This is a genomic window from Kribbella steppae, from assembly GCF_004342025.1.
GTDB classification, from domain to species: domain Bacteria; phylum Actinomycetota; class Actinomycetes; order Propionibacteriales; family Kribbellaceae; genus Kribbella; species Kribbella steppae.
The window spans coordinates 56,014-112,377 of record NZ_SLWN01000002.1; the positions used below are offsets into that span (position 1 = coordinate 56,014).

The window sequence follows — 56,364 nt, forward strand, 5'->3', positions numbered from 1 at the left end:
CGGCTGACGCCGTCATCACCGGCCAGACTGCTACGGGGATCACCTATCCGCTGGTCCGCAACTCGGTGGCCTCGAGCCAGGTGGTCAACTACAGCCTCGGCGAGAGCGACCTGGAGAAGGCGTTCGTCGCCAAGATGCTCGCGGTCGGAGCGAACGGGGTGGACACATCGGCCAAGCTGAAGGACGGCGTGGTGGCAGAGGTCGACCTCGCCCCGGCAGTCCAGAGCAAGCTGAACAAGGCAGGCCCGACGTACCTGAAGCACTGGGGCACGGTGCACCGCAACGTGATCGGCGCGGCCGACACCGAACTCGCCACGACGTCCACCCAGTCGCCGCTCGGTGACGGCGCCCTCAACCTGCACACCGCGTCCGCGGCCGACAAGGTGGCCTTCGGCAACGAGGTCGACTTCGCCGGCGGGAACGTGAAGGACCTCGGCACGGTCGGGTTCTCGGTCTACACGACCGGCGAAAACAACGCCCTGGGCAACAACATGCCGAGCATCATCTTCGAGATCGACCCGAACGTGACCGCGGTGGCGTCGAACTACTCGTCGCTGGTGTACGCACCGGCCAACGGGACCGCCAATCAGTGGACGACCTTCAACGCCACTACTGACGCGGTCAAGCACTGGGGCCTGACCGGGACCGCCTTCAACGGAACGGCGTGCTCGATCAACGGCGCCCGGTGCACCTGGACCGAGATGCTCGCCTACCTGAGTGACGGCGGCGACGACGCCAAGCTACTCACGGCGACCGTCAGCAAGGGCCGGGACTACGCGTTCTCCGGCGCGGTTGACGCACTGAAGTTCGGCGGCAAGACCTACAACTTCGAAGCCGCCGGGGTCACGGTCAGCTAGCAGTCAGTTCTCCAACCACAGCTCCGCACCGTGTGGCAGGAGTCAGTACTGGACCGGCCGACCCAGTTGCTGTCTCCTGCGCCACGGACCCCATCAGGCTGGTGATGCGGTGTCCCGGAGGAACGCGTGCGTGTGGTCGCCGACCCAGTCGGCGAAGGTGCGGGCGGGGCGGCCGAGGATCCGCTCCACCTGATCGGTGACCTCCGCGGGTTGCCCGGCACCGCGGGCATACCTGGCCATCAGGGCGGTGACGAAGGCGCCGGGGATGCCGCGGGCGACCAGACCTTCCGCGGCCGCCTCCGCCGGGACCTCCACGAAGGTCAGCGACCGGCCGAGCACCGTGCCGATGACGGCGACCTGTTCTTCGTGGGTGAGCGACTGCGGCCCGGTGACCGGGATCCGGCGGCCGTCCAGGTCGTCATGAAGCAGCGCGTGCGCGATCACGGCGGCCAGATCCGCCTCGTGGATCGACGATTCGGCGAAGTTCGCATACGGACCGCGGACCACGTCGCCGGCCCGGACCTGCGCGCCGAACATCCCGATGGCGTTGACGGCGAACGTGCTGGATCGCACTGCCACCCACGGCAGCTCGCTGCCGGTGACCGCATCCTCTACTTCCTTGTTGCGGTCGCCGTTCTGCCGCGACGGCTGGTACGCCGGGTCGTCGTCGACGTTGATCGCCGACAGCACCACCACCCGGCGAACACCCTGCTCGGCCGCCATCGCCAGCAGCTTGCCGGCGGACTCCCCGACGGCGCGCGGGTGCACGAACAGCGTGCTCACACCCTCCAGCGCAGGCGCGAGACTCTCCGGCCGGGCCAGATCCGCGATGACGGGCTCAACGCCTGCCGGCAAAGCACCATCGGCGGACCGGCTGACTGCGCGGACGGTGATCTCCCTGCTCTTCAGCAGCTCGACCAGTGGGCGGCCGACGGTTCCCGTTGCTCCGGTGATCAGGATCATGAGTTGGTTCCTCTCGGTCAGTACGCGATGCCGACGGGCCGGTCGACCATGGCCGGGTCGTCGATCGCGGCGAGCATCAGGTGGGCGACGTCGGCGCGGGAGATGGTGTAGCCGCGGGAAACAGTGCCGCCGACGGCCGTGCGGTAGTTCCCGGTCAGCGCCTTGTTGGTGAGCTTCGGTGGCCGGACGATCGTCCACTCGGCGCCGCTGCTGACGATGTCCGCCTCCATCACCCGCAGGTCGGCGTACACGTCGGCCGCGAACGCGTTGATCATCGGCAGCAGCAGCCGGCGGTTGAGGAAGCTCTCGTCGGGCGCGGCCGGTCCGAGTGGCGCCGCGCTCACCGCGACGAAACGCCGTACGCCGGTCTCGGACAGCGCGGCCAGGATCGAGCGGGTGCTGCCGGAGGCGACCGGACCGTCCTTCCGTCCACGCGGCCCGACCCCGGAGATGACCGCCTCACTCCCGTCCACCGCCTCCAGCAGCGGCCCGGCCTCGGTCAGCCCGGGCACCCGGACCACCTCGAGCGACGGATTCTCGACCTGGTACGACGACGACGCGCGAACGACCGCCGTCACCTTGTGCCCCGCATCCAACGCCTGCTGCACGACGTGACCACCGATCCCGCCGGTCGCCCCGAACACCGTGATCTTCATCCGACTCCTCCAGTTGCGATACCGTGAAGCTTCTCTGTAACTCATATAGTACGGAACTCATAAGATATGGAACAGACACAACCGGGTGACCCGCGTCACCGCCGGCGGACCGGCAACGAGATCAAGGCCGCGCTGCGCGACCTGCGCATCCAGCTCGCGCTGCTCAATCACCAGGTGGGCGGCCGGCTGGCGCTGAAGGACATCGACCTCGACTGCCTGGACGTGCTGGCGCGGAGTGGACCGTTGACCCCGAGCGCGCTGGCCCGCCAGGCCGGCCTGCACCCGGCCACGCTGACAGGCATCCTGGACCGGCTCGAGCGGGCCGGCTGGATCGCCCGGGACCGGGCCCGGGGAGACCGGCGCAGCGTGACCATCCGGGTCCTGCCCGACCGCGGTATCGAGGTCTTCCGGCTCTACCAGCCGATGCTCGGCGCGATGGACGACGTCCTGGCCGACTACACCGAAGACGAACTGGACGTCATCGCGGGCTTCCTCCGCCGCAGTGCCGAGGCCGGCCGCTCCGCGACCGAGAAGCTGAATCAGGAGTCGTAGAGGGTCACCAGCGTGCGGCCGAGCTTGACCAGCTCGGCCCGCAACTCGGGCGGATCGAGCACCTCGAGGGCGTTCCCGAACCGGCAGAAGGCGGCTGCCGCGTTGCCGATCGACTCGATCGGCACGGTGACCGTCACAGTCCCGTCGTCCGCCGGCTCGGCTGCGGCGACCGCCTTCACCAAGACCGGGAACGACACGTCGTGCATGCGCCCGGCGAGCCCGGCCGACACGCGTACAACGGCCTCGGCGGTGAAGCGAGTCTGGTCGAAGTCCGCCAGGCGCTCCTGCCAGAAGCCGGCCAGGTCGAAGTCCGCCGGCCGCTCGAACTCTTCCTCGGTCGAGGTGAGCTCGAGGATGCTGGCGACCCGGTACGTCCGCATCCCGTTCCCCGTGGCGGCGACGACGTACCAGGCACCGTTCTTGAGCACGAGGCCGTACGGTTCGAGCACGCGCTCGACCTCGCGGGGTGCCTCCCAGCGCCGGTACAGCACCTTGATCCGGCGGTCGTGCAGGACGGCGTCGGCCACGGCGGAGAGGTGCTGCGAGTTCTCGGCGTCCTGGTACCACGCGGGCAGATCGAGGTGGAAGCGGTTCTTCAGCCGGCCGGCTCGGTCGCGTTGGTCCGGGGCCAGCGCCGCCAGCAGCTTCAGCTCGGCCGCACTCGTCTCCGCGGTCAGCCCGAGCGCCGCGGCCGGACCGGGCATGCCGACCAGGAAGAGCGCTGCCGCCTCCTGCTCGGTGAGTCCGGTGAGGCGAGTGCGGTAGCCCTCGACCAAGCGATAACCACCGGCTCGACCTTGGTCGGCGTACACAGGAACTCCGGCCGCCGCGAGTGCCTCGACATCGCGGTAGATCGTGCGGAGCGAGACCTCCAGCTCTTCGGCGAGCTCACGCGCGGTCAGCTGCCTGCGGGTCTGCAGCAACAGCAGGATCGACAGCAGCCGGCTCGAACGCATGATCCGAGGTTAGCTCCGAACACTGCCATGCGCTGTCAGGTTTCACCGTCACGCTGACTGCATGACGACATGGACCAAGGTGACCGGCGACTTCGACTTCCTGAACGGGTACTTCGACGTACGGCACCGAACCCTGAAGGAAGCCTTCGTGGGCTGCGACGAGTGGAACGAGTTCGACGGGACGACGACCGCGCGGACCCATTTCGACGGGGCGATCAGCATCGACGAGATGCGGTTTCCGACGCAGCGGCGGTACGGGATGTCGGTCCGGCTGTTCGACCCGGTGGAGAAGGAGTGGAGCATCTGGTGGATCGACAGCAGGACGATGCAGCTGTATCCGCCGGTCCACGGTCGCTGGTCGGAGGACGGTACGTCGTGCCGGCTGGTCGGTGAGGACGAGCTGGATGGGCAGCCGATCCTGGTCAGCTACGAGTGGTCCGACATCACCGAGCAGACCGCGCACTGGGAGCAGTGCTACTCAAACGACGGCGGGAAGACCTGGGAACTCAACTGGGTCATGGACTTCACCCGGCGGGACACGCCGCCGCCGTCACTCGACGTACCGAAGCTGACCGGTGACTTCGACTTCCTCGTCGGCAAGTGGGACATGCACAACAGCCGTCGCAAGCCCGCGCTCGGCGCCGAGGCCGAGTGGTACGACATGCAGTCGGAGATGGAAGTCACGACGTACATGGACGGTGCCGTCAGCTTCGACGAGGGCTGGTTCCCGACCGAAGGCTTCCGTGGCGCGACGCTGCGCATCTACAACCCCGAGTCGAAGACCTGGGCGATCCATTGGATCAACAGCCTGCGCGGCCAACTCGAGACACCGGTCATCGGCTCGTTCCGCGACGACGGCACCGGGATCTTCGAAGGACCGGACGTCTGGGAGGGGCAGCCGATCGACGTCCGCTTCACCTGGACCCCAGGCACCGACAAAGCCGCCTGGGAACAGTCCTTCTCGGTCGACGGCGGCAACACCTGGATCCCCAACTGGAAAATGCAACACACCAGAATCGGCTAGGCACGGCCTTGGGCAGGAACCTCGTCGTAGCGCCGGGCTTTCGCTACGAGCAGGTGGAGGCCCAACGTCAGGGCGAGGATGGCGGCGGCGACGACGAGCAGCCCGTGCGGTGACGCCCCAGCCGCCAAGGTGATGCCACCGAGGCCACCGCCCAAGGCAACGCCCAGCGAGATGGCGCTGCCGTTCAGCGCCATCACGATGGCCGCGGAGTCCGGGGCGAGGGCGGCGAGGCGGGCCTGCTGGGGAACGGCTGCGCCGCCGTTGCCGATCCCGGCGACGAAGAACCACACCAGACCCGCGACAGCCAGTGCGGTGCCGAGCGGCACCACCCTGAACGCGAGCGCCCCCAGCGCGGCGTCCAGGAGGAGCCCGGTCAGTACGACGGTGAGCACTCGGAGCGCCGTGTAGCGGTCGACGAGCCGGCCGGTCACTGCGTTGCCGAGCATGCTGGCCAGGCCGTAGCCGAACATGATCAGGATGATCGTCCACTCGGCCGTGAAGGACGGACCCAGGATCAGGGTGGCGTAGGTGAAGCAGACGTAGCTGCTGCAGAGGATGCCGGTCGTGACGAGCAGACCGGCCAGCAGGCGCGGTTGGCCGAGCGGGCGCAAGCGGTCCGCCAGCGTTCCGGACGGGAGATGCAGGCGCGGCAGCTTGAGCAGGATGCCGGTCAGCGCGATGGTGCCCACCACCGCGACCAGGATCATCGGGAGCCGCCAACTCGACTGCCCGAGCACCAGGCCGACCGGCACTCCGAGCGCGGTCGCGGCCATCCAGCCGCCGAGTACGAAGGACAGCGCCTTGCCGTGGTCCTTGGCCGGTGTCAGGGCGAGCACGTAGCCGGTGACGGCTGCGTTGAGCAGGCATCCGCCGAGCGCCGCCACCACCCGGCCACCGAGCGCGATCGGGTAGGTGGTCGCCAAGCCGACGATGAGGTTGCCGAGGACGAAGACGCCCAGCGCCCACGCGATGGTCCGGCGACGCTCCCAGCGGCTTGTCATGGTGCTGAGCAGCGGCGCCGCGAGCGCGGACGTCAGCGCGAACACTGACACCAGCTGCCCGGCGGCCGCCTCGACGACGTTCAGGTCCTCGGCGATGGCGGGGAGCAGACCGGCCAGCACGTAGCCGTCGATGCCGGTCGAGAAGGTCGCTACCGCAAGCCAGATGAGGGGTCGGTAGTTCACTATCCTCCCAATTGCTCATAACCGGCGAAAACAAACATGCTTCGAGCAAGTTTGAGCGGATCTGGTCGTCCGGTCAAGCGATGGACGCCGACGCCGAAGCCCGCCTCCGGGTCGGACAGCCAGACCCGGTCGAACTCGCGCTCCTCGAACCAGCGGCAGATCGTCGGCACCAGATCGGGCTCGCCGCGGTGCCGCGTCCAGATGACCGTGCCGCCGGACTTCGTGAGCTGGCGGCAGGTGTCGACGGTCCGCTCGATGTCGGCGTCGACGATGTTGCCGAACACCCCGCAGACGAGTACGACGTCGGCCGGCACCAGATCCTGGTAGTGATCGACCAGCGCGGCGTCGCCCTCGACCACCTCGACGCCGGTCAGCCCCGCGACCCGGATCGACTCCTCGGCGACCGCCGTACTGCGTGGATCAAGCTCGACGAGCCGGGCCCGGACGTCGTCGCGGCGCGGGTGGGTCGGCAGCACTTCCAGCAGGTCACTGCCCTCGCCCGCGCACAGACTGACGACCGTCAGCGGACCGGGCGGGCAGGCATCCAGCGCGGTGCGAATCTGCTCCTGTACGACGGCCAGCCGCCGCGCGAGCCACGAATCGGGCACGTCGTAGTCACCGTGCCAGCTGTGCCAGTCCATAGCCCTAGAGACTACGGATGGCCACCAATGTCGACAGCGCTGCCTGCGTGGCTTCGTACCCCTTGTCCTCGCGGCTGTCCGGCAGACCGGCCCGGTCCAGCGCCTGCGGGTCGTTGTCACACGTCAGTACGCCGAAGCCGACCGGAACCCCGGTGGTCACGCCGACCTGCATGAGCCCGTCGGTCGTGGCCTGGCAGACGTACTCGAAGTGCGGGGTGTCTCCGCGGATCACGACTCCGAGTGCGATCACCGCGTCGTACCCACTCTTTGCCGCGTGCAACGACGCGACCGGGAGCTCGAACGATCCCGGCACCCGGATCACCGTGTAGTCGGTGATGCCGGCCTCGTCGAGCGCGCGGATCGCACCGGCGACGAGCGCGTCGGTCACCTTCGGGTGCCACTGCGCGCCGACGATCGCGACCCGGGCCCCTTCGACCCGCGGCGTCTCGATGGTGGGTGCTCCACTGCCCGACATCAGCCGGCTCCGTTCTCTTCAGCCAGTACGCCGCCCGGCAGGTGATGGCCCATCCGGTCGCGCTTGGTCCGCAGGTACCGCAGGTTGTGTTCGGTCGGGTCGATCGAGATGCTGCGCCGCTCGACCACGTCGATGCCGTAGCCCTGAACGCCGGCCAGCTTGTCCGGATTGTTCGTCAGCAGCCGGACCTCCTTGACGCCCAGATCGGCCAGGATCTGCGCGCCGGTGCCGTAGTCGCGGGCGTCGGCCGGCAGTCCGAGGTCCAGGTTCGCGTCGACCGTGTCGCGGCCGGCGTCCTGCAACTCGTATGCCTGCAGCTTGTGCAGCAGCCCGATCCCACGGCCCTCGTGACCGCGCAGGTACACGACGACACCACCCTCGGCCGCGACCTGACGCAGTGCCTCGTCGAGCTGCGGACCACAGTCGCACCGCAGCGAGCCGAACACGTCGCCGGTCAGACATTCCGAGTGCAACCGGGCCAGCGTCGGCCCGTCCCCGATCTCACCGCGGACCAGTGCCAGCTGCTCCGACCCGTCGACGATGTTCCGGTAGCCGTAGGCAATGAAATCGCCGTACCGGGTCGGCAGAGTCGTGGTCGCGACCCGCTGGATCTGGCGCTCGGTACGACGCCGGTAGCGGATCAGATCGTCGATCGACACCAGCACCAGCCCGTGCTCGTCGGCGAACTCGCGCAGCTCGGGACCGCGCTTCATCGTGCCGTCGTCGTTCACCAGCTCGGAGATCACCGCGGCCGGCGTCAGCCCGGCCATCCGGGCCAGGTCGATCGACGCCTCGGTGTGGCCCGGCCGGACCAGGACACCGCCCTCGCGGCCGCGCAGCGGGAACACGTGCCCCGGCTGGACCAGGTCGTACGACTCGGACGCCGAGTCGGTCAGCACGCGGATCGTCCGGGCCCGGTCCGCGGCCGAGATCCCGGTGCTGATGCCGTCGCGGGCATCGACCGAGATCGTGTACGCCGTCCGCATCCGCTCCCGGTTGTGCGGGGTCATCAGCGGGATGCCGAGCCGGTCGAGCTCGGCCCCCTCCATCGGGACGCAGACCACCCCCGAGCTGTACCGGATCAGGAACGCCAGCAGCTCCGGCGTCGCCTTGGACGCGGCGAAGATCAGGTCGCCCTCGTTCTCCCGGTCCTCGTCGTCGACCACGATCACCGGCCGTCCGGCCCGGATCTCGTCGATCGCGTGCTCGATCGTGTCCAGCTTCAGAATGTCGCCCATCTCAGCCCACCACCACGGGTTCGGGGGTCACGGTGCGTTCGGAGTTCTGGATCCGCCACCACGAGGCGAACCCGATGACGCAGAAGAATCCGTAGACGATGTACATCGTCGCCGACGGGTAGAACTTCGCCTGGATCAGCAGCGGTACGCCGACCACGTCCACCGCGATCCAGATCAGCCAGAACTCGACGAACCCACGGGCCATCCCGTACGTCGCCAGGATCGAGCCGGTCAGGATCCATGCGTCCCACTGCGGTCCCCACGAACCCAGTTCGCGGAGCACGAAGTACGAGATGGCATAGAGCACGACCGCGAGGCCGAGCAGTTCGAGCCGCTCGCGCGCGGTCGCCCAGCGCGGCTGCACCGCCTTCGCGGCGCCGCCGTGGCGGGTCTGGTACCAGCGGTACCAGCCGTAGAGGCTGACCAGCGCGAAGAACACCTGGCGTCCGGCCTGGCCCCAGAGATCCTTGTCCTGCGGGGTGTCGAAGATCCCGCCGACGAAGACCGTGAACAGCAGCACGTTGCCGACGATGCCGACCGGCCAGGCGGCGACCTGCCGGCGCATCCCGAACAGGGCGCTGCCGAGGCCGAACACGTTGCCGACGATCTCGCGGACGAGCACCGCCGAACCGAGGATCACGACCTCCGCGTGCAGCAACCAGTCGATCACTTGGTGCCTCCGTTGTTCGTCAGCAGCCGCTCGACGTACTTGGCGATCACGTCGACCTCGAGGTTGACGGTGTCGCCGACCGCGTTGCGGCCGAGCACGGTCAGCTCGAGCGTCGTCGGGATCAGGCTGACTCCGAAGGTGCCGGTCGCGTCGTCCACGTCGGTGACCGTCAGGGAGACGCCGTCGATGGCGATCGAGCCCTTCTCGGCGACGTACTTGAGGATGCTCGCGGGCGCGGCCACCCGGACGTCCTCCCAGTGCTCGCCCGGCGTTCGGCTCGCGATCGTGCCGACACCGTCGACGTGGCCCTGGACGATGTGCCCGCCGAGCCGTGCGTGCGCGGACACCGCTCGCTCCAGGTTGACCTGCGAGCCCTTGGTGGCCTGGCCGAGGCTGGTGCGCATCAGCGTCTCCCGCATCACGTCGGCGGTGAAAGCGCCGTCCCCGGTCTCGACCACGGTCAGGCAACAGCCGTTGACCGCGATCGAGTCACCGTGGCCGGCATCCTCGGTCACCTTGGGGCCGCGGATCGTGAGCCGGGCGGCGTCCCCTTCCAGCAAGTCGAGCGCCTCGACGGTGCCGAGCTCTTCGACGATTCCGGTGAACATTCAGCGTGTCCTTTGTAGTTCGAGCGGCGTCAGGGTCAGCCGGACGTCGTCGCCGAGGCGGGTGACGTCCGCTAGCTTGAACCGCCGCAGGTGGTCGATCGATTCCGCTCCCAGGTCCCCGATCGCGGAGAACCCGGAGCCGAGCACGGCCGGGGCGACGTACGCGACGATCTGGTCGACCAGCTGCGCGCGGAGGAAGGCGGCGGCCAGCGTCGGACCGCCCTCGAGCCAGAGGTGCCGGATGTGGTGATCGTCCAGCTGCCGGAGCACCTCGGAGGGGTCATGGGTGGGCAGGATGAGCGTCGGCGCGCGGTCGTTGCGGACCTTCGCGGTCGACGGGATCTCCCGGTCGCCGACGACGACACGCAGCGGCTGCCTGGCGGCAGGTACGTCGTCCTCGTCGCGGACCGTCAGCTCCGGGTCGTCGTCCAGCACGGTCTGGGTGCCGACGGCGATCGCGTCACACTCGGCCCGCTTCCGGTGTACGTCGGCGCGCGCGATCGGTCCGGTGATCCACCTGCTGGTCCGATCCGGGGCCGCTGAGCGCCCGTCAAGCGTGGTCGCGAACTTCCAGGTGACGAACGGGCGGCCCATCCGGACGCTGTGCAGCCAGACGTGGTTGACCGCCTCGGCCTCGGTCTCGAGCACCCCCTGCTCGACCTGGATGTTCTTGTTGCTGAGCTTCTCCGCACCACCGGAGGCCTGCCTGTTCGGGTCCGGTACGGCGTACACCACCCGGGCCACCCCGGCCTCGATCAGCGCGTCGGCACACGGCCCGGTCCGGCCGGTGTGATTACACGGTTCCAAGGTCACGTACGCCGTACCGCCACGGGCCCGATCACCCGCCATGGTCAGTGCCACGACCTCGGCATGGGGGCCACCGGCAACGGCATGGAAGCCCTCACCGACCGGATGCCCGTCGCGGCCGGTGATCACGCAGCCCACCACCGGGTTCGGATGGGTGCTGCCGATGCCCCGGCCGGCCAGCTCGACCGCACGCCGCATCCAGGCGACATCGATCGGCGAAGCGTTGTTCACTCACGGTCCCTCGTCGTCACGGACGCACTCCGGGGTCGTGACAACCGGCATGCACGCTCTGCCGTCCGGAGCTCGCCTGGTGAGGCTCGCGTCGCCGGACGTCAGAGCGCACCCGCCGATCGCGTGCGCCTCCCATCCGGACTTTCACCGTCGGTCCCGGAATTCCACCAGGTCAGCCGGCCGCTCAACTGCTGCGGCCGGGTCGCGGACTATTACCGCCGGCTCGGAATTACACCGACCCCGGAGCACGCGAGTGGGTTCACTCGTACCTCAAGTGTGCCACTGCCGGCCCAACCCGCCAGGAGCCAGGTCACATCTTGGTCCCCCGCATCAGCTCCGCGCCCCCACCACCCGCCGAACCCGAACACGGTTGCCGGCCGCCGCACGAGTGGTGACCGCCGCAGAATTCATCAATCGCAGTATTTCACTCCCCACCCCGGCAGCAACCCGATTCCCCTCCACCGCGGGCTGGTGGGGCGGTAGGTTCTTGCCGGTGGAGGCGTTTGCGGGCCGGTATCGGCTGATCGATCTGATCGGGACCGGCGGGATGGGCTCGATCTGGCGGGCGTGGGACCTGCGACGGTCGGCGTACGTGGCGGCGAAGGTGCTCGGGCAACACGATGCGGCCGCGTTGCTGCGGTTCGTCCGGGAGCAGTCGTTGCGGATCGAGCACCCGCACGTGGTCGCGCCGCACGGGTGGGCGGCTGATGACGACAAGGTCGTGTTCGCGATGGAGCTGGTCCGCGGCGGCTCCGTCGCGACGCTGCTCGGGGATCACGGCCCGCTGCCCACGTCGTACGTCGCCGTACTGCTCGACCAACTCCTGCACGGCCTCTCCGCAGTCCACGCGGCAGGCGTCGTACACCGCGACCTGAAGCCCGCCAACCTCCTCCTCGACGCCACCGGCAAGCGACGCCCACATCTCCGCCTGTCCGACTTCGGTGTCGCCGGTCTCCTCGACGAGCCCCGCATGACCCGCCACAGCACCGTCCTCGGCACACCCGGCTACATCGCCCCTGAGCAACTGGCCGGAGCCGACCCCGACCCACGCCAGGACCTGTACACCGTGGGCGCCGTGGCCGCCGAACTCCTCACCGGCGAACGCCCAGGCCCAGACGGCAAGCTTCCACCCGTCGACGGCCCACTGGCCGAGTTCATCCGCAGCAGTACGGCGACCGACCCGTCCCAACGCCCCGACTCCGCGCACACCGCCGGCCGCCTACTCGCCGAGTCCGGCGCCCTCCCACCGGCCCCGACCACCCCCTGGGCAACCCAGCCCGACTCCCCCGAAGTCTTCGACCAACTCCCACCCCTCCCCCGCGCCTGGACCCCCACCGGCCCCGCAGTCCAATCTCACGCTGCCGGACAGGTCGCGACGACGGCAGGCACAGCCGCAGCCAATCCCCTTGCGACAGGTGACAATGCGCCGAGCCACCACGGGAGCACGCCGATCCCATCGCTCAGCACTCCCGACTCACCAGCAGTCGTGGGCGGGGTAGCTCCGGCCCAAAGCCGGAGTCGACTGCTGGTCTGGGTCGCAGCAGTCAGCATCACCGGCGCGGTCGCCCTCCTCGGCACCGCCGCCTGGCTCCTCCTCAGCTGACCGCAGACCGGTCAGCCACTCCCCGAGGCTCCCTGAGGCGCTGCCGCCGCATGTTCGCGCGGGCCGTGCATGAACAGAGCCCGGGCTGTTGGGCCCGGGCTCTGGTGGGTGTTAGTTGTATGGCGGTTGGTTTGGCGGCTGGTGGCCGCCCTGGTTCGGGTACTGCGGCGGCACCTGGCCCGGGTGCTGCGGGCCGCTTGACCAGCCGGCCGGCTGGACGATGGCAGGCTTCTTGCGGAGGCGGAGGACGGCCAGGAGGCCGACCAGCAACAGGACAACACCGCCGCCGGAGAGGCCGGCGATCAGGGCGACCGGGGTGCTGTCGCCGGAGTTGGTGTCGCTGCCCTGGACGGGGCCGCCGGCTTGGGTGCCGTTGCCGTTCTCGTTCTCGTTCCCGTTCTCATTGCCGGAGTCGGACGGGTCGGCGGTGGGTGACGGGGTGACCGAGGTACCGGCGACTGGCGTGGCGCCGTCGACGTACTCGGGCTTGCCGGTGCCCGCCTCACCCTGCACGCCGACAGTCAGCGTGACCGGGATCGTGAACGCCTTGTCGTCGTCCTTGCGGGTCAGCGACACGGCGAGGTAGTACTCACCCGGCATCGAGGTCCCGGTGTCCTGGTTGTTCGCACCGTTGCGGTTCAGGTACCGGATCTCCTTGGTGGTGAGCGCCTGAATCGTCCCGTCCTTGGTCAGGACGCCGCGCTTGCCCGCTCCACCCGGCACCTTCTTCGCGAAGACGGAGTACACATCCTCACCGATCGGCGAGATCACGGCCGTGTCGAGGTACCGGATGCCGTCGAGCGCCTTGCTCGTCGCCGCACCGAGCTGCGGCACCGTGAACTGCGCCTGGATCCGCTGACCCCAGTCGGCCTTCACCCGGTACAGCTGGAGCTCACCCGGCATCAGGGTGGTCTTGTAGCTGCCGGGCTCGAGCAGCGGCGCGTCCGGGAAGCTCGATCCGGGGACGATCTCGCGTGGGGTCGTCCCGGGCATCGAGGTCCAGGTCGGGTCACCGGCCTCGTCGGGCAGGTTGGCCGTGGACGACACCGGCGGCTCCTCATCGATCCGCAGCTCGAACGGCACGCCCTTGAGCTCGCGGTAGTCCTTCCCCGGCGAGACAGTCAGCACCATCTGGTCGGAATCCGAGCACGCCTCCTGCCAATCGGACCAGCTCGACGCGGTCCCGGTCGCCAGACCCTGGTCGCTGCCGAACACCCGGGGGTAGCTCCACCCGCATTCGTCACCCTCGAGGGTCTTGAGCTTGACCTCGGCCTGGATCACCAGCTCGTCGCCAGGAATCCGCCGGAAGCTCACTCCGGCCCGCAGGGTGGAGCCCTTGATGCTGCGCTTGATCAGGTAGTACTTCGCGGTCTGGTCGCCGCCGAACGTGTCCGAGTAGTGGCCTGGGGCAAGCTCCGGAGCGCCCTCCTGCTGCGCGGCACCCTGGACCGGCTCTCCGGAGATCCGGAACGGGCGGAACGCTCGCGTGGACAAGCGATCCAGCCCTGCCTCGAGGTCGATGGTCGAGTCGGCGTCGTAGTAGTCACCGCGGCCCTCACGGGCGACACACTGCAGCTGGCTGCGCGCCTTCCCGCCGACGCGGAAGCCGACCACGTCGATCTTCAGGTCGATACCCTGCTTGGCGATCTGCTGCGCCACCACGCACGGGTCGGGCGCACAGGTCGCCTCACCGTCCGAGACGAGCACGATCGTGCGCTGGCCGGACGGACCGAGGTCCTTGGCGGCCTGCTGGAGCGCGTAGCCGATCGGAGTCTCACCGAACGGCTTGTACGTCGCGATCGCGGCCTGCAACTGCGGCCGGTTGTTCGTGCCGATCGGCACGGTCAGCTGGGTGTCCGTGCAGGCACCGGGCTGGGTGCGCTTGAACACTGTCGCGCCGTACACCCGCAGGCCGACCTCCGCCTCCGCCGGCAGCTTCGTGACCACCTTGGTCAGCGCGGTCCGCGCGGCGACGATCTTGGTCTGCCCGTCGCCGGCCGGCTCCTTCATCGAGCCGGACGAGTCGAGCACCAGGACCAGCTTGTTGCTGCCCGGGTCAGGGTCAGCCTGAGCGGCCGGGATCGCCAGGCCGGCCAGTAGGGCGGTCAGCGTTATGGCGAAGATCGCCCACACCGCGGGGCGGCGGTGTCCCTGCAGAGCCGTCATCGTTTCCTCCAATGAGATTCACTGCCGCAAACGCTCTCAGTTTGCGATAGCAAATGTCAAGTCGCTTCCGCTCACGCCCGGATCGGCGGATCTGTGGATGCTCGGCTGGAAATTTGCGTTCGCGACTGCGAAGATGTTTGCAGTCGCTACCGAGCGGCGGGCGGTCAGAGGAGATCACGCGAATGGACCAGACAGCGCACAACCTGCAGCAGCAGACCGAGCTGTACGGCGAGCCGCTCGGTGAACTGGTGCGCCGGGTGGCCGGCCCGCTCCGTCTGACCCAAGGTGCGCTGGCGCAGGTGATCGGGCTGTCCGCGCCGATGTTGTCGCAGCTGATGAGCGCCCAACGGGTGAAGATCGGCAATCCGGCGGTCGTCTCCCGTCTCCAGGCCCTCGACGAGCTCGCCCACCTGGCGATGATCGGCGAGATCGATCCGGACGACATCCCGGCCGAGCTCGACGGCATCCGCGGCGCCACCGGCGCGTTCACCCGCTCCACCCCGACCGCACAGCTGCCACGATCGTCCGCGGGTGCAGCGCAGGTCCCGGAAGCCACACCATTCCCCGGCCCACCGGGCCTGTCCGCAGTGCCGACGACACAGCAGTCCCGACCAGCGGCAGTCGCACCTGCCGCGAGTACGCCGCCATCCGCGCGCGCCGTCGTACGCGAGATCCAGGACCTGCTCCGCGCTGTCGCCTCTGCCGAGGAGATCCAGCACGCTGCGAGCGCCATCGCACCCGACTCCCCCGCCCTCGCCGAGCTCCTCCTCACTTACGGCACTGGCCGCACCGCCGACGCCCTGACCCACTACGAGCACCACCATGGCTAGGAGCTCTGACCTGTCGGGATCTTGTTGCCGCGCGGGTAGTGGTGTGGCAGTCTCGCGGAGTGCGGGAAGGGTAAGAGGGCAGGCGGCGCGTGGCCGGGCGACCGATTGCTGCGGTGGGTTGCGCGTGCCGTCGGGGGTGGCGCCAGGGTCGTGTCGGTGCGGGAGTTGCACGACGATCAAGGACCGTGGCGGATTTGTGTCGATGTGCGGGGACGTCGAGACCACTTGGTACTGCGGTCTCTTACGCCACGGATCGATGTTGACCTGATCGCCACCGGTGCGGCGGCGTTGGAGGTTGCGGAACGGCACGGGTTGCCGGCTCCACGCTTGCTCGCTAAAGACCTGGACGGACGTGCGGCCGGCGCACCGGCGACGCTGGAGACCTTCGTCGGCGGGAGTACCGCCTGGCCGTCGGCAGTGTCGATCGTGCGGCTCCATGCGGCAGGTGCGGCACTTGCACAGGTCCACGCGATCCCGCTGGAGCCTCAGCCTCACCTGCCGCTCAGAACGCGCCCGATTGCAGTCGATGACTTCGCCGGCGACCGGCGGCGGGGTCGGATGGCAACGACACCGCTGTTGCGTACGGCGGACGAATGGATTCAGAGCCTGCTCCAGCCGCAGGGCGCGACGGTGTTCCTTCACGGCGATGTGTGGCCGGGCAACATGGCGTGGACAGCTGACACCTGCTGCACTCTGATCGACTGGAAGACAGCCGGGGTTGGCGATCCGGGCGTTGACATCGGTGAACTCCGCAAGCAGATCGCGATCACTTACGGACCCGAGGCGATCGCGGGCGTCGTGGACGGCTGGGAACAGACGGCTGGCAGGTCAGCCACGAACATCGACTACTGGGATGCCGTTGCGGCACTCAACACACCAACTGATCTAGGCCCAGTGGCCACCGCGAGGCGTGACGCGTTTCTCCGGGCTGCGCTTGAGCGGCTCGGTGGCGAGGGCTGAGCAGCCGGGCCGCGCGGGACTCGCCTTACGCAGTGGGTTTGGTGATTTGTGCCACGTCACGGGAAGGCACGAGGTGTGGTGGCGGTCACTTCCCCGGCGACGTGGGCGGGCGTCGGGTCACACGGGGTTGATGGGTGGTTGCTAGGGGCAATAGCGGCGGCGCGGATATAGCACAGCGCGAGTAGACATTTCGGCGGTGTCTCAGTGGGTGTCGGGGTGGAATGGCCTCGGTGGGGGTGGTGTTGGGTCTCGAAGGCAGGCGGTTCGCGTCCTGCTCAGTCAACGGTTGTGAGGAGATAGTTGTGCGCGCCTTCAGGGGCTTTCGACGGGTTGTCGCGGTGGGAGCGGCTGTCACGCTGGCGGTGTCGATGGTTGCCTGCGGCAGCGATAACGACCCGGCCGCGAGCGGTTCGGATCTCGGGCTGATGGACGCCGGGACGTTGCGGATCGGGACGCTGACCGACGCGCCGCCGAACGTGTACGTGAAGGACGGCAAGTTCACCGGGTTCGACAACGACCTGATCACCGCGGTGGCGGCGAAGCTGAACCTCAAGCCGGAGTTCGTCGGTACCGACTTCTCCGCGCTGCTGTCCCAGGTGAACGGCGGCCAGTACGACCTCGGCAGCTCGTCCATCACGGTCACCGAGGCACGGAAGAAGACGGTTGCCTTCAGCAATGGGTACGACTTCGGCTACCTCGGGCTGAACACGACCAAGGATTCCGGTATCACGAAGTTCGACCAGCTCCAGGGCAAGCGCGTGGTCGTCGTCCAGGGCACCGTCCAGGACGACTACGCCACCCAGAAGGGCCTGAACCCGGTCCGGGTGCCGAACTACAACGCCGCGCTCGGCCAACTCAAGGCCGGTACGGCGGACGCGTGGGTCTCGCCGGCCGAGATCGGCGAGAAGATGGCGAAGGAGCAGGGTGGCGGCACGGTGATCCTGGCCGCCAAGGAGCTCAGCGACGCGCCGATGGCGTTCGCGGTGGCCAAGAACAACGACAAGCTGCGCGAAGCGGTGAACAAGGCGCTCGACGAGGTCATCGCCGACGGCACCTGGACGAAGCTGGTCGAGCAGTACTACCCGGGTCGCGCCGTACCGGCGAACTTCAAGCCGGGCAGCGGCTCGGTGAAGTTCACCGTCCCGAAGGCGACCGGCACTCCGGCCGCCGGCTGACCGCCGCGGCTGGCGGCGACGGCTGAAGAGACGGCTGACCGAGATGGACATCTGGTCCACCCTGAACGACACCTTCCTCGACTGGGCGTCGATGAAGGAAGTCCTGCCCGAGATGCTCAAGGTGGGACTGGTCAACACCCTGATCCTGGCCGCCGCCTCGGTCGTGCTGGGCACTCTGCTCGGCATGATCGTGGCGGTCATGGGGCTGTCGCGGAAGCGCTGGCTGCGCTGGCCGGCGAAGATCTACACCGACATCTTCCGCGGCCTGCCGGCGATCCTGACCATCCTGCTGATCGGTCAGGGCCTGTCACCGATCACCCGGCACTGGTGGGGCCCGAACCCGTATCCGCTCGGCATCCTGGCGCTGTCGCTGATCGCGGCGGCGTACATCGGCGAGATCTTCCGCTCCGGCATCCAGAGCGTGGAGAAGGGCCAGCTCGAGGCGGCTCGGGCACTCGGATTCACTTACACGGCCGGGATGCAGCTGGTTGTCATTCCGCAAGGGGTACGACGGGTGCTGCCGGCGCTGGTGAATCAGTTCATCGCGCTGGTGAAGGAGTCGAGTCTGGTCTACTTCCTCGGGCTGCTCGCCAGTCAGCGAGAGCTGTTCCGGATCGGGCAGGACGCAGCAGCGACCAACGGAAACCTGTCGCCGTTGCTGCTGGCCGGCATCTTCTACCTGGTGATCACGGTGCCGTTGACCCATCTGGTGAACTACATCGACAAGCGGTTGCGCGAGGGTCGTCCGACCGACGAGACCCGCGCGGACGACGTCGTACTGGAGGACTTGGCCCATGCAAACCGCTGAGAACTACGCGGCGGCCAGTCTCGAGGTCTCCGGGATCGAGCTGGCGTTCGGCAGCAACAAGGTGTTGCGGGGTGTCGATCTCGCCGTACCGGCCGGGCGTACGGCGTGCGTGATCGGGCCGTCCGGGTCCGGGAAATCGACGTTGCTGCGGGCAATCAATCGGCTGCTCGAGCCGGACGCCGGAGACATCCGGCTGGGCGATGAGTCGGTACTGAAGAGCAATCCGGACGAGCTGCGGCGGCGGATCGGGATGGTGTTCCAGCACTTCAACCTGTTCCCGCACAAGACCGTGCTGGAGAACATCACGCTGCCGCTGCGCAAGATCAAGAACCTCGGGCCCGAGGAGGCTGGGGCCGCGGCGCTGGCGCAGCTCGAGCTCGTCGGCCTCGGCAACAAGGCGTCGTCGCGACCGGGCAATCTCTCCGGTGGTCAGCAGCAGCGAGTGGCGATCGCGCGGGCGCTGGCGATGAAGCCCGAGGTGATGCTGTTCGACGAGGCGACCTCGGCGCTCGACCCCGAACTGGTGAAGGGTGTGCTGGGTCTGATGGCGGATCTCGCCCAGGCCGGTATGACGATGGTCGTCGTCACGCACGAGATGGGGTTCGCCCGCGAGGTCGCCGACCAGGTCGCGTTCATGGACAACGGTGTGGTGGTGGAGTCCGGCGTACCGGAGCAGATCTTCACGGCCGCGGCGTCGCCACGGCTGCAGCAGTTCCTCTCCCAGGTTCTCTGAACTCGCTGACCCCTGGCGTAAATGGTTGCCGGGGGCCACGATGGGGAGACGAACCCCATATGGGGTTCACCATGGCTGGGGGATGGTCATAATGAAAAATCTTCGATTGCCGGGCCAGGCTCGCTGGTCGGGCCGGCTGACCTCGACAGCGCTCGCCATCGGGCTGAGCGCCGCGCTCGGCGGCGTGGCGAGCGCAGCGCCATCAGGCACCGCAGAGTCGGCCGCGGCCGCGCAGACGGGTGCCGATACCGACGCGGTGACCGCGGCTTCAGGCGAAGCATTGACCGAGGGCGCGGACCAAGCGGTGGTTGGGGGCGCGGACCAGGCAGTGAGTGAGGCCATGGGCCAGGTGATGGCTGGGGGTGAAGAGCAAGCGGCGGGGACGCGGAAGGTGAAGTGGGTCTATCTCACGTTCGATGACGGGCCGAGTCCGCGGTACACGGCGCAGGTTCTGAAGATTCTTCAGACCTACAAGGTCCGGGCGACCTTCTTCGTCATCGGTCAGAACGTCAAGCGCTACCCCGCCCTGACCCGGCGCGCCGATCAGCGCGGCCACAGCGTGCAGAGTCACACCTGGTCCCACCCGAACCTCCGGAAGGTCAACTGGTCGACCTTCAAGTACCAGATCCGGACCACGGACCGGTACGTCCGCGCTCAGACCGGCTACACCCCGCGCTGCCTCCGGCCGCCGTACGGCGCGACGAACAGGCTGGTCGCCAGGCGGGCGGCCACGCTCGGCAAGACGATCAAGCTGTGGTCCGTCGACCCGCGCGACTGGACGCGCCCCGGCAAGTCGGTGATCGCCCGCCGGGTGCTGGCGAACGTGCGGAGCGGCTCGGTGGTCCTGCTGCACGACGGCGGCGGCAACCGCAGTCAGACGGTCGCGGCGCTGCCGACGATCCTGAAGACGCTCAACGCCCGCGGCTACGTGTTCTACCCCCTGTGGTGCCGCTAGCGTCCGCTATCCGTGGATTGTTGACGCGACAACGGCGTGGGTACTCGTTTTCCGGCCGATCGCGCCGAAGGTGGACGGGTGAGGAAGTGAGCCCACCACCGCCCTGGGGGACACATGGCTTTGACGCGCTCCGGCCACCGCATGGTCGGTCTGGCGATGATGATGGTGGTCAGCACTGTGATCGGCACAGTGGTGGTCGCGGCTGCCCGCACGCCCAGCCAGCCGTCGGCGAGCCCGCCACCAGCAGCACCGGTCCAAAAAGCGCTCCCCACCAAGTACGTCGTCCTGACCTTCGACGACGGGCCCGATCCGGTGTACACCCCGCTGATCCTCGACGTGCTCGCGAAGTACGACGCCAAGGCGACGTTCTTCGAGGTGGGCCGGAATGTGGTGAAGCATCCGGCCCTGACCAAGCGGATCCACGCCGCCGGGCACAGTGTGCAGAACCACACCTGGACCCACGCGGACCTCCGGCCGCTGTCTGCGGCATCGTTTCGGCAGCAGATCTCATCCACGGACCAGGCGATCCGCGCTCAGACCGGTGGTACGCCGGCCTGCCTACGGCCGCCGTACGGCGCGATGAACAGCACCGTCACCAAGCGGGCGAAGGCCCTCGGCAAGGATCTCGTGGTCTGGGATATCGACTCACGCGACTGGACCAAGCCCGGTACGGCAGCGATCGTACGGCGCGTGCTGGCCGGCGTACACAACGGTTCGGTGATCCTGATGCATGACGGCGGCGGGAACCGCAGTCAGACGGTCGCCGCGCTGCCGACGATCCTGAAGACACTCAAGGCGCGGGGCTACGGGTTCCGGACCGTCACCTGTTAGGCGAAGGCCTCGACCAGGGGTACGACGTCGGCGATCGACTCGACGATGCGGGTGGGACGGTACGGGAAGCGGTCGACCTCGTGCTCGCCGGTCGAACCAGACAGCACGAGGACGGTGCGCAAGCCGGCCTCGAGACCACTGATGATGTCGGTGTCCATCCGGTCGCCGATCATCACCGCAGTCTCTGAGTGCGCCTCGATCCGGTTCAGAGCGCTGCGCATCATCAGCGGGTTCGGCTTGCCGACGAAGTACGGCGCTACGCCGGTGGCGCGGGTGATCAGCGCGGCCACCGAACCGGTCGCGGGCAGCGGTCCCTCGGTCGACGGGCCGGTCGGGTCCGGGTTGGTGGCCAGGAACCGGGCACCGTCGGAGATCAGCCGGATCGCCCTGGTGATGGCCTCGAACGAGTACGTGCGGGTCTCCCCCAGGACGACGTAGTCCGGCGCCCGCTCGGTCAGCACGTAGCCGATCTCGTGCAAGGCCGTCGTCAGGCCGGCTTCGCCGATCACGTACGCCGAACCGCCGGGGCGCTGGTCGTCGAGGAACTGGGCGGTGGCCAGCGCACTGGTCCAGATCGCCTCCTCGGGGACATCGATGCCACCGGCAAGCAATCGGGCGCGCAGGTCGCGCGGGGTGAAGATCGAGTTGTTCGTCAGGACCAGGAACTTCTTCCCGGATTTCTGCAGCGAGGCGATGAACTCGCCGGCCCCTGGAATGGCGCGTTCCTCGTGCACGAGTACGCCGTCCATGTCCGTCAGCCAGCTCTCCACCGGCTTGTGCTCGGTCATTCAGACTCCTTCGCCGCCGACCGCCCCATCGTAGCGAGGACTCGAAACTGTCGATGGCAGGCGTGAGAATGCGGCCATGGAGCTCTCCGGATACCGCGAACTGTGGCACACGCGCGGCGTGATGGCCCTGCTGGCAGCGTCGCTGCTGGCGCGCTTGCCGATGCTGGCCACGATGGTGCCGGTCGCGTTCCTGGCCAAGGACCTCAGCGGGTCGTTCCGCTGGGCCGGAATCGTCGCCGGTGCGTACTCGGTCGGCATGGCGATCGCCGGACCGCTGTGGTCCAGGACGGCGGACCGGCGCGGTGCCCGTGGCGTGCTGCTGGTGACCGGTATGTCCTGGAGCGTTGCACTGGCGGCGCTGGCCGCCCTCCCGGCCGGGCTCTACCGGCTGATGCCGCTGGTGACCTTCGTCGCGGGGGCGCTCGTACCGCCGGTGATGCAGACGCTGCGGGCAGCCTGGCCGCGGGTCGTCCACGGTCCGGGGCTGCGGACGGCGTACGCGGTGGACGCGACCGCGCAGGAGCTGCTGTTCATCGTCGGTCCGATGCTCGGGGCAACAGCTGTGAGCGTGGCGAGCCCGCGACTCGGTGTATTGCTCGCGGCCGCGATGGCGGCCGCGTTCATCTGGTGGTACGCACTGCTGCAACCCGCGCCGCTCGACCACGACGACGCGAGCGGACCACGGCTGACCGCGCGTCAGCTGGTCTGGCACCGCTATCGCCTGCCGTTGATCCTCTCCTTCGGTCTGTGGGTGATGGCGTTCAGCGGCATCTCCCTCGGCATCGTCGCGTTCGCGGACGAGCACGGTGAGCGGCTGATCGCAGGCATCCTGGAGGCCGTCTGGGCGTTCGGCAGCCTGGTCGGTGGAGCTGTGGCCGGTGCGTTGCCTGGGCGGCATACGTCGTACCTGTGGCGGCGGGCGGCTCTGGTCACAGTGGGCATGCTGCTGTGTGTGTTCGCGACCTGGTCACCGGTGGCGCTCGGCGCCGCGCTGCTTGTGTCCGGCTTGACGCTGGCGCCGGCGATCGGCGCCTTGTACGAGCGTCTTGGCGCGCTCACCCCCGACTCCGTGCGCACCGAGGTTTTCGGCTGGATGGGGAGCGCGGCGATGGGCGGAGCCGCGATCGGATCGGCGGTGTCCGGCGCGGTGGTCGAGAGCTTCGGCGTCCGCTACGTCTGGCTCGTCGCGACGGTGCTCGCGGCAGGGGCGTTCGTCCTGTTGCTCAGAGTCCCACCGCAACTCCCCACCGAAAGCGTGTCCACTGAGTCAGCTGGAGGCCTGCTCGGCGAGGGTGCGTAGCTGGTCGACCATCGCGTTGGGGTTGTCGGCGGCGTAGACGGCTGAGCCGGCGACGAAGACGTCGGCGCCCGCGTCGGCGCAGCGCTCGATCGTGTCCATCGAGACCCCGCCGTCGATCTGGACCCAGAGGTCGAGGCCGTGCTTGTCGAGGAGCTGGCGGGTCCGGCGGATCTTCGGCACGCACACGTCGAGGAACTTCTGGCCGCCGAACCCGGGTTCGACGGTCATGATCAGGATCATGTCGAGCTCGGGGAGGAGGTCCTCGTACGGCTCGATTGGGGTGGCCGGCTTGAGCGCCATCGCGGCGCGGGCGCCCTTGGCGCGGATCTCCCGGGCGGTGCGGATCGGGGCGCGGCACGCCTCGATGTGGAAGGTGACGCTCGAGGCGCCGGCCTCGACGTACCCGGGGGCCCACCGGTCCGGGTCCTCGATCATCAGGTGACAGTCGAGCGGGGTGTCGGTCGCCTTGGCCAGCGACTCGACCACCGGCAGGCCGAGGGTGAGGTTCGGCACGAAGTGGTTGTCCATCACGTCGACATGCAGCCAATCGGCGTTCGACACAGCGGCCGCCTCGTCGGCGAGCCGGGCGAAGTCGGCGGACAGGATGCTCGGCGCGATCTGAATCCCCATGGGCGTCAATCTACCGACGGGCCTTGACCCACTCGACGACCCGGTCCACTGATTCGACTGCCTCGACTCCGGCAGGCAGCGGCGGACGGCGGATCACCACCACGGATACGCCGAGCTCTCGCGCAGCAATCAGCTTGGCAGCCGTCTGTGCGCCGCCGCTGTGCTTGGTCACCAATACGTCGATCTGGTGCTGCCGCATCAGCTCGAGCTCACCGTCAACGTCGTACGGGCCTCGGTCGAGGATCAGCTCGCACCACGTCGGGATTGGCTCCGGCGGCTCGACGCAGCGCGCGAGCGCCCACACGCCGATCCGCGCAAAGGCGGACAGCCCTTGGCGGCCGATGGTGAGGAACGCACGGGATCCAACCGCGGGCAGCAGCCCGGCCGCTTCCGACGCCGTGTCGACCCAGTGCCACTCGTCACCTGGGGCCGAGGTCCAGCCAGGGCGGCGCAGGATCAGGAGAGGTACGTCGACCTCGCGAGCAGCCTCGACGGCGTGCTCGGTCATCGTGGCGGCGAACGGGTGCGTGGCATCGACAACCGCGTCGACCGAGTTGTCCCGCAGCCAGGCAGCCAGGCCCTCGGTGCCGCCGAAACCGCCCTGCCGGACCTCCCCGACCGGCAGGCGCGCGTCCGTGATGCGGCCGGCGAGCGAGGACACCACGTGGACACCAGGCTCGGCCGCGAACGCAGCAGCGAGCGAGCGTGCCTCGCCGGTGCCACCGAGCAGGAGGATCTTCATCGGGTCCGCGTGGTCGAGTACAGGTGACTGTCGCGGAAGGCGGTCGCCGACAGGACCTTGCCCACGATGATGACCGCGGTACGGCGGATGTCCGCGGCGCGCACCTGGTCGGCGATGTCGGCGAGCGTGCCGCGCAGGATCACCTCGTCGTCGCGGGACGCCCGTGCGACCACCGCGACCGGGCAGTCGGCACCGTACGCAGGCGTGAGCTCGTCGACCACGCGGTCGATCACCTGGACAGCGAGGTGCAGCGCAATCGTCGACCCGCTTGCGCCCAAGGTGGCCAGATCCTCGCCGGGAGGCATCGCGGACGCCCGGCCCGCGATCCGGGTGAGGATCACCGTCTGGCCGACCTCGGGGACGGTCAGCTCGCGGCCAAGGGTGGCCGCGGCCGCCGCGTATGCGGGTACGCCGGGTGTCACGTCGTACGGGATGCCGAGGTCGTCGAGGCGGCGCATCTGCTCGGCCATCGCGCTGAAGACCGACGGGTCGCCGGAGTGGAGCCGGGCGACGTCGAGTCCGTCGGCGTTCGCGGCGGCGAGTTCGGCGATGATCTCGTCGAGGTTCAGGGCTGCCGTGTCGACCTTGCGGGCGCCGACCGGGCAGTGGTCGAGGAGCTCGACGGGAACGAGCGCGCCGGCGTACAGGCAGACCGGTGAGGATGAGATCAGGTCACGACCGCGGACGGTGATCAGATCGGCGGCGCCCGGGCCGGCCCCGATGAAGTGCACGGTCACGGGGCCTCCGGTCTGGACGCGGCATTCAATACCGTCACTTGGTCACGCTCCAGATCGTCACTGGCATGGCGGGGCGCCAGCCGGTCATGGTTCCGACCGCCGAGGCGCGCTGGACGTCGAGGCGGACGAGGTCCCCGCCGAGTTCGCCGTACCAGCGGGCGATCAACGCTTCGGTCTCCAGCGTCACGCCGTTCAGCACGAGTCGGCCGCCGGGTGCGAGTGCGTTCCAGCAGGCTTCGACCATGCCGGCCGCGGTCGCTCCCCCGCCGATGAAGATCGCGTCGGGCGTCTCCAGTTCGTCCAATCCGTCGGGTGCCTTGCCCAGCACAACCGTCACCGAGGCACCGAGCGCGGCAGCGTTGCGCTCCAGGCGCTTGGCGCGGTCAGGATCACGTTCGATCGCGATCGCCCGGCAGGTGGGGTGATGCCGCGACCACTCGATCGCGATGCTGCCCGCACCACCGCCGACGTCCCACAGCAGCTGACCCGGAACCGGCGCGAGCCGCGAGAGCGTCACCGCGCGGACCTCGCGCTTGGTGAGTTGCCCGTCGTTCTCGTACGCGTCGTCGGGCAGTCCAGGCACAGTAGGCAGCAGCGCTGCGTCCTCATCCGCCTGGCACAGTACGCCGATCACGTTGAGCGCATCGACCTCGTGCGACCACTCAGCTGCGCGAGCCGTCCGCACACGCTCCGACGGTCCGCCAAGTTGTTCGAGCACGGTCACCGCGCTGGAGCCATAACCACGCGATACGAGCAGTCCGGCCACCTCGGCAGGTGTGTGCGCGCCCCAACTCAACACGAGGAGCCGACGGCCCGGCTGTACGTGCGGGTGCATGAGCTCGACGGGATTTCCGACCAGACTGACCACCTGGACCTGGTCCTGCGCCCACCCGAGTCGCGCAGACGCCAGTGACACGCTCGACGGGTGGGGAATCACCCGTACGGCGTCCGCCCCCAGCAACCGCGTCAACGTCGTACCGATCCCGTGGAACGTCGGATCGCCGCTGGCCAGCACACACACTCGTCGCCCACGGTGCTCGTCCAACAAGCCAGGCAGGGCTTCCGACAACGGAGAGGGCCACGCGATGCGTTGTCCGGTCACCCCAGGGACGAGCGCCAACTGCCGGGTGCTGCCCATCAGTACGTCTGCTGACTCGACGGCACTCCTTGCAGCAGACGAGAGCCCTTCCCACCCGTCCGCACCGATTCCCACGACTGTCACGACGTCACCCGGCATTGCCCAGCACCTTCGTCACAGTGATCTCGATGACCACGCGCTGTGGGTTGACTCGCGGCTCCCGGTAGCGCTTGGCATAGCGCCGTACGGCGTCCTCCACTCGCTCGGGATCGTCGTTGACCACAGCACGCCCCTCCAGCGTCGACCAGCGGCGGCCGTCCACCTGGGTCACCGCGACCGCAGCGACCCCGGCCTGACGGATCGTCCGGGCCTTGTACGACGTACCCGAGCAGATCACCCGCGCGAGCCCCGCCTCGACATCCAGGGTCGCCCCGACCGGCGTCGAGTGCACGGTCCCGTCCGCACGGACGGTGCTCAGCACACACAGATGCCGCTCGGTCCAGAACTCCACAAGTCCATCACTCCAACGCACCCCGCGATGGTAGACGTGATGGCCCGCCCGGCAATCAGCCAGGCGGGCCGTCAGGCGCCGGACCCCTCAGACCGGCGCCGGTACCAGGTCAGCCGACGTCGCGGCGACGGAAGGCGGCCAGGCCTGCCACCGTCAAGGCCGCGGCGATGGCCGTCAGCCAGAGGACCGGAGCGACGGTGAAGTCGCCGCCGGGCAGGCGCGGGGTGTGGCCGTACGGGCTGAGATTCATCACGCCCTCGGGCAGGTTGAAGATCGCGCCGAACTGGCCGATCAGCAGGAAGACGCCGAACAGGACCCACGCACCGGTGACCAGCTTGGGAGCCAGGCCGAACAGTAGGACGACCAGCGCCGTGACCAACCAGATCGCGGGAAGCTGGACGGCCGCCGCCGCGAGCATGCGGGGCACCTGCCGACCCATGTTGCCCAGCGAGGCACCACTGGAGATACCGGAGCCGAGCCCGGCAACCAGGATCAGCGCACCCGTCCCGAACATGGCCATCAGCACGTGACTGCCCAGCCACTGCGCCCGGGTGACGCCGGTGGCCAGCAGCGGCTCGGCCCGGAGCGCCGTCTCCTCCGACCGCAGCCGGAGCGCCGCCTGGATGCCGAAGGCCGAGGCAAGCAGGCCGACCATCCCCATCTCGGTCGCCAGGAACGCGTCGGTGATGCCGTTGACGCCGCCGAGCTTCTCCACCATCTCCCTGGCGCTGTCGCTGGACACGAACCCGTCCACATTGCTGGCGATGTTGCCCACCAACAGGCCGAGCAGCAGGAACGCGAAACCCCAGCCGTACAAGGAGCCTCGGTGCAGGCGCCACGCCAGCGCGAGCGGCGACCGCAGCGACGGTGACGCGGTCGCAGGCCCTGGCCGCGGCCGCACCAGGCCGGCACCGACGTCCCGCCGCCGGATCAGCGCGAACGCACCGGCGACCAGCGCGGCCATGAACACCAGCGGCAGCAGTACGACGACGTACCGGTCACCGGCGAACGCGCGGACCTGCTGGGACCATCCGATCGGCGACAGCCACGACACCCACTCGGACTTGCCGTCGGAGGACGAGTCACCGATTGCCCGCAGTACGTACGAGACCCCGAGGATGACCGCGGTGAACCCGTTCGCGGCGCGAGCGCCTTCGGTCAGCTGAGCGGTCACCGCGGCCACGCCCGCGAAGGACAGTCCAGCCGCGGCCCACATCAGCCCGAAGGCGAACGAACCGGCCGCGGGCAGTCCGACCCCGATCAACGAGAGAGCAGTCAGGAGACCGAGCAGTACGACGGTCCCCGACGACACGATCAGTGCCGCGGCCAGAGCGGCGTACCGGCCGAGGACTCCGGCGCTGAGCAGCTCGAGCCGGCCGGACTCTTCCTCGGTTCGGGTGTGCCGTACGACGAGGATCGCGGCCAGCAACCCGACCAGCGCCGCGCCGAACGCGGTCAGCTTGAACAGCGACAGCTCACCGAGCGAGGTCTCGTCGAAGATCCGGCCGTACAGCGACACCAGGGCCGGCGACGCGTTCGACGTCCGGGCGGCCTCGATCCGGGACTGGACGTCCGGGTAGAGGTCGATCGAGGCCTGTGCCGATCCGGCCGCCATCGTCACGAACACCACGATCCACACCGGGATCAGGATCCGGTCCCGGCGCAGCGCGAGCCGCACCAGGGTTCCGGTACCGACGAAGTCGCTCATGCTTCCGCCTCGCTGGCGCTCGGCTCCAGCATGAGCGATAAGTCGGCTGTGCTTTTTGTTCGCTCGCTGCGCTCGCTCATCGGACCGCCGCCATCGGTTCGGACTCTTCCTCGTAGTGGCGCAGGAAGAGCTCCTCCAGCGTCGGCGGCTGCGCGACCAGGCTCTTGATCCCGCTCGCGGACAGTTGCCGCATCACCGCATCCAGCTGGGCGGTGTCCACCTCGCACCGGACCCGGTTGCCCTCGACATCGAGATCGTGGACGCCGGGCAGTGACGCGAGCCCGTTCGGCGACCCGGCCAGCTCGGCGTGGATCGACGTACGGGTGAGGTGCCGCAGGTCGGACAGCGTGCCGGACTCGACCACCTTGCCGCGCCGGATGATGCTGATCCGGTCACACAGGGCCTCGACCTCGGACAGGATGTGGCTCGACAGCAGCACGGTGCGGTCGCGCTGGCGCTCCTCCTCGATGCACTGCCGGAACACCTCCTCCATCAGCGGGTCCAGGCCGGACGTCGGCTCGTCGAGGATGAGCAGCTCGACGTCCGACGCGAGCGCCGCGACCAGGGCGACCTTCTGCCGGTTGCCCTTGGAGTAGGTGCGGCCCTTCTTGGTCGGGTCGAGGTCGAACCGGCGCAGCAGGTCGTCCCGCTTCTTCGGGTCCAGCCCGCCGCGGAGCCGGCCGAGCAGGTCGATCACCTCGCCGCCGGTCAGGTTCGGCCAGAGGTTGACGTCACCCGGGACGTAGGCGAGCCGGCGGTGCAGCTTCGCCGCGTCGTGCCACGGGTCGCCGCCGAGCAGCGAGACGTCACCGGCGTCACCGCGCAGCAGGCCGAGCAGCACCCGGATGGTCGTGGACTTCCCGGCGCCGTTCGGGCCGAGGAATCCGTGCACCTCACCGGTCGCGACCTCCAGGTCGAGACCATCGAGGGCGTGCGTACTTCCGTACGACTTGTGCAGTCCAGAGACCACGATGGCTGATGTCATAGTTCATAACGTACACTTCATTCAGAAGATTGTGAATCTTACTAACACGGTTCTCACACAGTCGGTGGTTTGCCGGCGAAAGAGGAGATGATGGGGCGGTGAGTGCACAACGAGACGACGAAGCCGTCAGGCGGTACGCCGAGCAGTTCGGCAACCTGCTGGCCGACACGGGCTGGCCGCGGATGGCCGCCCGGGTCTTCGCCGCCATCTTGTCCAGCGAGGAGGGGCGGATGACCGCCGCCGAGCTGTCCGACCGCCTGCAGGCCAGCCCCGCCGCCGTGTCCGGCGCGGTCAACTACCTGCTGCAGTTGCGACTGGCCAGCCGGGAGCGGGAGCCCGGCAGCCGCCGCGACGTGTACGTCGTCCAGGACGACTTCTGGTACCAGACCATGATGCGCCAGGACCAGGCCCTGACCCGCTGGTCCGACTCGCTCAACCAGGTCCTGGCCGCAGCCGGCGAAGGCTCCGCCGCCCACCGCCGGATCCGCGCCTCCCTCGGCTTCATCGAGTTCATCGAGGAAGAGGTCCACGGCCTCAGCGAGCGCTGGATCAAACGCAAAGCCGAGATCGACGCCGCCCTCGACGCCGAGTACGGCACCTAGTCAAGGCAGGGCTTGAACAAGAAGCCGGGCGTTGAGACAGGTTATTCCGTGTCCTAACCCCCGGCTTCCTGTTCAAGGCGTGTCCACAGGCGGGAACTCGGGCGCGACGGCTACATCTGCTGAGTCTGCGCGCCGCCATGGAGCGGATGGGGCCGAAGACCTTTGTCAGTCATCACTCCGCAGCAGTGCTGCACGGCCTCCCGACGTGGGGACTGGACCTGCGCAGGGTCCAGGTATCTCGGACCTCCGGCCGAGCACGATCGGACTCCGTCGTCGAGGTCCACCGCACATCGATAGAGGCGGACGAACTGACCGAGGTGGACGGCCTTCGGGCGGTAGCTCCGGCCCGCGCGGTCGCCGAGTCCGCGTGCGGCTCGTCGTACGAGGTGGGTGTGGTGCTGGGTGACGCGGCGCTTCACCAGCAGCTCGTCGCGCCGGAGCTGTTGATCGCGACGGCGGACCGGCACACGTACTGGAACGGTTCGCCGGCGGCGCGAGCTGCGGCACGATTCGCCAACGGGTTGAGCGAATCGGTCGGCGAGTCCCGGCTGCGGGTACTGATGGCGAACGCGGGCCTCCCGGCGCCGGCACTGCAGGTGGAGATCCACGACCGGAACCACCGGCGGATCGGGCGAGTGGACTTCCTTCTGCTGGGACGGTTGATCGTCGAATTCGACGGAGCACAGAAGTACGGCGACAGCGCCGACGCGGTGCTGGCGGAGAAATGGCGGGAGGACCGGCTCCGGGCGTGCGGTCATCAGGTTGTCCGGACGGGCTGGGCTGACCTCGACCGGCCCCGAGCCACCGCCGAGCGGATCCGTGCGGGGCTGAATGCGTGAACAGAATGTGGTGGCCTGAGACAGGCAATTCCCTGTCCCAGGCCACCAGTTCTTGTCCTAGCCGCGGCTACCGGAGTGTGCCCGCAGCCACAGTGTCCAGGGCTTGCTGGAGCAAGGGGTTCACCTTGTGGTTGGTGGACTTGGACTTGGGGAGGTGTACGGCGTTGCCGTCTATTGGGCCGTTGACCGGGTAGACGGACAGCTCCGCCGGGAGTGGGGAGGTGCCGCAGACCTGGTTCTTGCCGGGGAGTTCGCCGCTGAAGACGAAGGTGTCACCGATCGCCTCGGCGCAGGACGAGGCCGAGCCGACGTACTGGCCGTGCTGGCCCTCGTCGTCGATGGCAACGAACCTGGTCGCCTTGGCGGTGTCCTGGTGAGTGCGCAATGCACCCTCGTACGCCGTCGCCGGATCGAGCTCACCCTGGATCATCAGCATCCGCGGCGAGCCCTTCAGGTCGAGCTTGCGATCCTGCGCCTCGTACGGCCAGAAGGCGCAGAACGGTACGCCGTTCATGTAGCCGAAGAAGTTGTACTTGGCGGCCATCCGGTCCGCCTCGCGCAGGTAGAACCGCGGGTCGCTGTTCCACTTCGTGTCATTGCAGCGGACCGTCGTACCGATGGGACCGAGGTTGACCACGGCGTCACCCGTCGACTTGGCCGCTGTCGCGCGGGCGTCGGCGATCAGCGAGTGGGTCGAGTCCACCTTCAGGGCGGCCAGGGTCGATACGGCCGCCGGCGTCACGCCGTACCGGGCCCGCATCGCGGCGAGGGTGTCGAACGCCTGCAGCTCCGGCGAGATCCGGGCCCAGGCACGGTCGACGTGCCGCAGTTCGATCGCCCCCGAGGCCGACGGGTCCTTGACGTACTCGTCGTGAATCAGGATGTCGAGCGTCCCCCGGATGAAGCGGACATTGCCGTACTGGACGCTGTAGATGGTGGTGTCGAGGCTCTCCCCGGTCTCCGACGACGTACCGGCCTTGACCAGCGTGACCAGGCCCGCGCGGATTCCGTTGTACGTCGCCCGCACCTGCTTGAACGTGCTGCCCAGGCCGTCGATCTGGTCGGCGTGCCGGGCGATCCACGGGAACAACTGGGTGTCCCGCCGGCGCTGGCCGGAGAACGGGTCGAAGTTCACGTTGTCCCACTGGGTGTGGGTCCAGTCCATGTTCGAGTCGATCACGAACCGGCCGACCTTCGACGGGTAGGTGTCGGCGTACCAGCCGCCGAGCCAGGTTCCGTAGCTGTAGCCGATCAGGTTCAGCTGCCGCGCCTTGAACAGCGCCCGCAGGAACTCCATGTCGTACACCGTCTGCTGGCTGCTGACGAACTGGCTGAACTCGGTCGCGGAGCACGCGTCTGCGAGCAGCTTGGCCTCGGCCACCTCGGCCACGTGGGTCTGCCGGGTGCGCTCCTTGCGGTCCGGGGTCGTCGGCAACGCGTTCAGGGCCTCGGTCGTGGTCAGGCACTGCAGCGGGGTGCTCTGGCCGAACCCGCGCGGGTCGAAGCCGAGCAGGTCGAAGTCACTGAACAGCTGGGTCTTCTCGATCGCCAGCGAGGCCGACAGGGTCAGTCCGGCGCCACCCGGTCCGCCCGGGTTGGTCGTCATCAGGCCCTTCGACGTATCGGTGGCCTTGCTGTAGGCGATCGCGACCTCGACGTCGGGGTGCGCGTCCGGGTGGGCCCAGTCCATCGGGACCTTCACCTTCGCGCAGTTGGTGGTCGGCGCCTGCGGGTACAGGTTCTTGACCTGTGCGTCGAACGCGCAGACCGACCAGGTGATCGGCTGGTCGAGGTACTTCTGTGGAATGGACGGGACCGGCGGATCCACCGGACCATTGGCCGCGGGCGCTGCGGCGGCCGAGCTGATGGCCACCTGGGGCATGACGAGTACCGTCGCCAGGGCCAGAGCGATCTTGGGAAGTCTGATCACGCTGTCAACTCCTGTGTGTCCGGGCGGGTTCAGCAGACAGCAACCTATTCCGGAACGGCCACCAGGAACACCCGCCACAGCAAGGTCAAGGGCAATCCCTAAAGCTCGTAGACGGTGAAGATTGTGCAGTACATCGGTGGCGACTCCAGCCCGGGGTAGTACAAACGCCCGACGTCATCGGTGATTTTGAAGTACGCCGTCGACGCGCCCACCTGGGACGGCGCCTGCAACGCCATCGACACTGTCACGATCTCCCCCGGTACGGCGTCCGGCAGCCGAGCGCGATGCGGTGACCGCAACCACCCCGGCGTACCCGCCGCGCCCTGCCGGGTCAGCCAGCGATCGTGCCAGGGCCGTTCACCGCTGTTGCGGACCTCCCAGGTCTTCTCGAACTCCTGGTCCCGGCACACCCGCGTGCCGTCCGGCACCGTCTCCCCCACCAACTCCGCCCGGTCCTCCGGGTGGTGGTCGACCGGCACGGATCCACCGAGCAGCACCGGCTGGACGCGCCGGCGCATGTCCCGCAGCGACATGTCGCGACCGGCTCGGACGGCAGCATCCAGCTCCATCAACTGGTTGACCAAGGCCTGGCCGGCACCGAACGAGGCGTCGTACCACTCGATCAGCTCGCGGCTGGGCTTGGTGTGACCGCGCTCGACCCGGGACAGGTGGCCCTTGTCCCAGCCGGACTGGGCGGCGGCGCGCGACAGCGGTACGCCGGCCGCTTCCCGGAGCTCACGCATCCGGCAGCCGATCACAACACGAGCCTGTGCTGGCCTCACGGCGCACTCCCGAATCGATCGTTGCCCACTGCGACAACAAGATAACTCTCTGATTCTCTGTAAGTCAGTGCCAGTTCGCCACTGACTGAGCGAAAAGGACAAACATCATGCGTACCGCCCTCCTGCGCAGCATCGCTCGTATCACCGCAACCCTCGTCCTCGGCGCGACCGCCCTGGTGAGTGCCGGCACCCTGCCCGCGCACGCCGCCACCGGCACCGTGGTCACCGACAGCGGGCTCGGCGTGACCATCCGGTCCGGGAACGCCACCAGCTTCGGCGCGGTCGGGACCCAGCCGAACGGCCCGGTCGAGATCGACTGCCAGATCTACGGCGAGCCGGTGACCGGCAAGTTCGGCCGCAGCCTGATCTGGGACCACATCCCCGGCAAGGGCTACATCTCCGACGCGTACGTCGACACCGGCAGTTCCGGCCTGGTCGCGCCGCTGTGCACCAGCAACCCGCGCGCCGACAAGTCCATCGCCTGGTACTCCGCCCGCAACGGCTCGACGGCGTTCCAGGGGTACTGCGAGATGGCCGCCGAGAACTCCTACGGCAAGACCGGGATCTACGCCTCGGCCAAGGCCAACTGGAACGACGCCGTCGCCCGCGGCGCCGCCCACCGCGGCGACCTGAACCCGCCGAAGGGCGCTCTGGTCTTCTGGGACCTGGCCGCACCGTACGGCCACGTCGGTGTGGCCCGCGGTGACGGCTACTTCTGGGCCACCAGCGTCAACGGCAGGATCGGCCTGGCCAAGCTCCCGTACTTCTCCAGCTACCTCGGCTGGGCCTGGCCGAACTTCTGACCACCACTCACCCGAAGAGCACCTGGACGCGCGTTCCGCCCCTCACGCGTCCAGGTGCTCTTCCATGCGGTCGAGCCAGTCGGCGACCAACGCTCGATAGACCGCGTGCCGTCGGACCGGGAGGAAGTGGTCTTCCTGATCCAGTACGGCGTACGTCGCGCGGGGGTAGTCGTCGAGGACGGACCAGGCGTCGGCGTAGCCGGTCATCGTGTCCTGGCGAGCGGTGACGATGAGGGTCGGGCCGTCGAAACGGGCGGCCGGGTCCTCGCTCAGGGCGTAGGTGCGTACGTCGGCCTGGATGCGGCCGAGGAACTCGAGATCCGCCTGCTCTTCGGTGACGTCGTAGTACCTGCGCTGCTTGTCGTGCCACTCGGATGTCTTGGTGAGGTGCTCGTCGGTTGGCAGGTCCCGCTTGGCGCGGTCGACGATGATGCCCGGCACCCGGAGGAGCAGGCCGAGGATCCGGGACGGGTCGCGTTGGACGATGCCACGGGAGTGCAGGCCGCCGGCCGACGTACCGGCGAGGGCGAACCGCTCGGTGCCGACGACCTCGTCGATCAGTACGGCGATCGCCGCGAGCATCCCGTCCTGGTCGGTGATCCCGGGCACCGCGGGAGACTTACCCGTCCCCGGCGGATCGACGTAGATCCGCCGCCACCCGGTACGCCCCTCGAACACCGGCTCGTGGATGTCGCGACCCTCGCCGGCGTCCCCGCCCCAACCGGGCAGGAAGACGATCGGACGGCCTGCACCGAACGATTCGTAGTACATCCGACGACCATAGCCACGGTCGCGACGGCTCAGGGCGCCTTTCTCTTCGTGGCAGAATCCGGCGGCCGCTCGCCCGAGCCGCGCTGGATCAGCGCGCAGGGCAACACGATCCGCTGCGCTGGGCGGGTGTCGGTGCCCGACGCACGATCCAGCAACAGCTGAGCCGCGTTGCGACCCAACTCGGCGATGTCGGAGGCAACGACCGTCACCGGTGTCGGCAGCATGTCGGCCAGCCGGAAGTCGTCGAACCCGACCACAGCCGGCTCCGTGCCGACCTCCTGCAGCGCCCGCAACACACCTTCGGTGAGGAAGTTGGTCGAGGCGAAGACGGCTGTCGGCGGATCGGGCTGCAGCATCAACTCGAGGGTCGCCTTCTCCGCGGCCTCGGCAGTGCCCTCGGGCAACTGCACGACGAGCGACTCGTCGACGTCGATCCCCGCCGATCGATACGCCCGGCGGTAGCCGCGCAACCGCCGCCCGGTCGTGTAGTACGACGGCGCCAGCAGGATCGCGATCCGCTCATGACCCTGATTCAGCAGGTGCTCGGTCGCGAGCCGGCCGCCACCCTCGTTGTCGACCATCACGATGTCGGCCTCGATCCCGTGCGCCGGCCGGTCGACGAACACCACCGGTACGCCGGCCCCCGCGAGGAACGAGTGATCACCTTGGTCCGGCACGATCATCAACCCGGCGACCTGCCGGCTGACCAACTCCTGGATCGCCCGCTTCTCCCCCTCCGGGTCCTCGTCGACGCTGCCCAGGACGACGGCGAACCCGGACTGCCCGGCCACCTCCAGCGACGCCTTCGCGATGGTCGCGTAGAACGGGTTGGTCAGATCGCCGAGCACCAGGGCGAGACTCGACGACTTCTTACCCGGTCGCAGCGCACGGGCGACCTCGTTGCGCTGGAAGCCGAGCTCCGCGATCGCGGTCCGAACCCGCTGCGCGGTCTCGTCCCGGACACCGTGGCCGCCGTTCACCACCCGCGACACCGTGCCCAACCCCACCCCGGCCCGCCGGGCGACGTCGATCATCGTCGGCCGGCTGGCCTCCGGGACTGTTGGAAACGTTTCGGACACGGGGTTGACTTCCTTTTCACGACACGGCATCGTCACCCAACAGTAAATCGTTGGAAACGTTACCGTCCAGGGAGGCCGGATGAGACCTTCTGAGAGTGAAGCATGAGCACGGTCTCCCGCAGTGGATTGCAGCGGACCCGCCGGAGCCGGGGCGGGATGAGTCGCAACGCCGGATCCGACGCCAAGGCGGCGTACCTGTTCATCGCCCCGGCGATCATCGGGTTCACCGTGTTCGTGGTGTATCCGCTGATCCGCTCGTTCTACCTGTCCCTGACCCGGTACAACGGGCTGACCGACCCGGTGTTCGTTGGCCTGAGCAACTTTCGCCGGATGTTCACGGTCGACCCGGCGTTCTGGCCGTCGCTGCGCGCGACGGCGTACCTGGTACTGCTCTACGTGCCGTTGTCGCTGATCCTCGGGCTGGCCCTGGCGATGTTCTGCAACCAGCGGTTCGCCGGGGTGCGGCTGGTCCGGACGCTCGCGTACCTACCCGTCGTGCTACCGGCGATCGCGACGATCACGCTGTGGAAGTTCATCATGAACCCACAGGTCGGTCTGCTGAACACGATCCTGGAACGGCTGCACCTGCCGACCAGTCTGTGGCTGCAGAGCCCGGCGATGTCGATGCCGTCGGTCGTCCTGATGATGCTGTGGGGCGTCGGCGGGACGATGATCATCTTCCTGGCCGCCCTGCAGGCGGTGCCGAACGAGCTGTACGAGGCGGCCCGGGTCGACGGGGCCGGCGCCTGGTCGGTGTTCGTCCGGATCACCTTGCCGATGATCAGCCCGATCATGCTGCTGCAGGTGATCCTGCAGACCACCGCGGCCCTGCAGACGTTCAACCAGCCGAAGATCCTCACCAACGGCGGACCGGGTTTCAGCACCAACGTGCTGATGCTGTCGATCTACAACAACGGCTTCCCCAACCTCGGCCGGATCCCGCAACTGGGTTACGCGTCCGCGCAGGTGTGGGTGCTGTTCATCCTGATCATCGCCGTAATCGCCCTGACCGCGAAGTTCACCTCGCTCTGGACCTACAGTGACAACACTCCCGACTGAAACCGTCGCCCCGGTCGTCCCGGCCACGGAACCACCGCCGGCGCCCCGGCCCGCGAAGAAGCCCCGCCTGGTCGGTACGACGGCGTGGTACGTGACCGCGTTGTTCGTCTGCGCGGTGATGGTCGTCCCGCTGCTGTGGATGATCACCATCGGGCTGAAGAGCAGGACGGCGGTCTTCGACATTCCGCCCAAGCTGCTGCCGACCGAATGGACCTGGAGCAACTTCGTCAACGGCCCGGAGGCCATCCACTTCCCCCGGCTGCTGCTCAACTCCACCATCATCACCGCGCTCAGCGTGGTCGGCGGCGTGATGACCGCGATGATGGCCGGGTACGCGCTGGCCCGGTTGCGGTTCCCCGGGCGGAAGGTCTGGTTCTACCTGTTCGTCGGCAGCATGCTGCTGCCCGGCGTGGTCGGCCTGATCCCGCTCTTCCAGCTCTACAAGAGCATCGGCTGGTACGACACCTGGCTGCCGCTCATCGTGCCCGCCTTCCTCGGCGGGAACCCGCTGTTCATCTTCCTGGCCCGCCAGTACTTCCTGGCGATCCCCTACTCCATCGACGAAGCGGCCAAGATCGACGGCGCCGGGCACTTCCGGATCTTCACCCAGGTGATGCTGCCGCTGACCCGGCCGGCCTGGATCACCATGTCGATCCTGGCGTTCCAGGCGTCCTGGAACGACTTCCTCAATCCGCTGGTCTATCTGTACTCCTCCGAGAAGTGGCCGCTGTCGGTCGGAATGGCGTCGTTCATCTCCGCCTTCGCCGGCCAGACCCCGGACTGGAGCTACTACATGGCCACCAACCTGCTCTACATGCTGCCGCCGCTGATCGTCTTCTTCGCCGCGCAGCGCTACTTCATCCAGGGTCTCGGCGCTCTCGGCAGCACGAACCAGAAATAGAGGGGAAGTTCTCGTGAAACACACCTTCATCGCCACCACGCTGGCCTGTGCCGGGTTGCTGACGGCAACGGCCTGCAGAGGGGACGACTCCGCCGGCGGCTCGAGCGACGGCCCGGTCACCGTGACCGTGATGACGTGGGAGTCGGCGCAGACGAACGCGGCCATCAAGAAGGCGCTGGCCGAGTTCAAGGACGACAACATCACCGTCGAACTGCTCGACACCCCGAGCGGCAACTTCGGCGACAAGCTCGCCTCGCTGACCCAGGCGAAGAAGCTGCCGGACCTGTTCTGGTGCGGTAACGACACCGAGCAGCAGTACACCACGCAGGGACTGCTGGTCGACTGGACCGACAAGATCAACGAGGGCGACGGCGACTTCAAGGCCGACAAGTTCGTCCCGTCCGCGATGGAGAACTGGAAAACCGCCGACGGCCTGATGGGCGGCCTGCCGTCGCTGATGAACGCGTACGGCGTCTGGTACAACGCCGACGCGTTCAAGGCCGCCGGCCTGGCCGAGCCGAAGGCCGGCTGGACCTGGGACGAGATGTACAGCGCGGCCGCGAAGCTGGCGAACAAGAACGGGGCGAAGTACGGACTGGTCGCCGACCAACTGACCGGACCGGACGGGCCGTTCACGATGGGCATGTACTCCGTCTCGGCCGGCGGCGCACCGTTCACCGACAACGTGAACCACCCGACCAAGGCCGAGGCGGACGCCAAGTACACCGAGGGTGTGCAGAAACTCGTCGACGCGGTCAAGAACGGCTCCGTCGCGCCGCCCGGGTACGACGCCTCGAACGTCCAGTCCCTGTTCGCCGCGGGCAAGGTGCCGATGATGTTCGGCGGTCAGTGGCTGGCGGCCGGGTTCCAGACGGACAAGCCGAAGGTGAAGTACGGGTTCGCGCCGTTCCCGCAGGTGGAGACGCCGGCGACCCTGTTCGACTCGGTCGGCATCTGCACGCCGCAGTACACGAAGAACCAGGACGCGACGTTCAAGGTGCTGGAGTACATCAACACGAAGGTGTGGGACGCCGTCCTGCCGGCCTCGCCGGTCGCGCCGCCTGCCTACACGCCGGCGCAGACCAGCTACTACGACGCGCTGACCAAGGCTCAGCAGACGACCGTGGTCGACACGGTCAAGGCGGACCTGGCCGCGGAGAAGACGGTCGGGGTCAGGTTCACCACCCAGTGGGCCCAGCAGGTCGGTGACCTGACGACGGCGACCTACCAGCCGATCATCAGCGGCAAGAAGCCGATCTCCGAGCTACAGACCTACGTCACCAAGATCAACGACCTGATCAAACAAGGCGGCTGAGCGCCGAGAGAACCGAGCGCCCGGCGAGCTTTCGCTCGCCGGGCGCTTGGCATGGAGGAGGAACCGTCAGACGGCTTGCCAGAGGGACAGGGCGAAGCGGGCCTTGGTGTCGGTCCACCAGGTGGCGTTGGTGAAGCCGGCCTGGTCGAGTTCGGCCTGGACGCCGTGGCGCTCGAACTTGGCCGACACCTCGGTGCTCAGCTCCTCGCCCTCGGCGAAGTCGATCTCCAGGTGGATCTCCGGGATCAGCACCCGCATCGCCCGGTCGGCGCGCAGGTGCATCTCGATCCACTCGTTCTCGGCGTCCCAGATCGCGACGTGGCTGAACGCGTCCACGTCGAAGTCCGCACCCAGCTGCCGATTGATCACCCGCAGCACGTTCCGGTTGAACTCCGCGGTCACTCCCGCGCTGTCGTCGTACGCGGCAACCAAGGTGTTGGGATCCTTGACCAGGTCGGTGCCGAGCAGGAGCCATTCGCCTGGTTCGAGGACGTCGCGGACCGAGGCGTAGAAGGTCGCGCGTTCGGCCGGGAGCAGGTTGCCGATGGTGCCGCCGAGGAACGCGACGATCCGCGGTGGCTCGCCGGGGAGCTTGTCGAGGTGCGCGGTGAAGTCGCCGACGACACCGTGGACGTCGAGCGTCGGGTAGTCGACATTGATCGCGTCGGCCGCGTCGCGCAAGGCGGACTCCGACACATCCAGCGGTACGAAGGTGGTGAGCGAGCCGTGATCGCGCAGGCCGTCGAGCAGCAGCCGGGTCTTCTCCGACGAACCGGAGCCGAGCTCGACCAGCGTGTGCGCCTTGGTGATCGCCGCGATCTCACCCGCGCGGGTCTGCAGGATCTCGCGTTCGGCGCGGGTCGGGTAGTACTCCGGCAGGCGGGTGATCTGCTCGAAGAGCTCACTGCCGCGGGCGTCGTAGAACCACTTCGGCGGCAGCCACTTCGGGTCCGCGGTCAGCCCCGCCCGGGCATCCTCCCGGAGCGCGCGGGCAGCGTGGTCCGGGGTCAGATGTACGTCGATCTGGGTCACTCTGGTGGTCCTTCCATCGGCGTGATGCGCAGCGTCGTGGCGGTGGCCACGAGCAACGAGAAATCAGGGATTTCGTCCCACCCGTCGCCGCCGAACGGCTCCGAGCTGACGGTGATCGAGTCGGCTGTCTGTCGCACCCAGAGCGAATGTGTCCAGGTGGTCGCAACCAGTTGTTCCCCATCGGTCAATAGAACATTCAGCCGCGACCCCGGCGCTGCCGCTTCCACCTCCGGTACGACGGCCGCGACCGCATCAGCCGGCGGTGTTCCGTCGTACAGGCGCTGCTGGATCAGCGCCCAGAGCAAGGCGGAGTCCATCGGTGCGTCGAGTCGGAGAAGTTCAGCGACCGGGAGCCGCTCGGCGAGCTTCAGCGTCGAGTCCGGCCAGCCGGTGATCATGCCGTTGTGGCTGAAGAACCAGCTCCCCGCCTGGAACGGCGCGACCGCGGACTCGCCGAGCTGCATGCCGACCGTGCCGTTGCGTACGGCGGCCAGCACCGCCCCGGACCGGATCGAGCCGGCCAGGCCGGGCAGGTTGTCATCGGCCCAGATCGGGACGTTCCTCCGGTACCTCACTGGTTGACCGTCGGCGTACCAGGCGAGGCCGAAGCCGTCGGCGTTGACCGAGCCGCCGCCCCGCATGTCGCGTGGGGCCCAGCTTTGTTCGTACAGGGAGTGGGAGGGCTCCAGGACGAGTGAGGTGAGGGTGACTGGGGGGCCGAGGTAGGCCAGGTGGCGGCACATCAGCTGCGCAGCTCCTCGGGGCGGGGGGCGCGGGCGCAGCGGAAGCCGGCGAAGATCTGCCGGCGGATCGGGTAGTCCCAGTTCCGGAACGTGCCTCGGGCAACGACCTCGTCGGTGCCGAACGAGCCGCCGCGGAGCACCTTGTAGTCGGTGCCGAAGAAGACCAGCGAGTACTCGTCGTACGGGAACGCGCGGAAGCCCGGGTACGGCCGGAAGTCGCTCGAGGTCCACTCCCAGACGTCGCCGATCAGCTGCTCGACACCCAGCGGTGACGCACCCGCCGGATAGCCGCCGACCGGCGCCGGCCGCAGATGCCGCTGGCCGAGGTTCGCGTGCTGCGGACCCGGGTTCTCGTCACCCCACGGGAAGCGCCGCGTCCGCCCGGTCTCCGGATCGAACCGCGCCGCGAACTCCCACTCCTCCTCGGTCGGCAGCCGCTTCCCGGCCCACTTCGCGTACGCCTCGGCCTCGTAGAAGCAGACGTGCATCACCGGCTCGTCCAACGGCAACGGCTCCCGATGCCCGAACCGCAACCGCCACCACTCACCATCCGCGAGCTCCCAGAACCGCGGCGCGACCAGCGACGCCTTCTGCACATGGGCCCACCCGTCCTCGGACCACCATTGCGGATCGTCGTACCCACCGCCGAGCACGAACCGCAGGTAGTCCCCGTTGCTCACCGGCACGGTGTCGATCACGTACGGCGCGACCTGTACGGCGTGCGCCGGCCGCTCGTTGTCCAGCGCCCACGGCTCGACCGACGTACCCATCTCGAAGACCCCACCGGGAACGAGCACCTCGGGTGCGGCCAGCCGGCGGCCGGCAGGTGGCGGCGGCGCGTCAAGCACCGGGACGCCGGCCCGCAGTTGGTGCGTCGCCAGCATCGTCTCGTCGTGCTGTTGCTCGTGCTGCACGATCATCCCGAACGCGAACGCGTTGTCCACCAGCGCGCGCCCGGCGTCGAACTTCACGTGGTCGAGGACGTCGAGGACCTTGTCCCGCACCTCGACGACGTACGCCCGCGTTTCCGACGGACCGAGCAGCGGCAGCGTGGGGCGATCGGCGCGCGGGTGCATGAACGCGTCGTACAACTCGTCGATGTCCTGCCGGAGCGGTTCGCGGCCGCCGACGTCGCGGACCAGCCAGAGCTCCTCCTGGTTACCGATGTGCGCGTAGTCCCAGACCAGCGGGGACATCAGCTTGGAGTGCTGCTTGACCAGGTCGTCGGTGTCGACCGCGTCGGTCAGCTGAACAGTCCGCGCCCGCGACCGCTCGAGCTGCTCGGCGACGTACGCCCGCAACCCCTCGACAGACAATTCCGACAATTGGTGGGTCGTCAGCACTGTCATGAGGCTCGCCTTCTTTGGGTGTTGTCGACGATGCGATTCAGTCGGGTCGCGATCTGATCGCTGAGTTCGGGGTCCACGCCGGTCTGGTCCAGCACGCGGGTGCCCAGCTCGACCACGGCGCGGGCGGCGTCGAGGACCAACTTGTCCTCGAGCCCTTCGCGGGCGGCCGGGAACCAGCGCCCCGCCGCGGGTTCCGCAGCGGCGAGCACCTGGTCGATGGGCACCGCGTCGGACAGCAGCGCGGTGAGCAGCAGGGTCGGGGCGATCCACCCGTCGCCGGTCTGTGCGTCGAGGTAGCGCACCTCGAGATACCCGCGCGGCCGGACCGGCGGGAACAACGTGGACAGGTGGTATTCGAGGTCGTCGTACGTCGGTCTGTCACCGGGCAGCTCGCCGTCCGCCCAGGCGCCGAACGTCAGCCCGGCCGGAGCGTCCCAGCTTTCGCCGCGGCGAAAGCACAGCACCGGTGCTTCCATCGCCATCCGGGCCCACGCGGCGGCGGGGTCACCGTCGAGCGGCGGCGGCTCGGTGAACGGGGCGCAGGTGCCGAAAGTCGCCTCGGTCCGCGCCGAGGCCCAGCCGGTATCCGCGCCGGCGCGGCGTCTGGAGTTGGCGAACAGTGCGACCAGGGCGGGACCGAGATCGTGCAGGGCCCGCCAGCGGAGAGCAGTCTGATCCGCCTCGCCGGCGTCGAGACAGACCTGCAGGCCGGCGGTGCTGCACATCATCCGTGGACCGTGCGGGCCGAGGCGCTCGAAGGCGGCCTCCATCGCGGCGTAGCGGGGAACGGTCAGGATCCGGCGGGGTGCGCGGTAGGCGTCCAGGCCGTGGTCGCCCGGGACGAGGCCCGCGTCGAGAAGAAGGGAGGTCAGTTCGGCCGCATCGGCGGCGGTGTCGTCGATCAGCCGGGGAATCGACGCCAGGGCGGGGCCGGAGAGTTCCACCTGGCCACCCGGCTCCACCGTGACCAGAGCACCCCGGCCGAGCGGCACCTGCGGGCTGCCGCGGACCAGGGTGGCGGGCGCATGCACGCCCAAGGCCTTGCGCAATCGATCGGCGTCAAGGGGCCGGCGCGGGTCGTCCGCATGATGCACCGTCCACTCGAGCTCGACGCCATGCAGTTGCGGAGGACCGTGCTTGAAACAGACCATCGCGACGAAACCCTCCGCCTCGGCCCGGGAGCCGATCGGAGTCGTCGCCGGAGCACCACCGGACGAGGTCACGTCTGCGAACCTAGCCCCGGACCATCGGCCGGACAACCGACGGCGGATTACCCGTCAGTGACGCCGAACACGCTGAAAAAGTCATGCCGAACATCGTGCCCGGGCCCACCGACACTTTTTGGTGTCAGCGAAAGCGTGGACAGGTACTGCACGCTTTGATGTTCGGAAGTGCATAGAAGTAGCAGCATGAGATCCGCAGCTTCTCATCCAGCGACACCCCGAAGGCTGCCGCGGCCTGATCGGCGTACGGCGCCTCCTCGGGCATCCGGATCGCCTGCCACAGCTCGTCCTTGACCGCTCCGAACCGCTGCAACGAGCCGAGCTTCACCTCAGGCCGGTAGGACTCCAGGAACGCTCTCGTGTGCGCGTCGACCTGTGCTGCAGCCTCACCAACCGTGACGACCTTGTCCGTGAGTAGCGCGATCTCCACCGGGTAGTGAGCGGTCGGGTGCCGCCGGAAGGCCAGTGACGACGGCGAGACGTCTGGTGACATCCCGGTCACCGCGGCAGCCACCCCCGCCACGATCGTCGGCACCTGGACGTACCACATCAGCGTGATCATCGCCGCGATCTGCACCGGCGGCTCGATGGCGTACTCGCGCCCGTAGTCCTCCCCCACGGTCTTCCGCCACCCGTACGTCGGATCGCCACCCGCCTGCTGCTCCGCGACCACGTCCGCGCACGACACCCACTCGGGCCCGGGCACGGAGTCCGCTACGCGCACAGAGACCCACGCCACCGTGTCGTCCACGATGTCCGCGAGCCTGCGCACGGAGTACGTCACCCGGCCAGCCTACGGTCGGGTACGACGACCGGTGCACCGCTGACCTCCACCACGGTGGCCTGCAGCCCGAACACGTCGTCCAGCAGCTCCTCGGTCAGTACGTCGACCGGCCGCCCCTCAGCCGCGATCCTGCCCTCCCCCATCACCACGAGGTGGTCGGCGTACTGGGCCGCCAGGGTGAGGTCGTGCAGCACGGCCACCACGGTCCGGCCAGTGGCGGCAGCCGCGTGGACCACGTTCATCACGTCGACTGCGTGAGCCAGGTCCAGGTACGTCGTGGGCTCGTCGAGCAGCAGGTGCTGAGTCCCCTGCGCCAGCACCATCGCGATCCACACCCGCTGCCGCTGACCGCCGGACAGCTGGTCGACCGGCCGCTCCCGGAGTTCGGTCAGCTCGACCGCTGCCAGCGCCTCGTCGATCACCGCGTCGTCCTCAGCCGTCAGCCGACCGAACAGTCCGCGATGCGGGTGCCGCCCGCGCGAGACCAGCTCAGCAGCCGTGATCCCCTCCGGCGTCACTGGACCCTGCGGCAGTACACCGAGCTTCCTGGCCAGCTCGCGAGCGGGGAGCTTGTGGATGTCCGTCCCGTCCAGCAGCACCTGACCGCTCTGCGGAGTCAGCAGCCGGCTCATGCCGCGCAGCAGCGTCGACTTGCCGGACCCGTTCGGCCCGACCACTGCGGTCAGCCGTCCGGCCGGCACCTCCAGCGTCAGCCCGGACACCACTGGCGCATCAGCGCCGTACGCGAGGGTGAGGTTCTCGACGTGCACGGTTCAGCGTCCTTTCTGCTGACGACCGATGAGATAGAGCAGGTACGGCGCTCCGGCCGCGGCGGTGACCACACCGACGGGCAGCTCGTACGGCCCGACCTGCAACCACTGCAACCCGTTCCGAGCCAGGAGATCCGCCAGTACGACGAACAGCGCGCCGAGCATCGCGGTCGGCAGCAGCGGCGGCCGTTCCATCCGGGTCAGCCGCTGCGCGATCTGTGGTGCGACCAGGGCGACGAACGCGATCGGCCCGGCCCCCGCGGTCGCCATCGCGGCCAGCACGGTCGCGATGACCAGCAGTGCGAGCCGGACCCGCGCCACCCGCACCCCGAGCGAGGAGGCGACGTCATCACCGAGCACCAGCGCGGACAGGTCCCGGTTGAACATCATGGCCACTGGCACCAGCAGCAGTACGGCTAGCGCTACCGGTACGGCGTCACTCCACGCGCGGGCGTTGAGCGAACCGGCCAGCCACGCGGCAGCCCGGCCGGCATCGTTGACGTCGCCGATCACCAGCAGCCAGGCGACGAGCGAGTTGGCGGCGGCCGCGATACCGACACCGATCAGCACCACCGGCCTGCGTCCACGACACCACGCTGGATCGACAGCGCACCGACGATCAGCGTCGCGAGGAGTCCACCCAGTACGGCGGCCAGCGGGATGCCGACCTTGGCCGCGACGCCGGAGATGTTCCCACCACCGGTGCCGGCCAGAACGATCACGGCCACCGCACCGGCCGACGCACCTGAGTTGACGCCGACGATGTCCGGGCTGGCGAGTGCGTTGCGCGACAGGGTCTGCAGTAGCGCACCGGACACGGCGAAGGCGATGCCGACGAGCAGTCCGGTCGCGACGCGGGGCAGGCGGAGCTCCAGAACGACGAGCCGGGTCCCGCGGCGGCCGCCACCGAGCAGCACCTCGACCACATCCGACACGGGCAGTTTCGTCGTACCGACGCTCAAAGAGATCAGAGCGACCGCGATCGCGAGGGCCGCGAACAGCAGGCCGAGGACGACCGTCCGCGAGTTGACGGTGCTGAGCTTCGGTCGCTGTTGCAGCATCACAGGGCCACCGCCCGACGGCGTACGACGATCACGAACAACGGCGCCCCGACGATGCCGAGGACGACGCCGGCCTGGACCTCACCGGCTCCACCGACGAGGCGACCGACCAGGTCCGCCAACACCAGCGCGGTCGCGCCGATCAGGCCGGCCGCCGGGATCAGCCAACTGTTGCGGGCACCGAACATCCGCCGCGCGACATGACCTGCCAGCAACCCGAGGAACCCGATCGGACCGCACGCCGCGACCCCAGCCGCGGTGAGCAACCCGATCGCGGCCAGCCCCACCAGCCGCGCCCGCCGGATCGACAACCCGAGCCCCGCGGCCACGTCGTCGCCCAGGGCCAGCAGATCAAGGTCCCGGGCATTGACCAGGGCAAGAACGAGACCGACTACCGCGAACGGCAGCACCTGCCCGGCGACGTCCAGCCCGCGACCGGCCACCGAACCGACCGCCCAGAACCGATAGCTGTCCAGCGTGTTCGCGTCGAGCAGCACGATCGCGGACGTCGCGGCACCGAGCATCGCGGCCACAGCGGCACCAGTCAGCGCCAGGCCGACCGGCGACGCCCCGCTCCCCCTCGACGCCAACCGCTGCACTCCGAAGGTGGCGACCAACGCGCCCACGAGCGCGACCCACACTGTCGACGACACCGACTCGACCAGACCGACCTGCAGGCCGAGGACGACGGCGAACGCAGCCCCCGAGCTCACGCCGAAGATCCCCGGCTCGGCCAGCGCGTTCCGGGTGTGACCTTGCATCAACGCGCCCGCGATGCCGAGGCAGCTCCCGATCAGCAGTGCCACCACAGTGCGGGGGAAGCGCAGGTTGCGGACGATCACGTCGGCGTCGGATCCGCTGTTGGTAGTCAGCGCGTGCCAGAGTGCGCCAGGTCCGAGCCACCGCGAACCGAGCGCGAGACTGGCCGCGAACGCCAGCACCAGGACGGCGACGAGGATCAGCAGCGAGGCGGTACGTCGTACCGGCGGTCCAGCGACCGGACGTGCGGCGACCGGACGTGCGGCAGGGGCAGCGGAGCGCATAGGGTTAGGGTTGCCTTACTTCACTGAGGTGGTGAGCCACCTTAACCTGCGACTCGTCCTCACCAGGAGAACACCTGTGCGCCTGCCCCGCCTGACCGCCCTGTTCGCTGTGACCGCCCTCTTCACTGTGACCGCCCTGACCGGGTGTGGCGGGTCCTCCGACGACGAATCGCCGGAAGCTTCCGGATCGGCGCCGGGCTTCCCCCGCACTGTCGAGCACGCGATGGGCAAGACCGAGATCCCGGCCAAGCCGAAGCGGGTGGTCGCCCTGGACGCGAGCTTCGTCGACGCCACCCTGATCCTGGACACCCCGGTCCTCGGGTACACCGACTACCGCAGCATCAACGGGAAACTGCCGGACTACCTCGGCGAGGACCGGACGACGTACGGCTCCGAGGCCCAAGCGGTCGGCACGCTGGCCGAGCCGAACCTGGAGAAGGTCGCCGCCCTCGACCCGGACCTGATCATCACCGCCAAGGTCCGGCACGAGAAGCTCTACGACCAGTTGTCCGCGATCGCGCCGACGGTGATGTCGGAGACGACCGGGCCGACCTGGAAGGACAACATCCGGCTGGAGGCGACGGCGCTCGGCCAGGAGGACCTGGCGGAGAAGGAGATCTCGTCGTACGAGAAGGCCGCCAAGACCGTCGGTGACGCGATCAACGCGAAGGCCTCGAACCCGACCATCTCGATCGTCCGGTTCGTCGACGGCCCGACCCGGCTGTACCAGAAGAAGAGCTTCTCCGGCATCGTGCTGAAGGACGCCGGCCTGGCCCGGCCGAAGTCGCAGGACGTCGAGGACTTCGCGCTCGAGATCAGCCCGGAGCGGATCAAGGACGCCGACGGGGACGCGATCTTCGTCACCGAGTACGCCGACGAGAAGGGCCTGAGCGCCAAGACCGCGGCCCAGTTCAAGGCCAACCCGCTGTGGACACCGCTGGCCCCGAAGGTCCACGAGGTCCCCGACCTGACCTGGATGACCGCGGTCGGTCTGCAGGGCGCCTGGGTCATCCTCACCGACCTCGCCAAGTCCTTCGACGTCCCCGCCCCCGCCAAGACCGACTGACACCCGGCCGGCACGGCGCGGCGCGGCCAGCACGGCGCGGTCGGTACGGCGGGCGCGGTCGGCACGGCCCGGTCGGTACGGCGGGCGCGGTCGGCACGGCCCGGTCGGTAGGGCGGGCGCGGTCGGCACGGCCCGGTCGGTAGGGCGCGGTCGGTAGGGTCGGAGCGTGACGGCTCTGACCCGGTGGCATGTCGGTCCCTGGACCACGCGTGGAAGCTTGCCCGGCGAGCCGCTCGACCCAGGACGGAAGCGGACGCCGGACGAGCTGAACTTCGACGTCGTCGGCCTGGCCCGCATCCTCGGCCGGCGACTGTCGGGCCGCGACGAACTCCAGGTCCGCCTCTGGCAGAACGAACTGCGGCCGACTCATACGCGGATGTGCGGCGTACACACGCTGGCGGATCCCGACAACGCACGGCTCCTCCAGGAGACAGCCAAGGAAGCACTCGCCTGGCTATCCGAGCGTGCGCCGGCCGGTTATGAGTTCGTCCTGACAGACGCCGTCGAGCTGCGCCCACTCCTCGACCTGGACGCCGACGTGATTGCGGTCGACGCCGTCATCCACTTGGCCAACACCGACCTCCCAGCCGCCCGCCTGGCTGCTTCGCACGTACGACGCTCAGCCACAGGCAATTGGTACGCCGGCGACCCGGTGTGCAACTGGTCCGGCCCCTACGACACCGCCGACGCAGCAGTAGCCGTCGTACAAGCCGCCCGATCGGACCTAGTCACCCAACTCCGCTCAGCCGGCCACAACCACCTGGCCAACACCGCCGACCGCTGGCCCCCAATCCCCATCGAGCCCACCCACCCCGCCCACCCCGCCTAGCCCCATCCCCGCCCGCGCACATCCGCGCCGCCCACCCCGCCTAGCCCTCTCCCGCCCGCGCACATCCGCGCCCGCCTACCCCGCCTAACCCATGCCCGCCCGCGCACATCCGCGCCGGCCGCCACCGCAACATTTGAGTGGTTAACCCCTCAGCTTGTGGGTTCTCCCCTCGTATTCAGGCTGGAGAACCCCCAACTTCAGGGGTTAACCCCTCAAATGCTCGGGGTGAGGGCGCGGCTGAGCTCGTGTTCGGGGTGTTCGGGTCGAGGGGCGCGGCTGAGCTCGTGTTCGGGTCGAGGGGCGCGGCTGAGCTCGTGTTCGGGTCGAGGGGCGCGGCTGAGCTCGTGTTCGGGTCGAGGGGCGCGGCTGAGCACGTGTTCGGGGCGAGGGGCGCGGCTGAGCACGTGTTCGGGGCGAGGGGCGCGGCTGAGCACGTGTTCGGGGTGAAGGGCGGCTGAGGTCGGCGAGGCGGCTAGGTGAAGGTGGCGACGAAGTAGCCGACGCCGTAAGGCGCTGCGTGGTAGGTGAGGTCTCCGGACAGGCCGGTCTCGAGTACACCGGCGAGGACCTGCCAGGGTGCGCGGCCGGCGGCCTGTAGCTCGGCCGCCAGGTCTGGGTCCAGAGCAGCGAGTACGGCGGAATCCGCGTGATCCAACGCGTTTGCAACTGTGGTGTCGAAGATCTCGGCGCGGGGGTGCAGGTGGACGGGTGAGTGTTCACTGCGGCGCGCTGAGCCGTCACCCAACACCAGCAAGCCGATCCGGTCGTTGCCTGCGGCAATCTCTCGGCCTAGCTCGAGGCAGTGCGCGGGCGATGCGTCCGCGGGCACCGCGAGGTAGGTGCGGGGAAGGTCGGCCGCCTTGGTCTGCTCAATCAGCCAAGCGCCCATCGCCAGCGAAAGCGGCAACACCGGAGCACCTGTCCCCACGCACACACCGGGAGCGCCGTACGCGCCGAAGGTTCCGCCCGCCGAGCCGTCGTACTGCTGCTGCGAGGGACCTGAGCCCACCACCAGCAAACGATCCGCAGCAGACAGGTGCTCGATCGCGGTCAGGCAGGCCGCGCGGAGATCGTCCAGTTCGGGGGCCGCGGCGGAGGCGACTTCGGGGACGAGCAACGGCGGGTGCGGGCAGACCGCGGCGCTCACGACGGGCACGCCTACGCCTCCCGGAGGTAGCGAAGGAACACGTACCCATCCTCCGCCGTCAGCACCGACTCGAGCCTCATCCGCCGCGTCAACGTCGTCTCCGGACCGGCCGTGATCCGCCCGGCGCCCGGACCGGCCAGCAACGGTGCCAGCGACAGACACAGCTCGTCGACGAGATCGACCTCGGTCAGCGACCCGAGCAGATGCGGACCGCCCTCGCACAGGATCTGCGGCATTCCTCGCTCACCCAACTCCTTCACGACCGCCGCCAGGTCGACCTCGGCCGCACCCAGGACCAGTACGTCGGCCACCTCGTTCAGCGCCTCGCGCCGTTCCGGCGGTGACGCGGAGTGCGTGACCACGATCGGCCGGACCGCCGACTGGAAGATCGGGTTCACCGGACTCAGCTCCAGCCGCGACGAGACGACCACGAGCGTCGGGTTCTCCGGCAGTCCGGACGCGCGACGCCACTCACGGCTCGCGGCCGACAACCGCAGCGGGTTGTAGCCCTCGTCCCGGATCGTCCCGGCGCCGACCATGACCACATCGGCCAGCATCCGGATCCGGCTGAACAACCGGCTGTCCGAGTCGCTCGACAGCGCCTTGGACTGGCCGTCGATCTCGACCGCGCCGTCCAGGCTGCTGACGAAGTTCGCGCGCAGGTGCGGCACCGACCGGTCGGTCGGCTCGTAGGCCGCCGCCAGATCCGCGTCCGTGAGGTCTTCCAGTCGACGCATCAGGCGAGACTCCTTCGGGTTCCGGCGGGTTGAGCGGTGCCCCGCAGTACTGCGATCAGGTCGAGCGCTTGGCGAGCCGCCGGTACGTCGTGAACGCGGAAGACCCGGGCGCCGAGCCAGGCGGAGACCGTCAGCGCAGCCAGCGTCCCATTGCCTCGCTGCCCCGGCGGCAACTCCAGGGTCTCGCCGATGAAGTCCTTGTTCGACACCGCGACCAGGACCGGCCAGCCGGTGGCGGCCAGCTCGTCCAGGCGGCGGGTGAGCTCCAGCGACTGCAGGGTGTTCTTGCCAAAGTCGTGGGTCGGATCGATCAGGATCCCGTCCGGCCGGACCCCGGCGGCGACTGCACGGTCGGCGAGGGCGGTCGTCGTACGGATGACATCGGCGACCACGTCGTCGTACGCCATCCGGTGCGGATCGGTGCGCGGCGAGAGGCCGCCGACGTGGCTGCAGACCAGTCCGGTGCCGAACTCGGCGGCAGCGGAGGTCAACTCAGGGTCAGCGCCCGCCCACGTGTCGTTGATGAGGTCGGCGCCGGCCTCGGCCACCCGGCGGGCGACGCCGCTGCGGTAGGTGTCGACGCTTATCACCAGGTCGGGGTGCCGCGCGCGGATGCCGGCGACGAAGTCCACGGTCCGGCGGAGCTCCTCGTCCTCGCTGACCGGTTCGCCGTACCCGGCCTTGACGCCGCCGATGTCGACGAGGTCGGCACCGTCCGCGACCGCCTTATCGATCGCTTGAAAGGCCGCGTCGGTCGCGTACGTCGCCCCGCGGTCGAAGAAGGAGTCCGGAGTCCGGTTGATGATCGCCATCAGCGCGAACTCACCCACCCCGAACGCCCGGCTCCCCAGCCGCAACACCCCGTCACGCTCGTCCACCACGGCACCGACTCTACGGGGCGGACCGCCAGGCCATCACAATCGACGCCCGGCCGGCAGTCCGAGCGCACCCGCATCCGCTGGCCGCAGTTGTGATGGCCTGGCGATCCGGGCCACCACTGCCCAATCCGCCACATATCCTATAGGATTCCTCGCGACAGCCCGCCCACCGCTGCAGATCGGGTCCTGATGCCACGATTCACCGAGTTAGAGACCTACGACGTTCGCTTCCCCACGTCGCTGGACCTGGACGGCTCCGACGCGATGAACACCGACCCGGACTACTCAGCGGCGTACCTGATCCTGCGAACCGACTCCGACGACGGGCTGGAAGGCCACGGATTCGCCTTCACCATCGGCCGTGGCAACGACATCCAGACCGCGGCGATCGAGGCGCTCCGCGACCACGTGATCGGGCTCGATGTCGACTCGACGCTGAAGGACCTCGGCGGGTTCTGGCGGTCACTGGTGCACGACTCGCAGCTGCGCTGGCTGGGCCCCGAGAAGGGCGTCATGCACATGGCGATCGGCGCGGTCGTCAACGCGGTCTGGGACCTGGCCGCCAAACGGGCCGGCGTACCGCTGTGGAAGCTGCTGTCCGACCTGACACCGGAGCAGATCGTCGACCTGATCGACTTCCGCTACCTCACTGACGCACTCACGCCTTCGGAGGCGCTGGAGATCCTGCGCGCCGCGGAGTCGGGGCGTGCCGAGCGTGAAGCTCTGCTGCGTGACCGTGGCTACCCGGCGTACACGACAACTCCCGGCTGGCTCGGGTACGACGACGCCAAGCTGGTCCGGCTCTGCCACGAGGCCGTGGCCGAAGGGTTCACCCAGATCAAGCTGAAGGTCGGCGCCAACCTGGACGACGACGTACGGCGGATGCGCTTGGCCCGCGAGGCGGTCGGCCCGGACATCCGGATCGCCATCGACGCCAACCAGCGCTGGGACGTGGCCGATGCGATCGCGTGGGTCAAGGCCCTGGCGCCGTACGACGTCTGGTGGGTCGAGGAACCGACCAGCCCGGACGACGTGCTCGGGCACGCGGCCATCGCCAAGGCGATCGCGCCGATCCGGGTCGCGACCGGTGAACACGTGCAGAACCGCGTCGTTTTCAAGCAGATGTTGCAAGCCGGATCGCTGTCGGTGCTGCAACTCGACTCCGCCCGGGTGGCCGGGGTGAACGAGAACATCGCGATCCTGTTGCTGGCCGCGAAGTTCGGCGTACCGGTGTGTCCGCACGCCGGCGGGGTCGGGCTGTGCGAGCTGGTCCAGCACCTGTCGATGTTCGACTACATCGCGGTGAGCGGGACGGTCGAGGACCGCGTGATCGAGTACGTCGACCACCTGCACGAGCACTTCCTGGACCCGGTGGTGATCAAGGACGGGCACTACGTCGTACCGCTGCGACCCGGGTTCGGTGCCGAGATGGATGCTGAGACGCTGTGTGACTACCGGTACCCGAGTGGCAAGATCTGGATCGACCTGACCAAGGAGGACTAGTGACAGTACATTTGGCCGGGCCTCCGGCGCCGGCGGGGTCACGGGGCTTTGACTCCCGGCCTTCCCTCGTCCCTCCAGTCGCTTCGCTCCCTCCGCTCCTCAGTCCAGGCCGGGAGGCCCCGTGACCGACTTCGACGGCCTGAGGGCTGTGGTGACCGGAGGCGCTTCGGGTATCGGACTCGCGGCCGCCTCACTGCTGGCTTCCCGAGGTGCGCAGGTGGTCGTGTTCGACCTCAAGCCTGATGTCTCCGCGCCGCTGACCGGGATCACCACGGACGTCACCGACGACGTTTCGGTCCGTGACGCGGTCTCCGCGGCCGCGCTGCAACTCGGCGGCATCGACATCGTGGTGAACAACGCTGGCATCGGCGCGCAGGGAACGGTCGCGGCCAACGCCGACGAGGAGTGGCACCGCGTCTTCGACGTCAACGTGGTCGGGATCGCCCGGGTGACGCGGGCCGCGCTGCCGCACCTGCGCAAGTCCTCAGCCGCCGCGATCGTGAATACCTGCTCGATCGCCGCCACCGCGGGCCTGCCGAATCGGGCGTTGTACTCGGCGAGCAAGGGCGCCGTACTCGCTCTGACGATGGCGATGGCGGCAGACCACGTCCGCGAAGGCATCCGGGTGAACTGCGTGAACCCCGGTACGGCGGATACGCCGTGGGTCGGCCGTTTGCTCGACGCGGCCGACGACCCGGCGGCGGAGCGGGCTGCTCTGGAGGCTCGTCAGCCGATGGGCCGGTTGGTCTCGGCCGATGAGGTCGCGCACGCGATCGCCTATCTGGCCAGCCCGTTGTCGGGTTCGACCACTGGTACTGCGGTTGCAGTCGACGGCGGGATGCAGAACCTGAGGCTCCCGGCGGCCCGCTCATGAAGCTCTTCCCGGACGACCAGCGGATCGGGCTCGGCGGGGCGCCGATCGGGAACCTGCTCGGCGAGGTCAGCGATGCCAACGCCGTCGCCACGGTGAACGCCGCTTGGGACGAGGGCTGGCGGTACTTCGACACCGCTCCGCACTACGGCCTCGGGCTGGCCGAGGAGCGGCTCGGTGCCGGCCTCGACGCCAAGCCTCGGGACGAGTACGTACTGTCGAGCAAGGTCGGCCGGATCATTTACTCGGCCGACTCGGAGGCTGTTGACGACGAGGGATTCGACATCAGCACGACCCGGCGGCGGCGCTGGGACTTCAGCCGTGACGGGGTGCTGCAGAGCATCGAAGACTCGCTGCGTCGGATCGGCACCGACCGCCTCGACGTCGTGTTCGTCCACGACCCCGACGACCACTTCGACGAGGCTGTCGCGACCGCGTTCCCGACGTTGATCGAACTCCGCGACCAGGGCGTGATCGGGGCGATCGGTTCCGGTATGAACCAGACCGCGATGCTGACCCGGTTCGCCCGCGAGGTCGACATCGACGTGATCATGCTGGCCGGCCGCTACTCGTTGATCGACCCGGACGGCCTGGACGACGTACTCCCCGCCTGCCTGGACAACAACGTCCAGGTAGTTGCCGTAGGCGTCTTCAACTCCGGCCTGCTCTCCCAGCCCCGTCCTGCCCCCGGCGCCACATTCAACTACGAACCGGCCGCCGCCGCCCTGGTCGACAAGGCGAACAAACTCGCCGAGGTCTGCGAGTCCCACGGCGTCACCCTCCCCGCCGCCGCCCTCGCCTTTCCCCTCGCCCACCCCGCCGTAGCCGGCATCGCCGTCGGCTGCCGCACGCCCGATGAAGTCCACACCAACGCGGCCCTAGCCCGCACCGAGGTCCCCACCGCCCTCTGGTCCGACCTCAAGTCAGCCAACCTCCTCCGCGAGGACGCACCCACACCTGGATAGTTGACCCACGCGGCGCTACCCGCGTGCTCGCCACCGCTCCTGCGTCGCCCGTTTGATCGACAGCACCGTGGACGCACGGCGCCCCACCGACTGACCAGCCCTACCGGCGACCGCCGACGCCGGCCTCCTCCGCGAAGACGCCCCAACCCCGTCCCGGCGCAGGCTTGAACACCATCTGGTGGGTTGGAACAGGTAATTCCCTGTCCTGGCCCACCAGTTCCTGTTCAAGCCCCGGCTGATCTTGAGCAGCAGGCTGAGTCCGGAGGCCGGCCCGCGCTAGTCGCGGGCGGTTCGGCAGGCTAGGTGGAGGGCCAGGCGCTCGTCGGAGTTGGCGAGGTCTACGCCTAGGAGTTGCTGGATCTTGGTGATGCGGGCGGAGACGGTGTTGCGGTGGATGCCGAGGACCGCGGCGGTTTCGGCTAGTGAGGACTCGGTGTCCAGATAGGCGGCCAGCGTGCCGACCAGGTCGCCTGGTTGGTCCTGGATGGGGGCCAACAGGGCCCGCGCGGCTGGTTGGAAGGTGTCGGTGCGGGTCCAGGCCAGGAGGAGTTGGGCCAGGCCCAGGCGGTCGACGTGCAGGAAGCGGCCGGTTTCGGGGCGGCCGCGGGCCAGCCCGGCTGCGTCGCCTGCTTCGGCAAGCGAGGTGGCGATGCCGCCCGGGCCGGGTTGGACGCGGCCTACGCCCACATAGGCGTCGACGGTTTGCACCAGGCTGCGTTGGACGCGGCGGATGGCTGCGGCTTGCTCCTGGACCTCGGTGGAGGTCGGTTCGCGCGCAGCGGTGATCCACGCGGACCAGCCGTCGCCCTGCTCGACAACGACCGCCTGCAAGCCCTCCGCGTCGAAGGCCTCGACTACGTCGGTACGGCGACCTGCCACA

General features: G+C 68.8%; 59 protein-coding genes and 1 riboswitch (2 of these 60 cut by a window edge). Of the genes, 23 read left to right on the forward strand and 36 right to left on the reverse strand.

Translation table 11 applies throughout. From position 1 onward, the window contains the following. Positions 1–857 carry the 3' portion of a hypothetical protein gene (locus EV652_RS05080; RefSeq protein WP_132207830.1) on the forward strand. 91 nt of this gene lie to the left of the window's left edge, so only the last 857 of its 948 coding nucleotides appear in the window; its start codon lies beyond the left edge, outside the window; it ends in the stop codon at positions 855–857. A 93-nt stretch (positions 858–950) separates the two neighbouring features. Here the strand turns inward: EV652_RS05080 and EV652_RS05085 are convergent, their stop codons facing one another. Both EV652_RS05085 and EV652_RS05090 read right to left on the reverse strand, forming a co-directional pair. After that, positions 951–1,820: an NAD(P)H-binding protein gene (locus EV652_RS05085; RefSeq protein WP_132207831.1), complete on the reverse strand. Its 870-nt coding sequence runs from the start codon at positions 1,818–1,820 to the stop codon at positions 951–953. A 17-nt stretch (positions 1,821–1,837) separates the two neighbouring features. Beyond that, entirely contained in the window at positions 1,838–2,476 is a 639-nt protein-coding gene (locus tag EV652_RS05090) for an NAD(P)-dependent oxidoreductase (protein WP_132207832.1), read from the reverse strand. Positions 2,477–2,542: 66 nt separating this feature from the next. Between EV652_RS05090 and EV652_RS05095 the strand changes: the two genes are divergently transcribed. Beyond that, positions 2,543–3,028 carry a MarR family transcriptional regulator gene (locus tag EV652_RS05095; protein WP_132207833.1) on the forward strand — a complete coding sequence of 162 codons (486 nt, stop codon included), beginning with the start codon at positions 2,543–2,545 and terminating at the stop codon, positions 3,026–3,028. Here EV652_RS05095 and EV652_RS05100 read toward each other — a convergent pair. Next, a complete protein-coding gene (locus tag EV652_RS05100; protein WP_132207834.1) occupies positions 3,016–3,984 on the reverse strand; it encodes a helix-turn-helix transcriptional regulator in 969 nt (322 codons plus the stop codon). The genes EV652_RS05095 and EV652_RS05100 overlap by 13 nt on opposite strands. 61 nt (positions 3,985–4,045) lie before the next feature. Here EV652_RS05100 and EV652_RS44475 point away from each other — a divergent pair, with 61 nt between their 5' ends. After that, a complete protein-coding gene (locus tag EV652_RS44475; RefSeq protein ID WP_199238028.1) occupies positions 4,046–5,008 on the forward strand; it encodes a hypothetical protein in 963 nt (320 codons plus the stop codon). On the opposite strand, the gene EV652_RS05110 is transcribed toward EV652_RS44475, so the two are convergent. Genes EV652_RS05110 through ribD form a run of 7 tightly spaced genes read right to left on the reverse strand, consistent with a single transcriptional unit; the run spans position 5,005 to position 10,844 of the window. Next, on the reverse strand, positions 5,005–6,192 hold the full coding sequence (locus EV652_RS05110) for an MFS transporter (RefSeq protein ID WP_242001574.1): 1,188 nt from the start codon (positions 6,190–6,192) through the stop codon (positions 5,005–5,007). The genes EV652_RS44475 and EV652_RS05110 overlap by 4 nt on opposite strands. Then, positions 6,192–6,833, reverse strand: coding sequence for a class I SAM-dependent methyltransferase (locus EV652_RS05115; RefSeq protein ID WP_132207836.1), 642 nt, complete (start codon positions 6,831–6,833; stop codon positions 6,192–6,194). The genes EV652_RS05110 and EV652_RS05115 overlap by 1 nt, the downstream gene beginning before the upstream one ends. A gap of 4 nt (positions 6,834–6,837) precedes the next feature. Then, the gene (gene ribH, locus EV652_RS05120; RefSeq protein WP_132207837.1) at positions 6,838–7,308 is read right to left on the reverse strand and encodes a 6,7-dimethyl-8-ribityllumazine synthase; all 471 of its coding nucleotides are present in this window, start codon (positions 7,306–7,308) and stop codon (positions 6,838–6,840) included. Further along, positions 7,308–8,546, reverse strand: coding sequence for a bifunctional 3,4-dihydroxy-2-butanone-4-phosphate synthase/GTP cyclohydrolase II (locus tag EV652_RS05125; RefSeq protein ID WP_132207838.1), 1,239 nt, complete (start codon positions 8,544–8,546; stop codon positions 7,308–7,310). Before EV652_RS05125 ends, ribH begins: the two co-directional genes overlap by 1 nt. A gap of 1 nt (position 8,547) precedes the next feature. After that, entirely contained in the window at positions 8,548–9,216 is a 669-nt protein-coding gene (pnuC, locus tag EV652_RS05130; protein ID WP_132207839.1) for a nicotinamide riboside transporter PnuC, read from the reverse strand. Further along, a complete protein-coding gene (locus tag EV652_RS05135; RefSeq protein ID WP_132207840.1) occupies positions 9,213–9,824 on the reverse strand; it encodes a riboflavin synthase in 612 nt (203 codons plus the stop codon). Before EV652_RS05135 ends, pnuC begins: the two co-directional genes overlap by 4 nt. Continuing rightward, positions 9,825–10,844, reverse strand: a complete 1,020-nt coding sequence (gene ribD / locus EV652_RS05140) for a bifunctional diaminohydroxyphosphoribosylaminopyrimidine deaminase/5-amino-6-(5-phosphoribosylamino)uracil reductase RibD (protein WP_132208449.1) — start codon at positions 10,842–10,844, stop codon at positions 9,825–9,827. It abuts the gene before it with no gap. 137 nt (positions 10,845–10,981) lie between these two features. Further along, positions 10,982–11,115, reverse strand: a riboswitch (FMN riboswitch). Positions 11,116–11,355: 240 nt separating this feature from the next. Here ribD and EV652_RS05145 point away from each other — a divergent pair. Further along, the gene (locus tag EV652_RS05145) at positions 11,356–12,465 is read left to right on the forward strand and encodes a serine/threonine-protein kinase (RefSeq protein ID WP_242001575.1); all 1,110 of its coding nucleotides are present in this window, start codon (positions 11,356–11,358) and stop codon (positions 12,463–12,465) included. 111 nt (positions 12,466–12,576) lie between these two features. On the opposite strand, the gene EV652_RS05150 is transcribed toward EV652_RS05145, so the two are convergent. Further along, positions 12,577–14,631: a vWA domain-containing protein gene (locus EV652_RS05150; RefSeq protein ID WP_132207841.1), complete on the reverse strand. Its 2,055-nt coding sequence runs from the start codon at positions 14,629–14,631 to the stop codon at positions 12,577–12,579. Between the two features lie 182 nt (positions 14,632–14,813). On the opposite strand from EV652_RS05150, the gene EV652_RS05155 reads away from it, so the two are divergent. The 7 genes from EV652_RS05155 (at position 14,814) to EV652_RS05185 (ending at position 20,923) form a co-directional block, all read left to right on the forward strand. Continuing rightward, entirely contained in the window at positions 14,814–15,461 is a 648-nt protein-coding gene (locus tag EV652_RS05155; RefSeq protein ID WP_132207842.1) for a DNA-binding protein, read from the forward strand. A 204-nt stretch (positions 15,462–15,665) separates the two neighbouring features. Continuing rightward, the gene (locus EV652_RS05160; protein ID WP_242001576.1) at positions 15,666–16,421 is read left to right on the forward strand and encodes an aminoglycoside phosphotransferase family protein; all 756 of its coding nucleotides are present in this window, start codon (positions 15,666–15,668) and stop codon (positions 16,419–16,421) included. Between the two features lie 302 nt (positions 16,422–16,723). Further along, entirely contained in the window at positions 16,724–17,596 is an 873-nt protein-coding gene (locus tag EV652_RS05165) for a substrate-binding periplasmic protein (RefSeq protein ID WP_199238031.1), read from the forward strand. A gap of 43 nt (positions 17,597–17,639) precedes the next feature. Then, a complete protein-coding gene (locus EV652_RS05170) occupies positions 17,640–18,404 on the forward strand; it encodes an amino acid ABC transporter permease (protein WP_132207844.1) in 765 nt (254 codons plus the stop codon). After that, positions 18,391–19,137 carry an amino acid ABC transporter ATP-binding protein gene (locus tag EV652_RS05175; protein ID WP_132207845.1) on the forward strand — a complete coding sequence of 249 codons (747 nt, stop codon included), beginning with the start codon at positions 18,391–18,393 and terminating at the stop codon, positions 19,135–19,137. Before EV652_RS05170 ends, EV652_RS05175 begins: the two co-directional genes overlap by 14 nt. 91 nt (positions 19,138–19,228) lie before the next feature. Then, positions 19,229–20,092 (forward strand): polysaccharide deacetylase family protein, encoded by an 864-nt coding sequence (locus EV652_RS05180; protein WP_242001577.1) that lies wholly within the window; start codon positions 19,229–19,231, stop codon positions 20,090–20,092. 114 nt (positions 20,093–20,206) lie between these two features. Continuing rightward, entirely contained in the window at positions 20,207–20,923 is a 717-nt protein-coding gene (locus EV652_RS05185) for a polysaccharide deacetylase family protein (RefSeq protein WP_242001578.1), read from the forward strand. Here EV652_RS05185 and EV652_RS05190 read toward each other — a convergent pair. After that, positions 20,920–21,711 (reverse strand): HAD-IIA family hydrolase, encoded by a 792-nt coding sequence (locus tag EV652_RS05190; protein ID WP_132207846.1) that lies wholly within the window; start codon positions 21,709–21,711, stop codon positions 20,920–20,922. The two genes, EV652_RS05185 and EV652_RS05190, sit on opposite strands and share 4 nt — an antisense overlap. A gap of 76 nt (positions 21,712–21,787) precedes the next feature. Between EV652_RS05190 and EV652_RS05195 the strand changes: the two genes are divergently transcribed. Further along, entirely contained in the window at positions 21,788–23,011 is a 1,224-nt protein-coding gene (locus EV652_RS05195; RefSeq protein ID WP_132207847.1) for an MFS transporter, read from the forward strand. On the opposite strand, the gene rpe is transcribed toward EV652_RS05195, so the two are convergent. From rpe to EV652_RS05230, 7 genes are all read right to left on the reverse strand, one after another. Next, positions 22,979–23,641, reverse strand: a complete 663-nt coding sequence (gene rpe / locus EV652_RS05200; protein WP_132207848.1) for a ribulose-phosphate 3-epimerase — start codon at positions 23,639–23,641, stop codon at positions 22,979–22,981. The two genes, EV652_RS05195 and rpe, sit on opposite strands and share 33 nt — an antisense overlap. Before the next feature lie 10 nt (positions 23,642–23,651). Beyond that, entirely contained in the window at positions 23,652–24,383 is a 732-nt protein-coding gene (locus EV652_RS05205) for a cobalt-precorrin-6A reductase (protein WP_132207849.1), read from the reverse strand. After that, complete coding sequence (gene cobM / locus EV652_RS05210) at positions 24,380–25,120, reverse strand: precorrin-4 C(11)-methyltransferase (protein ID WP_132207850.1); 741 nt, start codon at positions 25,118–25,120, stop codon at positions 24,380–24,382. Before cobM ends, EV652_RS05205 begins: the two co-directional genes overlap by 4 nt. Positions 25,121–25,154: 34 nt before the next feature. Beyond that, the gene (gene cbiE, locus EV652_RS05215) at positions 25,155–26,357 is read right to left on the reverse strand and encodes a precorrin-6y C5,15-methyltransferase (decarboxylating) subunit CbiE (RefSeq protein ID WP_132207851.1); all 1,203 of its coding nucleotides are present in this window, start codon (positions 26,355–26,357) and stop codon (positions 25,155–25,157) included. After that, positions 26,347–26,730 (reverse strand): TIGR03618 family F420-dependent PPOX class oxidoreductase, encoded by a 384-nt coding sequence (locus EV652_RS05220; protein ID WP_132207852.1) that lies wholly within the window; start codon positions 26,728–26,730, stop codon positions 26,347–26,349. The genes cbiE and EV652_RS05220 overlap by 11 nt, the downstream gene beginning before the upstream one ends. 88 nt (positions 26,731–26,818) lie before the next feature. Then, positions 26,819–28,417 (reverse strand): ABC transporter permease, encoded by a 1,599-nt coding sequence (locus EV652_RS05225; RefSeq protein WP_132207853.1) that lies wholly within the window; start codon positions 28,415–28,417, stop codon positions 26,819–26,821. 76 nt (positions 28,418–28,493) lie between these two features. Then, positions 28,494–29,402 (reverse strand): ABC transporter ATP-binding protein, encoded by a 909-nt coding sequence (locus EV652_RS05230; protein WP_132207854.1) that lies wholly within the window; start codon positions 29,400–29,402, stop codon positions 28,494–28,496. 98 nt (positions 29,403–29,500) lie between these two features. Here EV652_RS05230 and EV652_RS05235 point away from each other — a divergent pair, with 98 nt between their 5' ends. Together EV652_RS05235 and EV652_RS05240 are read left to right on the forward strand one after the other, a co-directional pair. Continuing rightward, positions 29,501–30,004 (forward strand): GbsR/MarR family transcriptional regulator, encoded by a 504-nt coding sequence (locus EV652_RS05235; protein WP_132207855.1) that lies wholly within the window; start codon positions 29,501–29,503, stop codon positions 30,002–30,004. 137 nt (positions 30,005–30,141) lie between these two features. After that, the gene (locus tag EV652_RS05240) at positions 30,142–30,843 is read left to right on the forward strand and encodes a putative endonuclease domain-containing protein (RefSeq protein WP_132207856.1); all 702 of its coding nucleotides are present in this window, start codon (positions 30,142–30,144) and stop codon (positions 30,841–30,843) included. A 67-nt stretch (positions 30,844–30,910) separates the two neighbouring features. Here the strand turns inward: EV652_RS05240 and EV652_RS05245 are convergent, their stop codons facing one another. After that, entirely contained in the window at positions 30,911–32,773 is a 1,863-nt protein-coding gene (locus EV652_RS05245; protein ID WP_132207857.1) for an alpha/beta fold hydrolase, read from the reverse strand. A 98-nt stretch (positions 32,774–32,871) separates the two neighbouring features. Further along, positions 32,872–33,555 carry an NBR1-Ig-like domain-containing protein gene (locus tag EV652_RS05250; protein ID WP_132207858.1) on the reverse strand — a complete coding sequence of 228 codons (684 nt, stop codon included), beginning with the start codon at positions 33,553–33,555 and terminating at the stop codon, positions 32,872–32,874. A gap of 107 nt (positions 33,556–33,662) precedes the next feature. Between EV652_RS05250 and EV652_RS05255 the strand changes: the two genes are divergently transcribed. Then, entirely contained in the window at positions 33,663–34,358 is a 696-nt protein-coding gene (locus EV652_RS05255; protein ID WP_132207859.1) for a CHAP domain-containing protein, read from the forward strand. Positions 34,359–34,400: 42 nt separating this feature from the next. On the opposite strand, the gene EV652_RS05260 is transcribed toward EV652_RS05255, so the two are convergent. Beyond that, complete coding sequence (locus EV652_RS05260; protein ID WP_132207860.1) at positions 34,401–35,129, reverse strand: alpha/beta fold hydrolase; 729 nt, start codon at positions 35,127–35,129, stop codon at positions 34,401–34,403. Positions 35,130–35,158: 29 nt separating this feature from the next. Continuing rightward, entirely contained in the window at positions 35,159–36,208 is a 1,050-nt protein-coding gene (locus tag EV652_RS05265) for a LacI family DNA-binding transcriptional regulator (RefSeq protein ID WP_242001579.1), read from the reverse strand. A 102-nt stretch (positions 36,209–36,310) separates the two neighbouring features. On the opposite strand from EV652_RS05265, the gene EV652_RS05270 reads away from it, so the two are divergent. Genes EV652_RS05270 through EV652_RS05280 form a run of 3 tightly spaced genes read left to right on the forward strand, consistent with a single transcriptional unit; the run spans position 36,311 to position 39,483 of the window. Then, positions 36,311–37,267, forward strand: coding sequence for a carbohydrate ABC transporter permease (locus tag EV652_RS05270; protein WP_199238032.1), 957 nt, complete (start codon positions 36,311–36,313; stop codon positions 37,265–37,267). Beyond that, positions 37,248–38,168 (forward strand): carbohydrate ABC transporter permease, encoded by a 921-nt coding sequence (locus EV652_RS05275; protein ID WP_242001580.1) that lies wholly within the window; start codon positions 37,248–37,250, stop codon positions 38,166–38,168. Before EV652_RS05270 ends, EV652_RS05275 begins: the two co-directional genes overlap by 20 nt. Before the next feature lie 13 nt (positions 38,169–38,181). After that, positions 38,182–39,483: an ABC transporter substrate-binding protein gene (locus tag EV652_RS05280; RefSeq protein ID WP_242001581.1), complete on the forward strand. Its 1,302-nt coding sequence runs from the start codon at positions 38,182–38,184 to the stop codon at positions 39,481–39,483. Positions 39,484–39,549: 66 nt separating this feature from the next. Here EV652_RS05280 and egtD read toward each other — a convergent pair whose 3' ends face one another. The 9 genes from egtD to EV652_RS05320 form a co-directional block, all read right to left on the reverse strand. Continuing rightward, on the reverse strand, positions 39,550–40,515 hold the full coding sequence (gene egtD, locus EV652_RS05285) for an L-histidine N(alpha)-methyltransferase (RefSeq protein WP_132207861.1): 966 nt from the start codon (positions 40,513–40,515) through the stop codon (positions 39,550–39,552). After that, complete coding sequence (gene egtC / locus EV652_RS05290) at positions 40,512–41,258, reverse strand: ergothioneine biosynthesis protein EgtC (protein WP_132207862.1); 747 nt, start codon at positions 41,256–41,258, stop codon at positions 40,512–40,514. Before egtC ends, egtD begins: the two co-directional genes overlap by 4 nt. After that, a complete protein-coding gene (gene egtB / locus EV652_RS05295) occupies positions 41,258–42,607 on the reverse strand; it encodes an ergothioneine biosynthesis protein EgtB (RefSeq protein ID WP_132207863.1) in 1,350 nt (449 codons plus the stop codon). Before egtB ends, egtC begins: the two co-directional genes overlap by 1 nt. Further along, positions 42,604–43,830 carry a glutamate-cysteine ligase family protein gene (locus EV652_RS05300; protein ID WP_132207864.1) on the reverse strand — a complete coding sequence of 409 codons (1,227 nt, stop codon included), beginning with the start codon at positions 43,828–43,830 and terminating at the stop codon, positions 42,604–42,606. The genes egtB and EV652_RS05300 overlap by 4 nt, the downstream gene beginning before the upstream one ends. A gap of 124 nt (positions 43,831–43,954) precedes the next feature. Next, positions 43,955–44,614: a (2Fe-2S)-binding protein gene (locus EV652_RS05305; protein ID WP_132207865.1), complete on the reverse strand. Its 660-nt coding sequence runs from the start codon at positions 44,612–44,614 to the stop codon at positions 43,955–43,957. After that, positions 44,611–45,384 (reverse strand): ABC transporter ATP-binding protein, encoded by a 774-nt coding sequence (locus EV652_RS05310; RefSeq protein WP_132207866.1) that lies wholly within the window; start codon positions 45,382–45,384, stop codon positions 44,611–44,613. The genes EV652_RS05305 and EV652_RS05310 overlap by 4 nt, the downstream gene beginning before the upstream one ends. 3 nt (positions 45,385–45,387) lie before the next feature. Further along, positions 45,388–45,957 (reverse strand): FecCD family ABC transporter permease, encoded by a 570-nt coding sequence (locus EV652_RS45720; RefSeq protein ID WP_255512571.1) that lies wholly within the window; start codon positions 45,955–45,957, stop codon positions 45,388–45,390. Then, positions 45,948–46,445 (reverse strand): iron chelate uptake ABC transporter family permease subunit, encoded by a 498-nt coding sequence (locus EV652_RS45725; protein WP_255512572.1) that lies wholly within the window; start codon positions 46,443–46,445, stop codon positions 45,948–45,950. Before EV652_RS45725 ends, EV652_RS45720 begins: the two co-directional genes overlap by 10 nt. Continuing rightward, positions 46,445–47,488 carry a FecCD family ABC transporter permease gene (locus tag EV652_RS05320; RefSeq protein ID WP_132207867.1) on the reverse strand — a complete coding sequence of 348 codons (1,044 nt, stop codon included), beginning with the start codon at positions 47,486–47,488 and terminating at the stop codon, positions 46,445–46,447. Before EV652_RS05320 ends, EV652_RS45725 begins: the two co-directional genes overlap by 1 nt. A 76-nt stretch (positions 47,489–47,564) precedes the next feature. Here EV652_RS05320 and EV652_RS05325 point away from each other — a divergent pair, with 76 nt between their 5' ends. Both EV652_RS05325 and EV652_RS05330 read left to right on the forward strand, forming a co-directional pair. Next, positions 47,565–48,554, forward strand: coding sequence for an ABC transporter substrate-binding protein (locus EV652_RS05325; RefSeq protein ID WP_132207868.1), 990 nt, complete (start codon positions 47,565–47,567; stop codon positions 48,552–48,554). Between the two features lie 166 nt (positions 48,555–48,720). Beyond that, on the forward strand, positions 48,721–49,383 hold the full coding sequence (locus EV652_RS05330) for a hypothetical protein (RefSeq protein WP_132207869.1): 663 nt from the start codon (positions 48,721–48,723) through the stop codon (positions 49,381–49,383). A 472-nt stretch (positions 49,384–49,855) separates the two neighbouring features. On the opposite strand, the gene EV652_RS05335 is transcribed toward EV652_RS05330, so the two are convergent. Genes EV652_RS05335 through folP form a run of 3 tightly spaced genes read right to left on the reverse strand, consistent with a single transcriptional unit; the run spans position 49,856 to position 52,079 of the window. After that, positions 49,856–50,539: a class III extradiol dioxygenase subunit B-like domain-containing protein gene (locus EV652_RS05335; protein WP_132207870.1), complete on the reverse strand. Its 684-nt coding sequence runs from the start codon at positions 50,537–50,539 to the stop codon at positions 49,856–49,858. Between the two features lie 2 nt (positions 50,540–50,541). Next, positions 50,542–51,267 carry a pyrimidine reductase family protein gene (locus tag EV652_RS05340; protein ID WP_132207871.1) on the reverse strand — a complete coding sequence of 242 codons (726 nt, stop codon included), beginning with the start codon at positions 51,265–51,267 and terminating at the stop codon, positions 50,542–50,544. Next, on the reverse strand, positions 51,267–52,079 hold the full coding sequence (gene folP, locus EV652_RS05345; protein WP_132208458.1) for a dihydropteroate synthase: 813 nt from the start codon (positions 52,077–52,079) through the stop codon (positions 51,267–51,269). Before folP ends, EV652_RS05340 begins: the two co-directional genes overlap by 1 nt. A 255-nt stretch (positions 52,080–52,334) precedes the next feature. Here folP and EV652_RS05350 point away from each other — a divergent pair, with 255 nt between their 5' ends. From EV652_RS05350 to EV652_RS05360, 3 genes are all read left to right on the forward strand, one after another. Beyond that, positions 52,335–53,648 (forward strand): L-fuconate dehydratase, encoded by a 1,314-nt coding sequence (locus tag EV652_RS05350; protein ID WP_132207872.1) that lies wholly within the window; start codon positions 52,335–52,337, stop codon positions 53,646–53,648. A gap of 121 nt (positions 53,649–53,769) precedes the next feature. Continuing rightward, positions 53,770–54,522: an SDR family NAD(P)-dependent oxidoreductase gene (locus tag EV652_RS05355; RefSeq protein WP_132207873.1), complete on the forward strand. Its 753-nt coding sequence runs from the start codon at positions 53,770–53,772 to the stop codon at positions 54,520–54,522. Then, entirely contained in the window at positions 54,519–55,484 is a 966-nt protein-coding gene (locus EV652_RS05360; RefSeq protein WP_132207874.1) for an aldo/keto reductase, read from the forward strand. Before EV652_RS05355 ends, EV652_RS05360 begins: the two co-directional genes overlap by 4 nt. A 276-nt stretch (positions 55,485–55,760) precedes the next feature. On the opposite strand, the gene EV652_RS05365 is transcribed toward EV652_RS05360, so the two are convergent. Continuing rightward, on the reverse strand, positions 55,761–56,364 hold the 3' end of the coding sequence (locus tag EV652_RS05365) for a PucR family transcriptional regulator (RefSeq protein ID WP_199238033.1). Its footprint extends 932 nt past the window's final position; 604 of the gene's 1,536 nt are visible here — the last part of the coding sequence; its start codon lies off the right edge, out of view — the gene reads right to left on this strand; the stop codon is at positions 55,761–55,763.

Bases quoted from the DNA above. Each gene is read 5' to 3' on its own strand.
- EV652_RS05125 (WP_132207838.1), bottom strand. From the start codon at position 8,546: ATGGGCGACATTCTGAAGCTGGACACGATCGAGCACGCGATCGACGAG.
- EV652_RS05255 (WP_132207859.1), top strand. From the start codon at position 33,663: ATGCGTACCGCCCTCCTGCGCAGCATCGCTCGTATCACCGCAACCCTC.
- EV652_RS05340 (WP_132207871.1), bottom strand. From the start codon at position 51,267: ATGCGTCGACTGGAAGACCTCACGGACGCGGATCTGGCGGCGGCCTAC.
- EV652_RS05225 (WP_132207853.1), bottom strand. From the start codon at position 28,417: ATGAGCGACTTCGTCGGTACCGGAACCCTGGTGCGGCTCGCGCTGCGC.
- egtB (WP_132207863.1), bottom strand. From the start codon at position 42,607: ATGACAGTGCTGACGACCCACCAATTGTCGGAATTGTCTGTCGAGGGG.
- EV652_RS05090 (WP_132207832.1), bottom strand. From the start codon at position 2,476: ATGAAGATCACGGTGTTCGGGGCGACCGGCGGGATCGGTGGTCACGTC.
- EV652_RS05230 (WP_132207854.1), bottom strand. From the start codon at position 29,402: ATGACATCAGCCATCGTGGTCTCTGGACTGCACAAGTCGTACGGAAGT.
- EV652_RS05175 (WP_132207845.1), top strand. From the start codon at position 18,391: ATGCAAACCGCTGAGAACTACGCGGCGGCCAGTCTCGAGGTCTCCGGG.
- EV652_RS05260 (WP_132207860.1), bottom strand. From the start codon at position 35,129: ATGTACTACGAATCGTTCGGTGCAGGCCGTCCGATCGTCTTCCTGCCC.
- EV652_RS05095 (WP_132207833.1), top strand. From the start codon at position 2,543: ATGGAACAGACACAACCGGGTGACCCGCGTCACCGCCGGCGGACCGGC.
- EV652_RS05100 (WP_132207834.1), bottom strand. From the start codon at position 3,984: ATGCGTTCGAGCCGGCTGCTGTCGATCCTGCTGTTGCTGCAGACCCGC.
- EV652_RS05195 (WP_132207847.1), top strand. From the start codon at position 21,788: ATGGAGCTCTCCGGATACCGCGAACTGTGGCACACGCGCGGCGTGATG.
- EV652_RS05150 (WP_132207841.1), bottom strand. From the start codon at position 14,631: ATGACGGCTCTGCAGGGACACCGCCGCCCCGCGGTGTGGGCGATCTTC.
- EV652_RS05350 (WP_132207872.1), top strand. From the start codon at position 52,335: ATGCCACGATTCACCGAGTTAGAGACCTACGACGTTCGCTTCCCCACG.
- ribH (WP_132207837.1), bottom strand. From the start codon at position 7,308: ATGTCGGGCAGTGGAGCACCCACCATCGAGACGCCGCGGGTCGAAGGG.
- EV652_RS05170 (WP_132207844.1), top strand. From the start codon at position 17,640: ATGGACATCTGGTCCACCCTGAACGACACCTTCCTCGACTGGGCGTCG.
- folP (WP_132208458.1), bottom strand. From the start codon at position 52,079: ATGGCGATCATCAACCGGACTCCGGACTCCTTCTTCGACCGCGGGGCG.
- EV652_RS05085 (WP_132207831.1), bottom strand. From the start codon at position 1,820: ATGATCCTGATCACCGGAGCAACGGGAACCGTCGGCCGCCCACTGGTC.
- EV652_RS05115 (WP_132207836.1), bottom strand. From the start codon at position 6,833: ATGGACTGGCACAGCTGGCACGGTGACTACGACGTGCCCGATTCGTGG.
- EV652_RS05155 (WP_132207842.1), top strand. From the start codon at position 14,814: ATGGACCAGACAGCGCACAACCTGCAGCAGCAGACCGAGCTGTACGGC.
- EV652_RS45725 (WP_255512572.1), bottom strand. From the start codon at position 46,445: ATGCTGCAACAGCGACCGAAGCTCAGCACCGTCAACTCGCGGACGGTC.
- EV652_RS05270 (WP_199238032.1), top strand. From the start codon at position 36,311: ATGAGCACGGTCTCCCGCAGTGGATTGCAGCGGACCCGCCGGAGCCGG.
- rpe (WP_132207848.1), bottom strand. From the start codon at position 23,641: ATGGGGATTCAGATCGCGCCGAGCATCCTGTCCGCCGACTTCGCCCGG.
- EV652_RS05185 (WP_242001578.1), top strand. From the start codon at position 20,207: ATGGCTTTGACGCGCTCCGGCCACCGCATGGTCGGTCTGGCGATGATG.
- EV652_RS05180 (WP_242001577.1), top strand. From the start codon at position 19,229: ATGAAAAATCTTCGATTGCCGGGCCAGGCTCGCTGGTCGGGCCGGCTG.
- EV652_RS05320 (WP_132207867.1), bottom strand. From the start codon at position 47,488: ATGCGCTCCGCTGCCCCTGCCGCACGTCCGGTCGCCGCACGTCCGGTC.
- egtC (WP_132207862.1), bottom strand. From the start codon at position 41,258: ATGTGCCGCCACCTGGCCTACCTCGGCCCCCCAGTCACCCTCACCTCA.
- EV652_RS05360 (WP_132207874.1), top strand. From the start codon at position 54,519: ATGAAGCTCTTCCCGGACGACCAGCGGATCGGGCTCGGCGGGGCGCCG.
- cbiE (WP_132207851.1), bottom strand. From the start codon at position 26,357: ATGCCGGGTGACGTCGTGACAGTCGTGGGAATCGGTGCGGACGGGTGG.
- EV652_RS44475 (WP_199238028.1), top strand. From the start codon at position 4,046: ATGACGACATGGACCAAGGTGACCGGCGACTTCGACTTCCTGAACGGG.
- EV652_RS05240 (WP_132207856.1), top strand. From the start codon at position 30,142: ATGGAGCGGATGGGGCCGAAGACCTTTGTCAGTCATCACTCCGCAGCA.
- EV652_RS05135 (WP_132207840.1), bottom strand. From the start codon at position 9,824: ATGTTCACCGGAATCGTCGAAGAGCTCGGCACCGTCGAGGCGCTCGAC.
- EV652_RS05190 (WP_132207846.1), bottom strand. From the start codon at position 21,711: ATGACCGAGCACAAGCCGGTGGAGAGCTGGCTGACGGACATGGACGGC.
- EV652_RS05205 (WP_132207849.1), bottom strand. From the start codon at position 24,383: ATGAAGATCCTCCTGCTCGGTGGCACCGGCGAGGCACGCTCGCTCGCT.